We start from the raw sequence: 57671 nt of genomic DNA, 5'->3' as shown, positions 1-57671 counted from the left end.
TTGCCGAGACTTTGATAACTTCACCTTTAAATTGCTTCACAAGGTTTCCATATTCACCTTCTGGGTCACAGATAATCACATCATCATCCGTAACTAAGATGGCATTTGCCATTTCTCTTTTGGCACTAAAAGACTTACCAGAACCGGGTGTTCCTAGAATCAGTCCATTTGGATTTTTAAGAAGTTTTCTGTCGGCCATAATCAGGTTATGACTAAGAGCATTCAGTCCATAATACAAGCTGTCTTCTGAGTTAATAAAAAGCTCCTCTGTTGTAAATGGAATAAAAACCGCCGTTGAAGAACTTGTTAGCCCTCTATTAATTGCGATCTTGTTTACACCTAACGGCAGCACTGAAACCAATCCTTGTTCTTGCAGATGATCTAGCCTTTTAATCTTGCAGTTATGACGATTGGCAATGGATGAAATCTGGTCTATGGTGTTATCTATCTGCTGTATCGACCTTGCAAAGTTCATAATCACAATCGTAACGATAAACATTCTTTGATCCCGATTCTGAAGGTCATTGAGGAGCACCTTAATATCCGTTCCAAAGGTATTGATATCACTTGGAATAATATCCATGTCATATCCCCCTCGAAAAGCCTTCTGCTGTTCTTCCATTTTCATCCGATCAACATCCGAATTCTTGCGTTTCACCATCTTAATGGCTTCACTTTGCTCTACTGAATGAATATGAAATGAAATCGTAATGTTATCATCGGTGTTTAGCAGTTCCGCAAGCATTCTATCTGAAAGTTCACTGGCGAGAATCTGAAAGTGACTCATCGCCCCCATATACTTCCCAAACTTAAAATACTGAGTAGGAGAGAAGTTAAAGACATCAGGGACGATATAGCTCTTGGTGGTTTCCTTTACCTTTAAATCCTTATATGAAAATTCAAACACATCATCGGGGTTTAGCATATCGTGGAGAAGTTTGAGTCTTTCTTCTCCGTTTAAGCTTTCTGCTCTTACCCCCATACTTTTTAAATTGGATAAAATATCAATCTCTAATCGCTCAAGCTTTGACTTCGCTTGGTTTTGGTTCTCTGCTTCAACGGTAAAGGTAATATACTTGGACTTTTTCAGTCCATTATTGCCTTTGTTTAATTGGTCTTTGAGCATTCCTCTAAATTCTTTACGAACATCATCATAATCATCCCCTTTGTTTGGAATTTTAATAGCATTCTCAAGCTCTGCATTTCTTCCTAACTGATTCACATAGGAAAGCTCTAACTCTACCGATGTATCAAAGGAATTGAGGAAGTTGGCATATTGATTAAAAATCATATCCCTATGTTCCTCTAGTGCCAGTTGATAGTTGATATCTTCAAAGGAAATGCACTTATTAAAATGCCTTTCATCCACTTGGCAAATTCCAGTTCTAAACATTTTCAAGTAGGGAATGGTATCTTCTGCGGTAATCCTTTTTTCTTCTTTTTTGAAAAACAAACCAAGCAGAGGAAGTGATACAGGTAACTTATTGTCTTTTCTCAACTCTCTTTTTTCTTGTTGAAGCTGCTTCCTTTGTTGTTCCAGTCGTTGTTCATGCTGTTTTTGTTTCTTCAAGATTAGCCTCCTTTCTTCGCTCATGAGTCTGGTAAACCTTATGCTGATAGATGAACTTTGCGTATTTCTCAAAGGGCAATCCATCTTTCTCATAAAAAGTTATGAAAAAGAACGGAAGCGTGACACAAATCATTAAGATGACTGCCACATCACTTGGAAATAAGTCCTTACAGAAAAAATAGGTTGGGAATCCAACCACTCCTGCTACACAAAAGCCTATGATTTGCCTTTTTGTTAGATTGAAGGCAACCTTCGTCTTTACCTTCTTGAGGTCTTTTGGTATTTGTACATATGCCATAATTCACCTCTTAATCTTGTTTCTTTGCAAGACATTCAATATGCTCTAGGCTCGAAATAATCTCTTCATAATTCGCATTAATCCGTTCATCAAAATCAGCATCGACTGCTAATTGCAATTCACAGAACTCGCTAATATAGTCATCTGCATTACGAATTCTCTCATCGATCTTTCTTATTTTTCTTCTCATGCAAATGGTAGAAATAATCCCACCAATTACGCCTACAGTGCCTATGACAGCACCGATCTTTATCATTTTTTCTTTATCTTTTATTCTTTTCATTTGTGACCTCCTAAAGTTTTAATGTGCATTTAATATGCTTTTTGCAAGTGTTCCAGTTTTTAACATCGTTAGTCCTAATAAGAGTGCATAGGCTAACACCATGAAGATGCTTGTATGGATATCGGTAATTGAAATCGTCTTTACAAGCACAGCGTAAACGCCTAAGCATATGATTAAAAACAAACCTTGAAGTCCTAGGGCAAATAGTCCCTTGATGTAATTGTTGCCAATTTGTCCCCACTCCTTATTTCCCATCGTGGCAAAAGGAATGGCAGACACTGAGCTGTAGATATAAATCTCAAACATACGGCCATATACCACGACTGTGATAATTAGGGAGATTGCTTGGATTGAAATTTTCACCAGAGAAGTTTCAAGAAGAATCATAATGAGTTCTCCTATCCCTTTATCAGCAAGCAGTGCAACCATCTCTGCGACTTGATCCACTGAAACTACCGCACTGGTGTTGATTACTCCTGCTGCTTGATTTACTAAACTCTGGGCAACATCAAAGACTGCCATACTGAAATCAAAAGCATGGGTGACAAGATAGACTGCCACCCACATTTTGATAATGTACTTGAATAACTCAAAGGTATCAGAGTCATGCATGTTGTTTTTCTGCATCACCAGATTAATGAGCTCAATACAAAGTACAGCTGTGATTATCAGTCCTGCAATCGGGATAATGACATTGTTGTTGATCGTCTTAATGAAATTAAAGACTTCTCCATTCCATCCCATAGGTGTTTGCCCTACATCGCTTGCGACTGACGCCACTTGATTGTTGATGTCTAAGAACATCGATTCAAGGTTTGCTTGGATACCTCCGATGAGTAGTTCCTTAAAGAACTCTGTAATTTTATCGAAAATTCCAAACATAAGTTACGCTCCTTAATTCAATACATCTGCAAGTAGTGGAATAAGTTTCATTGCAATCAGTGTGATACCTCCACCAGCCATTAGCTGTTTAATACCTTGTGACTTTGCACCAGGGTTATCATTCCCGTAACCTTCCATTAGGTTGATAACGCCCCATGCTCCTAGACCTGCTCCTAGTGCCATGACTAAGGTTTTTAATACGTTAACGCCTTCTACAAAAAATCCCATTATTCTTCCTCCTTGTTTTCTGTGATTTTGTTATATGATTTGACGATGAAATTTTTATAGGTCTTATCACCCTTGACCCTCTCTTTGAAGTAACCAAAGACATGAACGAAATCGCCTGGTCTAAGCTCTCTTGCAAGCTCTACCTTCTCGCCATAGGCTGAGCAATTGGTATATTCTTTGTCCTTGCCATAGCTTTTTACCAAAGTGAAGTTCACCACTTCAATGGTTTCTCCATTTTTCTCAAAACTACTAAAGACTGGTTCTTTAACTAGGTTTGCATTGATGTTAATCATCTCTAAATTCATTTCCATTTATCTTTTTCTCCTGTTTTCTTTGAAATTAAAAAAGCGACTGGAAGATTTCTTTCTCTTTCAATCGCTTAACTGATACATTCTGCTATTAAATTTTTAGTGGGACTTCTTATCCTTTTCATTTAAGCTCCTTTCTCCTGAATCAGCTTATGGTGTTTAACTTTGTATTGGCTGTGATCCTTGCCTTACCGACTCGCTTCATATACTTCTCTACATCAAATAAATTTTTCTTATCGTAATCTTCTAGAAGCTTATAATTCTTGTGCTTGGTGATATCAAATTTATCTGACAAGAACGGGCGGACCCCTCTTAACTGAAAGATGCATTTCCCACCATCCATCACTGTTATTTCATCTTGGCTCATCAGCTCTTTACCAACTTTTTGATAGTTGAGACCAAAGGACTTTTGATTGCTTCTGGTTTCCGATGTGTTATAAAGGTCAATAGTTTCTTTCCCCAGTGTTTCAGAGAGTTCCTTGAGTGTCGTTTTCTCTTTTCCACCAAGGAACAAAGTGCTATCACAGTTACCAATAATGGTATCTGCATGATCTTTGTAGATAGCTTTGAGCTGAGATTGTGATTGCAAGATTATACTTGCTGAAATTTCTCTTGAACGAATCGTTGCAATGAGCTTTTCAAACTTCGGAATTAATCCAATATTTGCAAACTCATCCAGTAAGAAACGAACATGCACAGGAAGTCTGCCTCCATACACATCATCTGCCTTATCACACAGAAGATTAAAGAGTTGAGAATACATGATAGAAACTACGAAATTAAAGGTGTCATCCGTATCTGAAATAATGACAAAGAGTGCCGTCTTTTTATCACCTATTGTATCTAGTGCCATTTCATCTTCACTCATCAGCTCCCTTAACTCTTCAATATCAAAAGGAGCGAGCCTTGCACCACATGAGATGAGAATACTCTTTGCTGTTTTTCCAGCAGCCAGCTTGTATTTCTTATATTGCTTCACGGCAAAATGGGTAGGGTGTTTCTTCTCTAAGGCTTCAAATAAGCGATCGATTGGGTTCATATAGCTTTCATCATCTTCACGAACCTCAGAAGCATCAATCATGTCTAGAAGTGTTTTAAAGTTCTTTTCTTCCCTTGGAGCTTCATAATAGATGTAGCCAATAAGGGCTGTGTAATATAGTTTTTCAGCCTTGACCCAAAAATCTTCACCCGCTTTGTCTCCCTCACCTTTGGTATTGGCGATAATTGTTTGAACCAGTTTCAAAATGTCTTTCTCGCTTTTCAGATAGGCAAAGGGATTGTATTTCATACTTTTTTTAAAATTGATGGTGTTTAGAATTTTTATCTCGTAACCATGATCTTCAAGCATCTTTCCACACTCTAAGACAATCGTGCCTTTCGGGTCAGTCACTACATAGGAAGAGTGCATTTGCATGAGATTTGGTTTTACGAAGAATCTCGTTTTTCCTGATCCTGAACCACCGATTACCAGTACATTCTTATTTCTGGCATATTTGGGATTGTTTGGTCTACCATTCATGGTTAGCCTTTCAGTATTTGTAAATAGTACATTGTTGTCGTATTTCTCATCGATATAGGGCTTAATGTCTTTGGGCGTTCCCCATCTAGCAGAGCCATATTCTTTTCCTTCTCGAAACTTCTTGGCTTTCTTACCTTTGGTGTAGACGATGAATTTCATAAGTCCTGCAACGGCTATGCCTACTAATAAATCATTCATATTAAGACTAGGAATAAGTGTCATTGTCCCCAGTTCTAAGATGGCAGTCATAATTCGGTCAATAATATCGCCACCTAGGTAGGCTCTTACATGAGCTGAAAAAATATTACCAACATAGAAAAAGGCAAGATATGGAATATTTACTTTCAGTAGTTTTTTCCAATCCTGCCCTATAAACACAGACTTTATATCTTGAAGTATTTTACTAGTCACAAGTGACATCACCTCCAATCAGAATCAGAAAATGCTCACGACCTTTTGGTGTTACCATGGTTTGAATCCCAACTAAATCATTATAGAAGTTGTACCATTCCTTAATTTCAAAGTAGCCATTGTTTTTCTGTGCATAGGGGAGAAGACGCTCATATTTATCTCGGTAGAGATATTTGTTTTCCAGTAAAAATGCAATGAATTTGTTTTGCGGTACTTTTAACTCCTTTGCCGTATTTCTGAAGTTTGTTAAAAGATTTTGATTCACCAGCTGATCATAATAATCTGCTTTTGGTTTTAACTGCTCAATCGCTTTTTCTTTTTCCAGAATTACACGCTGAGCAACCAGTACTGCACTGGCAAGAATTTCTTCATTTGATTTTTCTTCTTGATTTTTAATATAGCCACCATGTTTTCGAATGCTTGGTAAAACTTCTTTTGTAACCCAGTGTTTGAAGGCTTTTGCACTCGGAAGTTTTGATAATAAAATCAAACTGTAAAGCCCTGATTCATTGATAATGGTAACCCCTCGATTTGGTATATTTTCAAAACTACCGTTTTGGTAGTTTTGAAATATGCAGCGATCTTCTTCATCAACATGCCGATTCACATCCCTGCTAGTATTCTTATATCCCAGTAGCTCTGCTACTTCTTTTCCGATAAAGAAAAACTCACCATCGATTTCTATGACAGTGAGATTCCCAAAATGTTGATTCTGAAATTGTTGTATTTGATTTTCTCTCATAGACTTTGCTCCTTTTGCTTATTTTTCACCTTATCCTTTGTGGTAGTATTTCTCATCGCTTGTTTGTATTTATCGATGGATTGAATCACCGAATCTTTCTTCGCTTCCTTTTTATCAACAGTAGCTAAGGTATTACGAAATGCCTTCTCCATAACCGCCGTATCTTTAGCTTGAAAGAATACCGAGTGATTTCCCGTTTCCTTATCTTTCATCACTGAAAACTTCACTCCATTTTTATTGAGTTCTTTTTTCAGTTCCTTTAGGTCACTATCTTTAACCTCTAACTCCTCAAGTTGCCCCTTTTTCACCATCTCTTTCACGGTGACTTCCTTTGAGGAATTTTTTAGGTAGCTATCAAGGCTCTGCTTCTGTTGGTCTATCTTATAAAGTAGATCCTTTACAAGTTTTTCTATTCCTTTTGCTGATAATTTTGCTGCTTGCAGCTCCATGTGCAAGGTTTTGTTGCTCGTTTCTTCATTAATCATGTTCATCACCTCCTATAAGAGTAGCTCTCTTGATTCCTGTATTTTCTTTTTATGAATTTGTTCTCTGATATCTGCTCCACTGACTAAAACTGGTATGCACATTTCCAAAACTCTTGAATAAATTCTTTTCAGTTCAATACTTTCAGTATGGTTCTTGATATCTTCAATACTTAAATTAGTGGTAATAATGGTTGGCAATCCTTGTAAACTTCGACCATTAATGATGTTATAAACTTGCTCTAAGGCGTATGGTGTATTTCTCTCAATTCCTAAGTCATCCAAGATAAGCAGTGGGGTTTTTACCAATGAATCAATATATCGATTCTTGTCTAGGTCGAATCCGCCTGACTGCAAATCATTGATAATTTGGGAGAAGTTTCTCAACTTGCAAGTAATTTCATATTCTTCCATCACTGCATTTGCTATCGCTGCGGCCAGATAGCTTTTACCGCTACCAACTTCACCGAAAAAGAGAAGACCAACATTCTTTTTGCGAACCTCATCAAATTTCTTGATGTAGTTAGAAACAACTCCCATTGTTTTTTCATTACTGATAAGACATTTATCTATCGTGTAGTTTCTCTGCTTCGGGTTAGTAAAACAGGTGTCCTTTAATTGATTTACTCGCATTACTCGCTCCTGTTCCTTCCATCTTTTTTCTTCTTCTTTTTCACACTGGCACTGAATTCTAAAGCACATCCAAGTGCCCATCATATTGATTACTTCGCCATTAATCTGTTCATGGCATGTGTTGCAATAGACGTTGCCATTTTTCTCATAGGCTGTTTCTGGAGAGTAGCTAAAACTTGCTTCTCCCATTCTAATTTTCTTCATTTCACTCATCACAAGTGTTCTCCTTTGTCATAATCATCGTAGCTAAGTACGGTTGATTTCTTTTTATATTTCTTTTCATCCTGTAAGTGCCAGGATAAAAGCGTTGCTTTATGATTCTTATAGGTCTTTCCAGTTGAAGTCATGTAGGCTGATAACCGATCTATCAAACCATCTAGATCTTCAACAATCGTTCTTGAGAGTTCTTCATAGTCTTCTTGAGTTAAGATGACATTTTCAAATAAACCAAAAAGGGAGGTGTCACTCCTCATATCATTCTTTCTTAAATCAAGTTCACTAATATCTATATAGTTAGATTTTGATTTACCGCAGTCTGGACTTCTGTTTTTCAAAGTTCCAGAGTTTTGATTTTCACTAGTCTGGACTTCTGTTTTTCCGTAGTCTTGATTCTTAAAAATACTCATGAAGTTTTTCACGTAAATAATTGTTGGCTTTCCAAGGCCTTGCCTTTTCCTCTCAATCAGTCCTATCCCTTTATCCACGTCAAGTTCAGCTATAATCTTCGTTGCTTTTTGTGATTTGCATCTAAGTTTTTTCATGACCTCTTCCAATGTGAAATAGATATATACTCTTGAGTGCTCATCAATCCAACCGTTCCTAAATGACAAACTTATTCGGTTAAGCATCATGGAATACAAGACGATGGCTTCCAAAGACAAACCAGAAAAATATTCATGTTCTAACAAGATGGTTGGCAACTGAATATATCGAAACTGATCACCATCATTGTTGTGGTAATATTCAAATTCCACGCCTTTCCTCCTTTCTTTTGGGCATAAAAAAAACGACTAGATTTTTATCTCTAATCGCTTGTCCATCTCATATTTAATTTTTAATTACTGAAAACTCTTATTTCAATAAAGAATGAATCACTTTAACAATAGTCAATCCGTAATCTATAAAAAAGCTTTTTTGCTCTTCCGTATAGATTTTTCTTTCTGCTATTGCATCGTCAGTAGCATGCCTAAAGCAATGCATTTTTTTCCTATAGCTAGTTACTAAATCATTTGACATGTAGCCAAAACAAATCTCAGAATAATCGAGTGTAAGAAACTTGCCATTTTTCTTTAATAAGCTTTCTATTAAGTTTGCTATTTCCGCAAGTTTTTCATCGGTGCTCATATTACTGAAAGTAGCTTGCCGATTTGATATCTCAACAAACTTTTGATTAATTGAATCATCTATGTCCACATGGGTTGACTTCTGTTTAAATATCAAACTTGCGACAAATTTCCTTCTAACAGCATACCTAACAGTTCCATTATCATCATCACCCTGAGCAATAATTTTATTTCTAATTTCTCCATAGGTAAAACTGCTAGGATCCATAGGTGGTCGTGCAAGTAATCTAGGAAATTCCTGTATCTCATATCCAACTTTATATAAATAATACGATATAAGATAAAACCAACATGTGTTTTCATTACTAGAAACATCTGCTTCAGGTTGGCATAATTCCCTGAATTTTGTTATAGCTTCCTCTGCATCATACACCTCAAATTCATAGTTCTCTACCTCCTTATATCCATCAAATATGTTGTATATCTTATTAACATTCTCAATTGAGTCATAAAAACGATGATGATATTCATCCTCTTGTATATTGTGGAAATAGAAATCCTTTAAATCCATATTAACACTCCAATCTTTTTGTTAATACAAGTATTACACCTTCGAGAAAAAAACACATTAAATTCAAATTTACTTTAAGTATTTAGATTATAAAGGGGTCGCTGATGTGCTGCGTACAGCCCTCATTTCTTGCATAAAAGCTCTAAGCAGCACACCAATTTATCGTTTTGTGACTTTGTGGAAGCTTCAAAACCCTATTAAATACAGCGTTTTTACCCCTTGTCACTATTATGACATCCTCCCCACAGCAAGGATCCATAACTTTATCTTCTGGCTTTAAATCAAGTAAATCACAGAATAATTCTGTAATATGTTTTGGTGTAAGGATGATTCCTAAAGTTTGACCATCCCCACCACTATAGCTCATAAATTCACCATAAAAACGACCGATATAATCTTCAGAAGAGCTATTATATTTCAGACTGGTAAAAATATTCTTATAGAGTATTTCAGTAAAATGTTTTAAGGGGGTTTTTCTTAATGTCGGTTCTATTTCATTGATTTTATTGCTATTTTTTATGATATTAAACTCACTTAAAAGTTTATCTCTTTTAACCTCAGGACTAACATTGGCACGTCTTAAATTATCTTGAATCGCCTTATAGATTTTCTCCCCATCCGTTCGGATTCGATCACCATTTAAGTCATCAATGTCAAAATTCTTATGTTCTATCTCAGAAAGAGCAAGCAGAATCCCAGAGATAATAAGTGGTTTATTTTTATCTTCTAAGTTGCCATAATTTCTCAAATCCTCATGAAGTGATTTGGCAATTTTAAGAACCTCTTCCGTCTTCAAGACATCATCAGTTTTAGACTGTAATATTTCTCTCTCATAATATTCTATGATGTTATCTTCTCTGAAAGAAACGAAAGTTTCTAGTTCCTTTAACTCTCTATAATTACCCCTTTCATCTATAAAGATTGGACTAATGCTATGAATTTTTTCATTACCACTAATTCCAAGTGCGATGATTTTTTTATAAGAAGTATTCTTACTTAAATGAAGTCCATAAAACAATGCTCCATTCACAGCATAATCTGTTATCGACTTCACGTCAGTTTTTATCAGTTCATTTTCATCACGATTTATATGTTTATTGATGTCAGCTTTATTTTCAATGACAATTAAAAAATCCTTTACAACTCCAACATACTCTGGAAAACCTACTTGCCCTGTTCCTCTTTTTGAAGCTGTAGAGAGTGCTTTATTCACTTCTAATATTGTGCTACCCTGTGCCGAAAAACATTTATCTATATTCACATCTTTGAGCATATCATAAACCCAAAGATCAGTATTTGCTTCTCGCTTAGCCATCTATTTTCTCCTCTCTAAACTCAATCACTTGATTTGGCGTAACATCTAACTCTCGACAAATCACTTCCAGATTTTTCATCGATATATATTCATTCTTTCCCATATTGGCTAGTAAATTGGATGAGATTTTGCATTTCTTTTGAAAATCAATTTTTCTCATATCTCGTTTCGCCAATTCTATCCATAAAGGTCTGTAACTCACTCCCATAATCATCCTCCCATCTGTCTTATTATATCATCCATATTTTGTATTCGCTATATAATCTTTTAATAACAAAATGCACTTCCAAAGATTTCTCTTCAAAAGTGCAATCAGTGCAAAATCTGTATTAACTAAATAATCTAAAGTTCCTGCCTTCCTCATAAGTAAACTTAAGAGATTCTCTCAGCTTACGTTAAAATAACAGACAATTTCAAAACTACCATTTCGGTACTTTTGAAAATTTCTTATTCCAAATGGTTAACCATTAAATCATCTGAAAGTGATAAAGTGCATCCATGATGGCATCTTCTTTCTCTGGTGGACAGTTTGGTATAGGATGATTCTCTTTTTTGGAGATATTGTAGTTCTTACCGACTTCCAGTCCACACTTCCTTTTAATCTGTGAAACATAGAGTGATGATACCTTGAAATCAAATTTGTCTTTCACATAGCTTTTGATTTCTTCATAAGTCGCTTTGCTCTCACTAGCAGTTAAATCAAGCTCATCCATTTCTAGTTTGACTTTAATATGCTGGTCGACATCGAGTTTGGACAAAAGACATACCGTCTCAACATGCACAGTCTGAGGAAACAAATCAACTGGCTGAACATACTCCACGGTATACCCGCTTTCACCAAACAACTTCAAATCTCTAGCCAATGTCGCTGGATTGCAGCTGACGTAGACAATTCGTTCTGGTCCCATGGCAGTAGCGGCTTCAATAAAGCTGGCTTCTAGGCCTTTTCTTGGTGGGTCGACAACTAGAACATCGGCTTCCAAACCTTCTTCCTTCCAAGCTGGCAATACTTCTTCGGCGGCTCCTAGCTGGAATTCTACGTTGTTGATATTGTTTTCTTGAGCATTTTCTTTGGCCATTTCGATGGCGTCAGGGACGATCTCCATGCCATATACTTGTTTAGCTTTTTGGGCTAGGGCTAGGCTTAGGGTTCCGATTCCGCAGTAAGCGTCGATGACGGTTTCTTCTCTAGTTAGGCCGGCTGCTTTGATGGCTTCTTGGTAGAGGACTTCTGTTTGCAGTGGGTTCACTTGATAGAAGGATTTAGACGAAATGTTGAAGGTCAAGCCTAACAACTGGTCTTGGAAACGATCTTGTCCGTGTAATAGGATGGTTTCTTTGCCTAAAATGACATTGGAACGGCTTGGGTGTACGTTTTGAACGATAGATACTACTTCTGGCAGTGCTTCTAGGATATCTGGCACGATTTTTGAGATGGGGAATAGTTTGTTGGTTCTGGTCACTAGGATAACCATCATCTGTCCGGTCGCTCTTCCTCGTCTGACAATAATATGGCGCAAGTTACCGATGTGTTCTTTTTCGTTGTAAGGCTTGATGCCATACTCTCTCATAATGTTGCGGATAACTAGGATAGCTTTGTCAATCTTTGGGTCTTGGATATGGAAGTTCTCAATTGGTACCAAATCATGTGTATTCTTACGGAAGAAGCCAGTTGTTAGCTTACCATTAACAGCTCTGACTGGGATTTGGGCTTTGTTGCGGTAGCCCCATGGGTTTTGCATGCCTAGAGTTGGGCGCACTTCTACGTCTGGCATTTTGGCAATTGATGACATGACTTGTTTGACTTGTTTTTGTTTGAAGTCTAGTTGCGCTTGGTAGTTGAGGTGTTGGAGTGGCATAGTTCCAATGCGTGTTCCGACAGCATCTGTTAGAGGCACACGGTCTTCACTGGTTGTCATGCGCTCTACTACTTTAGCAAAGCCGAATGATTTTCCAACTTTTAAAACACGAACGCGAACTTCTTCTCCTGGCAAGGTATTTTCGATAAACAGCGGGTAGCCGTCTACCTTGCCGACACCTAACCCCTCATAGGTCAGGTCTTCTATAGTAACTGTTACTTCTTCATTTTTATTCATGGTTTTCTTCCTCTCTATTTCCTTGGTTGTCTTCTATCGTTTCAAATTGTTGTGTTTCGAGGAAGGCTAATTCCTGATTGAATAGTTTTCTGATATGGTCTTTACGTGTTTTATTTTTTTCGATTTGACGCACGTCTTCAAGGTTTGAACAAATCTCGATGTGTTGTTGGAGATTGACAAATACGGCTGGCGCATCTCCTCCATACTCTCCATCAACATTGATCATGAGCTGATGCCCATCCACAGCAGTAACTTTTAGAATATCCGTCTTAAAATAATGAATATGCTCGCTATTGATATGGTCGCCTGACAACATCATTTGACGGATTAAAGGGATGATATCTAATAAATTAGCGGTTTTCACTACTAGCACTGAAAACTTGCCGTCCATCATATGGCTGTCCGGCACCATTTTCTCAAATCCGCCGATGGAGTTGGTTAAGGCGACAAAAAACATGGAGGCTTCTCCTTCAAAGCTACCGCCATCGTACTCGAATTTCATCTGAATGGGCTGCATTTGAAAGGCTTTTTGGACGCCTTTGATAACATAGGCAAAATAGCCAAAGCGAGTTTTCATCTCTGAAGATACCTCGTAGGTCAAGTCAGTCATGTAGCCACCTGCTGCGATATTGACAAAATAGGTGTCGTTAAACTTACCAATATCCATGGCGATGTTGTTCTGATTGGCAATGACTTGTGCCGCCTCGATAGGGTTATTTCTAGGCAAGTTCAGGGCTCTAGCGTAATCGTTGGTCGTACCCATAGGAATAATGCCCAAAATAGGACGTTTTTTCAGACCAGCAATGCCGTTGACAACTTCATGAACCGTGCCATCACCTCCCATAGCGATAATCATATCGATACCGGCTAAGGCTGCACGCTCCGCCTCTTTTTGCGCGCTCTTTTCCTCAGGCGTAGTCTCAAAGGTCTGCACCGAAAAATCCGCCTTAGCGATAATGCTAGTAATCTCATCTATATATTGTTGAGCCTGTTCTTTCCCACTCACTGGATTGTATATTAATTCTGCTTTTCTCATAAAGTTCCCTTCTCCCAAAACATTCTTTACCACTTTGTATCTTACCACAGAAAAAGCCGTTTACCTATTTGTTACACCGACAAATGGTGCTTTTAGGTGAATTAATTTGGTGAAATATGTTTTGCTATTCTACATAACAAACATGGCTCTTTCTAAAACATAACAGAGGCTCCAGATAAGAAACAGAAATCAAAAACGGTGGCACTACCGTGAGCCAAGATTTCACTGGCTTGAGGTTGGGTAAAAAGTCTGTAATAAAATAAAAATCATTCTAAACCATAAAATAGTTTCCCAGAAACCTATCAAAAATGGGAACGGTGGCACCGCCATGAGCCTATGTCTCACTGGCTTAGCTGTCTACGTGGCTGTAATCGGCTGAAGCCGAACATCCACTGTGCGTCAGCTATGCTTTACACCGTTATTTTGGATAGGTTTCTGGGAAACTATTTTATTTGGTTACCACTTGGACTTTTTGCCCAGCTCCATACTTTGCATCGTTATTTCTGATTCTTATCTAAAGCCTCTGTTATACTATAAATTTAAGGAAAAATTCCTTTGCTAGCTACATTTCATTTAAGATAAAAACAAGATTTTTCATCATTGAACTCTATACAAGGGAAATGCTTCATGTTTCTAGACTTTTTTCTATTTTATACCTATTTCAGACCCTCTAATTTATCCAAATATGTGACAACACCCCTTAGAATTTTCCGCAATTACATAAAATAAAAGAACTTCTGAGAAATGTCAGAAATAACGATTGGTAATAATAATACCATCAGAACCATTTATAAAAGTTTGACAAAATCTAATTTCCAAAGAATTAATATTTTCAACATCCTTTTCAAGTCAACAGGCTTTCTCTGGGCCTTTAATTAACTCTAAAAATAGAAAAAGAAACGATAAAGTTGAATCGTTTCTTTTTTAAATCATGATTTTTATACAATAAATACAGCCAGCTTTTTGTTAGCTATTGGCAACTTGAATAGTGTGGTTATACTTACTGGTCAAGGCTTTACTATCCGACTCCAATTAAGATAGTAAAGTACCTTTTTATTTATTTTGTTGTAAAAATTCTTCTAACATTCGTTTTACTGGAAGACTAGCATTTTTTAGTAGGTTTTCTGCTTTATCAGTTATTGTCTTATCAGAAATAATCAATTTTTTATAAGACTCTTTATCGAATGAACGCAACGAATCTATCGCATATTCAGCTACTTCATCAACTTCATTCATTAAACCCAAAAGAAATTTAAAACCATTCATTCCTGTATCTTCATCAACACAATATGCTACCCTTATTTTCCATAAATCGCTTTTATCATTAATATTTTGATACATTTTTTCTCAATCTCTTGGGGTAAATTTATTTAATAACTCCTGGACTTGCATATATGCATAATCATACCAAAAATCTTCTGATGAATTCTCATTGACAAAATCTAGCAAATAGCTATCCAATTTTTCAAACATTGTCCACATTATTCGTTCTAAATTTATTTTATTGGGTCAAATCCTGGAGTTGGTTTACTTCCAACAGGATATCCAGAAATTATTTCATTTCATTTTTTAATTACATCTATTTCTACTCCATTAATCTTACCTCTATGAAGAGTTAATCCACCAATGCTTCGGTGTCCGATAGCATTGAAGTTACTAACATTCTGAATAGAGTTAATAACATCTACATCTGACCAACCATCAGGAAAAATCGTACTCGTTTTTATTTTCGAAATATTTTCATCTGGAAATTTGCGATTTTTTAATAAATATCAATTCTTGAAATATCAACTTCTACATAATCATTTTGTTTAATATCTTTGGGAATGTCGCCATCTGATAAATCTATTTTAAACTCTCCTATTTGTAGAACTTCATTTTTCATATCTACAAGTTCTCCCTGAATATGGAAACTATCATCTTTTTTATCTATTGCATATTTTCCATTAAAACTTTTAATAATATTTTTGATGTTAAATCCATAAAGGATATCTAAAAATACATCTCCTTCTGATAAATTACAATCACTACAGAAACATTCAACGGAGTACATACCATCTGAAAGTAAAATATCTGCTTCTCCCGAGTCTTCATCTATCCAATTTATTTTTTTTACAATAATCATTTTATATCATCTCCTAAGGTTTTAATCCTAAACTTGGTGCTTTTTTAGCAAGTTCTTTTACAGACTTTAAATGTAAAGTTGTTATATTACCTGTTGCTCTATCTAACCCTACAAATGCATATTTGGCACTTCCTTCTCCACCTATAAGTTTGATATATCCGTTCATTTCAGGAACAAATTGTCCTTCTTTAATCACATGATTCGCATCACTTAAATAATCAATTATTGAATAGTTATTTTTATTTAAAGCCTGTTTCATTTCTGAACCATGTCTTGAAAAATGAGCTTCTAATTTCTCTGCATTACCAAATTCAACTCCACTACCTGTACTATAACCAGTTCCAGTATTCCCATTCAAACTAAACCCCTTGCTAACATCTGCACTAGAAGCTGCCATATCGGCCTTATTCAAAGAGACAAAGTCATCCAGCTTGCTAGTCAGCGTATCAATTTGACTAGAGCTTGTAGGGGTAACTCCTGAAACAAACTGGGGTTCTAGGTTAACATTTAAACGGAAGTTTTGAGCCATATCACTCAGCTGACTATCTACTGCTTTTAGACCAGAACTCAAGTGTTCTGCCCCTGATACGACCGTTTTATTGGTGACGTTGGCAAGCTGTTTACCAAAATTGTCCACTTGTCCCATAACCTTGTCACCAACCTTGTTGGCCAGCTTGACCACATTGTCAACGTTCCGAACCCCTTGTTCAAAGCCTTCTTTGAGAGTAGCTTGAAGGAATTCCTTGGCAGCTAGCTTACTACCTGATTTGGCCACTTTACTGAGATACCCAACTCCTGGAACTAAATCAAATAAGGCAAATGAGCCTCGTAAAGCACGCTCCCCATCACTCAACTCTCGCCCTGTTCCCCAGTCTTTGCCTGAGATGGTCGAATACGTTTCTACGGCTGCTAGAGTAATCCCTGCCGCAACACCTGCTGGAGGGCAGAAGATGGTTAGTACGATAACACCAGCTCCTAAAGCAAGATCTCGCCACAGCTCGATAGTTTCCTGTTGATCGCTAATCGAATCATACTGAAAGGCTCGGGTGTGATGACTAGCCATCAGATAGTCAGATGCTGTTAGTTTATGTTCCTGGTAGGCATCACTCGTTTTATAAGCTTCATAGCTAGCTTCAAGAGCTGTTTTATAAGGGTTATCCACCTGGTAGAGATCCGCTAAGCTAATCTCCTTCGGTGTGACTTCTATGGTCGTGGAATGGCCATACATATCTGTGATTTGGTCTGTGCGCTTATACCCAACGGTATTACTAGTCTTGTAAGTAGAAATACTCAAGGCCTCAAGGCTGGCGCCTACCTTATCCATGGCTTCATAAAAGGGTTTATCAATCTTATCTGTTATATATTTGGAGACATTGCTGAAATAGGTTTCCAGTTTTCCTAGTTTCGCTTGCAGCGTCAATGCCTGTTCTTTCTCATCGTGATAGGAAAAGGAGACGACACCATCGCTATCTTTTTCAGCAATCAACTGTTTAGCTCTCTCGGATAAGTCAACCAAGTCTCTGATTTGTTTCCCGAAACCATAAGTCACTCCATAACCATTATAGCCGCCATAACCACCATAACCGGTAGAGGAGTACCCTCCTCCACCGGTAAGAGAGGAGAGGGCGTTTTTCATTTTACTCCAGGTGGACGTGTGTAATTCAACATTTTTGGTCATGAGCTAGCCTCCTCCGTATCATAAAAATTCATTAGATTGATAGTTGGATGCATTACCAATATTTTATCAAAACTCTGTTCTACTTTTTCTGCTTGTGCTCGTTGGTTATCCATATATACTTTACCTCCAATTACCAGACCTAAAGTAAAAATAGCTACACCTAAAAGTAACCACCATTTCTTAACTTCCAATTGGCACTCACCTACAGGGATTCTTAGTTTTTTTAATAGTAACATAACATAAATTGTTTTTCCATGTACATATTGTTATAACCTGAACATATAGCTATAAATAAGAGATTTTCCCAAAATATAGCTAGACAAAAACAATAAGATATAGCTAATCAAACGTACCTCTTATGGCTATCGAAATTTCGAGCATTTTAGAGACCAGATTTGTGTTATTCAAAGACTATTTTTTTGTTTAAAACACAAAAATCGATAGAGAGAATTCTCCACCGATTTCTGACAATACTTTTATTCAGTTTGAGTCCATCAACACTATCATACCGAACAGCCAAAAAAGTTCGTACGACAGCCAAACAAAAGTGACTTCCGATAGGTTTGCCAGAAATAACGGTGCAAAGCATGGCTGACGCACCGTGGATGTTTCGGCTTTAGCCGATTACAGCCACGTAGACAGCTAAGCCGTGAGACCAAGGCTCACGGCGGTGCCACCGTTCTGATTTCTGACAAACCTATCGTAAGTCTCTTTTGTGATTTAGTAAAACATACCTCTAGTCACTTTCAACCTTCTGTTTATCCACAAAAGGATTGTCCATCATGTCTTTTGGTCGTCTAGCCTCTAGGAAGAAGACATCTTCGACCACCACTTCCATAACAAAGACTTGTTGGTTTTGCTTATTGGTGTAGCTTCTGGTGTTGAGGTGCCCAGAAACACCTATCTTATGTCCTTTTTCAACATAATCTTTGATACGTTGGGCTACCTTTCCCCATGCCACAAATGGAATGAACTCCGCATTGATACCTTCATCATTGCTTTTATGAATGTTTTGCACTGCTAAAGTATTATTCAGCACCACCGTGTCCCCGACCGATTGTAGCTCCACTGGTCTCACAACTCGTCCGATTAACCCTACTAAATTCATTTTTTCCTCCTATCGAATGCTCGCAGCAGTTTCCCTGTGACCATTCTCCGATTTTTTGTTTCTACTTATTAGATACGCAAAAAAGTGAGGAATTATTTTATTTTATTGTGAAGTTCAGATTTTAGACACATTACCATTTTTCAAGCCTTGGGCAAATTCAGAAATTTTTCGCAACCGGTGATTGACGCCCGACTTTGAAATGGCGCCACTTGGTAGGATCTCACCTAGCTCTTTCAAACTAATATCAGGATTATCCATCCGTACCCTAGCAATCTCCTGTAGTTTTTCAGGCAGTGAGTCCAAGCCCACTTCTGCTTCAATTAGGGCAATCTCTTCCATTTGACGGCTGGCGGCATTGACGACTTTATTGATATTGGCGTTTTCGCAGTTGACCAGTCGATTGACTGAGTTTCTCATATCGCGCACAATTCTAACGTCTTCAAATTTCATCATGGCGTTTGAAGCACCAATTAATGCTAGGAAGTCAGCTATTTTTTCAGCTTCTTTCAGATACGTAATGTAGCCGTTACGGCGGTCTATCTGTCTGGCATTTAATTGGAAGGCATTCATCATCTGGCAGATGTCTTCGTTGTGCTCCTCATAATTGGAATAGATTTCTAGGTGGTAGGAGCTAGTTTCTGGGTTATTGACTGAACCACCTGCCAAGAAGGCCCCACGTAAGTAGGAACGCATCTTTTGTTCGCTGGTCATAATTTCTTGAGTGACGTGGCTATTTAGGGATAGGCCATCCATGATTTCTAGGTCTTCTAGTACTTGCTTGGTGCCTTGTTTGAGGCGAACGATGTAGACGTTATTTTTTTTCAGCTTCATTTTCCGGCGAACTAGCAGTTCACTTTCCACTTCGTAATGCTGTTTCAAGAGGACGTAGATTCGTCTGGCGATGGCGGCATTTTCGGTTTGGACGTTGAGGATGAATTGGTGATTATAAAGGGTGACCGACCCATTCATGCGGATGAGTGCAGACAATTCTGCCTTGGCATGCTCCAGATGGACTTCTAGGCGGGTCAGTTCGTTTTTGGTTTCGGATGCAAAGGACATCATGCACCTCCATTCTATAAAAGCGCATCTCTATCCAGCTAGTAAGCGATAGAGACGCGTTTGGTTATTGTATTGGAAAAGTCATATCTCTAGGAACTATAGTACACTTTTGCAACTTGGTCAAGTGACTTGTTTTGCCAAATGGTTTCTAGCCTAGCGGTTTAAGGCTTTCTTCAAGTATTGACCCGTGTATGAGCCCTTAACCTCAGCCACTTCTTCAGGCGTTCCGGTTGCGATAACTTGGCCACCCTTGTTGCCACCTTCTGGTCCCATATCGATAATGTAGTCAGCCGTTTTGATGACATCCAAATTGTGCTCGATGACTAAAACGGTATTGCCTGCTTCAACCAATCGATTCAAGACATGTAGCAAGCGAGAAATGTCATCCGTATGCAAACCGGTTGTTGGTTCATCTAAAATATAAAAGGTATTACCAGTTGATACCCGTTGTAGCTCGCTGGCTAACTTCATTCGTTGAGCTTCCCCACCAGATAAGGTTGTAGCAGATTGTCCTAGTCTGACATAGCCTAGCCCTACGTCCACAATGGTTTGTAGCTTGCGACGGATTTTTGGTACAGCTTCAAAATATTCTAAAGCCTCTTCGATAGTCATTTCTAAGACTTCAGCGATATTTTTGCCTTTGTAGCGTACTTCTAGGGTTTCAGAATTGTATCGGGTGCCGTGACAGATTTCGCAAGGCACGTAGACATCTGGTAGGAAATGCATCTCAATTTTTAGGATGCCGTCTCCTTTACAGGCTTCACATCGTCCGCCCTTAACGTTAAAGCTGAAACGACCTTTTTTGTAGCCACGAATTTTAGCTTCGTTGGTGGTCGCAAATAAATCACGGATGTCGTCAAAAACACTGGTATAGGTTGCTGGATTGGAACGTGGTGTACGACCGATTGGACTTTGGTCAATATCAATAATCTTGTCTAAACTTTCATAGCCAGAAATGGTTTTGAAGGCACCTGGTTTGACCTTGCTGCGAGTAATCTCACGGGCCAGGGCTTTCTTCAAGACTCCATTAATTAGCGAGCTCTTTCCTGAACCAGACACACCCGTCACGACTACAAAACGTCCTAGCGGCACATCAATCGTAACATCTTTTAGGTTATTTTCTGCTGCACCAGTTAGTTGGATGCTGCCTTTATCTTCTTGTCTTCTGATTTTAGGAACCGGAATTTTTTTCTTGCCTGACAAGTATTGACCGGTGAGAGAATGTTTATTAGCTTTTACCTCTTCCGGAGTTCCAGCAGCCACGACTTGTCCCCCAAGTTCGCCTGCCCCTGGGCCAATATCAATTAAATAGTCGGCTTCCATCATGGTGTCTTCATCATGCTCCACGACAATCAGGGTATTACCTAAGTCACGCATTTTCTTAAGCGAAGCAATCAATCGGTCGTTGTCCCTTTGGTGTAAGCCAATGGAAGGCTCGTCCAAGATATAGAGAACGCCTGACAAGTTAGAACCAATCTGTGTTGCCAAACGAATCCGTTGCGCCTCTCCACCTGATAAGGTTCCAGCGGTCCGACTCAAGGTTAAGTACTGCAAACCAACATTTCGCAAGAAATCTAGTCGTGACTTCACTTCTCGTAGGATTGGGCTAGCAATTTGGTTATCAGTTTCTGATAAGGTTAGGTTAGTGAAAAAGTTCAAGGCATCCTCAACCGGTTGGTCTAGGACCTCAGAGATATGCTTGTGGTCGATTTTCACAGCTAGAGCTTGTTCATTCAAACGGTAGCCATGACAGGTTTGACAGGTCAATTCCGTCATATATTGACGCATTTGTTCTCTGGTAAAGTCGCTGTTAGTCTCATGATACCGACGATTGACATTGACTAAAACTCCTTCAAATGGCACCTCCACATCTCTAACCCCACCAAAGTCATTTTCATAATGAAAGGCAAAGGTCTTGCCCTTAGACCCGTTTAGTACGAGGTCTTGTTGCGCTTCGGTCAACTGGTTAAATGGTACGTCCATAGGAATCTTGAACTGGTTACAAAACTGCTCCAACATCTGAGGATAATAGTTAGACGAAATAGGATTCCACGGAACGAGGGCACCTTCTGCAAGGGTGAGAGTCTTGTCGGGAATGACTAGGTCGCTATCCACTTCTAGTTTAACCCCCAGACCATCACATTCAGCACAGGCCCCAAATGGTGCGTTGAAAGAGAATAAACGGGGTTCTACTTGTCCGATGGTGAAACCACAATGAGGGCAGGCATAGTGTTCACTAAATAGAATCTCTTCTTGTCCAATGACATCAACTAAAGCATACCCTTCTGCCAAACGTAGGGCTGCTTCTAGAGAATCAAAGAGACGTGAGCGACTTTTTTCGTTGACAACAATTCGGTCAACTACGATATCTATGTTGTGTTTTTTATTTTTTTCTAGCTCAATGTCCTCAGAAATATCACGAGTTTCTCCGTCCACTCTTAGACGGACATATCCTTCTTTTTTGATTTGCTCGAAGACTTTTTTATGTTCACCTTTTTTGCCTTTAACAATTGGTGCTAAAATTTGGATTTTGCTTTGTTCAGGCAACTGCATCACTCGGTTAACCATTTGCTCGATGGTTTGGCTTTCAATCAGGGTACCATCGTTAGGGCAGTAAGGTTTTCCAACGCGGGCGTAGAGTAACCGTAAGTAATCGTTGATTTCCGTTACTGTTCCGACCGTTGAACGTGGGTTACGCGAGGTTGTTTTTTGGTCGATGGCTATGGCCGGGCTTAATCCGTCAATGCTGTCTACGTCTGGTTTATCCATTTGGCCAAGGAATTGTCTGGCGTAGGCAGATAGGCTTTCTACGTAGCGGCGTTGTCCTTCTGCATAGAGGGTATCGAAGGCTAGGGAGCTTTTTCCAGAGCCTGATAAGCCTGTGATGACAACGAATTGGTCTCTTGGGATAGTGACATCTATGTTTTTTAAATTATGGGACCTTGCCCCGTGAACAATTATTTTATCTTTTGCCATTGAAACACTTCCTTTTCTTCTACAGTGACTGTTTTTCCTTCCTTAGTATAGCACAACTGTATAGATTTTTTCGAACAAATGTTCTAAATGTGAGAAGTTTTTTACTTAGATAAAAGAGTCTACAGCGCCTGAGTCTGAAATCAGAGCGGTGGCACCGCCGCGAGCCTTGGTCTCACGGCTTAGCTGTCTACGTAGCTGTAATCGACTAAAGTCGAAACAGCTACTGTGCGTCAGCTATGCTCCTACACCGCTATTTCAGACTCAGGCGCTGTAGACTCTTTTATGACTTTGGAATATTTGGTGCTTTTTGACTGGTTGTTTCTATTCTTAATGGTATAAGTTGTTTAATTGGTATTATTGTTACAGCCACGTAGGCAGCTAAGACTGTGATGCCAAGGCTCACAGCGGTGCTACCGTTTTTTCTAGCTCTTTCTCTACTCTCTCTTTTATCGGTTAGACATCCCTAGTCAAAAAACGCCTAAAATCACTAGCCCTTTTTAGGGTATGATTTTAAGCGGCGTTTAATGTTTAGCGTTAGCATTATAGGTCTTTTTCGTCATCCTCTTCGTCTGACTCTTCATCTAGATCTGGGTCAATATCTTCATCATCTACAATAATGAGATTTTCTTCAGCTGAAACTTCATCTTCAATGTCTTCGTCTGCACCGATTTCTGACAAATCAGAGCGGTAAGCGTCTAGCTCAACTTCTTCCTCTTCGTCATCGTTTAACTTGATGACTACTTCTACATCATCATCGTCATCATCCACTTCAGTATCATCGTCGTCATCGTCATCCAGACTAACATCATCGTCTTCTGGGTCGTCATCGTTGTAGTCAATCAAATCTTCTTCGTCTCCGAAAGCATTGACTTTCTTACGTTTCTTACGACGTTTCTTCAAGTCGTCATCATCAATAGAAGAGATGATTTCTTCATCAATGGAATCAATTGGGTACCATGAACGTAGGCCCCAACGGTTATCTCCTAGAGAGATAAAGCTACCATCAATGTTTAAGTCCGTATAGAAATTGGTCATTTTTGCTTCGAGTTCATCATCAGTTAATTCTAAATACTCCTGAATGTCCACTAATAATTGGTTAAACTCTAGGACATCATTGGTTTGTTCTAAGATGGCATGAGCCACTTCAATCATGGATAGTTCTTTTTTATTTATACCTTCAAATTCTTTTAATTCCAAAGGTAGTACACTTCCTTTCGTCAACGTGTTCGCTCGAAGGTTGAGTAGGCGAACCTGCCCCAACAGTCTTCCCCTTAGTTTACACTACCTAAAGCATGAAATGCAACTTTACTTGATAATCTCCTAAGATTTCTTTTTCCTGATGTAGCTGATAGGACCATTCTAAGCCGATAAGCTGGTCATTGGCCTTGCGTCTGGCCTGTAAATGACTAGTAGTGCAGTCCAACTCCATAAAACCTGCAGCTGTTTGGTAGCTGATTTGGGTTTGACTCCCCTTTTGAAAGCTCATGCGATTGATGTGAGGGCTTTTTCTAACCAAGACTAGATTATTTCTCAGGTCACTTTTGATAAGGACTTGAGCTTGTGTTTCTGATTCAGTGTAGCGAATAAAAAATAGTTGGTTTTTCTGGTGGATGGTCACAGGTGCTTTGCTTGTGGTTACCTGTCTTTGTCCATCTTGCACAATAATGGTTACCACCTCAATTTGACCGGTGATTCCGTTTGATTGGGTCATGTTTGGCTCCTTTAAGTTTAAACTAAATTCTCTTCATACCTAGCAATCCAGTCTTGCGGCGTCATCTTTTCCACTAGTTCGCCTATCAAGTCGTAAGGAATCTTTTTAGGATTGGTAAATCGTATGCAGGACTTGCCCATGTTGAGTTTGGTGCTGACACGCTCAGCATACTGGTCTTGGAACCATTTCAAAAGATCGGGGTCGCTGTAGATACCCATGTGGTAGAGACTGATATGGTGCTTTTGGACGCCCAGAGCTAGAAAAGGCAAGGCAAGACTAGGGTCAACATGGTACCCATTCGGATAAAGGTCAAAGGGCACAACATAACTGGGCATCTTATACTGCATAACATTGGCAAAGCCTTCTGGTATGTGCTGGGCAATTACCTGACTAAGCTTAACATAAGCCTCCTGCCACTTAGGGTCAATCCCCTCAATATAGGTTTGAATATCTGACATAGGCCACCTCCTAATAGCTTTCTATTCTCAAATGGTACCTTAGTTATGTAGCAAATTCAAGAAGAGTGCTTAATGGAGTGGTTTAAGTTGTTGGGTGAACAACAAATAAAAAGTGATTCCGACAAGAGTCATTTGTGGAAATCACTTTTTGATGGGGCGTTTTTAGCTAAACTTCATTTGTCTTGCTAAATCTTCTTAACGAACTCTGACTTTAGTTTCATAGCTCCGAAACCATCAATTTTGCAATCGATATTGTGGTCGCCTTCAACTAGGCGAATATTTTTGACACGTGTTCCTTGCTTAATATCTTTTGGAGCCCCCTTAACTTTTAGGTCCTTAATCACGGTAACCGTATCGCCGTCTTGTAGTTGGTTGCCATTTGCATCGATAGCTTGGATACCTTCTACAGTTTCGCTTTCTTGACCTGGTGTCCATTCATAGGCGCATTCTGGGCAGATGAGCAAGGCGCCGTCCTCATATGTATACTCAGAACCACATTGTGGGCATTTTGGTAATTGTTCCATTGTTTCCTCCTTGGGTTGGTTATTCTTAATTCCTATTCAGTATACCATGAAGTTTCTTTTGAGACAAAATGCGTTTTGGTAAAAAGTTTTTAACTGGTTAGGTTACTTTCTAAGTGGTAAAACTCCTACAGAGAAGCGGTCAGAAATAATGACGGTGCAAAGCATAGCTGACGCACAGTGATTGTTTCGGCTTCAGCCGATTTACAATCACGTAAATAGCTAAGCTGTGAGACTAAGGCTCACAGCGGTGCCACCGTCATTATTTCTGACCGCTTCTCTGTAGGAGCTTTGTTGAATTAAGAAGTGATTTTACTTATAAGATTTTTTACTAATTTCTAATGATTAGGATTTTTTATTTAGAGAAACCAAACAACTAATAAAGCTTTATTATATTAAGACTTCTTACCCATATTTTAAATATAACTATCAAAAATAAGATGAGATAAAAGTCTTAAAATTACTAATGTATAGGTAATTTATCTACTTTCCTATTTTAACAAAATTGACTTCAGATAGGTGTGTCAGAATAACGGTGCCCAGCATAGCTGACGCACAGTGGATGTTCGGCTTTAGCCGATTACAGCCACGTAGACGGCTAAGCTGGAAGACCTTGGCTTACAGCGGTGCCACCGTTTTGATTTCTGACACACCTATCTGAAGTCGATTTTGTGATTTAGAAAAAAGTTTGTTTCTTAAAGCTTTGTTGTCTAGCCTTTTATACATTTAAAGAGGACTAACTTCTTATCACATAAGAAATTAGTCCTCTTCTGATTTTCTAAATGACTATTAGTCTGCCACCATTTTACTCAACAGTTACTGATTTTGCTAAGTTTCTTGGTTTATCTACGTCTAAGCCTTTGCCTAGGGATGTGTAGTAGGCAATTAGTTGCGTAATGACTACCATTAACAATGGTGCTAGCTCCATTTGCACGTTTTGAAGAATGATGTCATCCTCTTCTCTAGAGCTGCTTTCCATTGAGATGGTGATGGTTTTGGCTCCTCTAGCACGAACTTCTTGAATATTTCCACGTGTATGGCTAGCCACAACGGGTTCTGAAAGAAGCGCCAATACTGGAGTTCCTTCTTCTATCAAGGCGATGGTGCCGTGCTTCAACTCTCCTGCCGCAAAGCTTTCTGTTTGAACGTAGGAGATTTCTTTTAATTTTAGGGCTGCTTCCATGGCTACATAGTAGTCCAAATGGCGACCGATATAGAAGGCATTTCTAGTTTCTAAAAGATTGGCGTCGACCAATTCTTTGATGCTTTCCTTATCAGACAAGACACCCTCAATGGCTGCCGCAACAAGCCCTAGCTCTTGTTTCATATCAAATGTAGCTGGTTTTCCTTTTTCTTGACGCAAGACATCTGCTAATACTGCCATAACAGCGATTTGTGCTGTATAAGCCTTACTTGAAGCTACAGCGATTTCTGGGCCTGCGTATAAGAGCATGGTAAAGCTTGCTTCACGAGACAAGGTTGACCCTTTAACATTGGTAATCGTCAATGATGGATAACCCTTTTCGTTGACCTTAACCAAAGCCTGACGACTATCAGCCGTTTCACCACTTTGTGTCAAGAAGATGAAAAATGGTTTTTCCGTTAACAATGGTTGGTGGTAAGCAAACTCACTCGACAAATGAACTTCTGTCGGAATCCCTGCCAAACCTTCAAAAAGATCTTTGCCAATCCAACCAGCATGATAACTAGTCCCACAAGCAATAACATAAATGCGGTCTGCTTCCTTGATACTTTCCAATAAGTCAGCATCCACAGTTAAATTTCCTGATTGGTCTTCATAAGTTTGAATAATACGACGTAACACAGCTGGTTGCTCGTCAATTTCTTTAAGCATATAATGTTCGTAAGTTCCTTTTCCAAGGTCACTCTTGTCCAATTCAGCGACAAATGGTTGACGATCAATAACGGTGCCATCAATCGTTTCGATTGTAACGTCATCCTTGGTAATAGTAATCAATTCTTGGTCCTTGATTTCATAATAGGTGTCGGTTTGTTCGATGGTTGCCATAGCGTCAGACGCAATCACGTTAAAGCCATCGCCTTTACCGATTAATAAAGGACTCTTGTTTTTAGCTGCATACATCAAGTCTGGTTGTGTCGCATCCAATAATCCAAAGGCAAATGACCCTTTAATAAGAGTCAAGGCTTTACGGAAAGCTTCTTTCCCAGATAGGTTTTCTTTTTCAGCAAAATATTCAATTAAATCTACCGCTACTTCGGTATCTGTTTCAGAGTTGAAAGTCACATCTGATAAATATTCTTCTTTCAGTTCTGCGAAGTTTTCAATCACTCCATTATGCACTAGGGTAAATCTTCCGGATGGTGATTGGTGTGGGTGAGCATTTTCTCTTGTTGCTGGTCCATGAGTCGCCCAACGTGTGTGTCCAATTCCTGCATGAGCTGGTACACTGTGGTCTACTGCTTGTTTTAAGGCTTCAATCCGACCCACTTCTTTAAACAAATGTCTAGTACCATCTTCGTCCAGAATAAAAACTCCTGCTGAGTCATAACCTCTGTATTCCAACTTTTCTAATCCATTAATAATCACATCTTGAATGTTTCTATCTCCAATACATCCTACAATTCCACACATAAATAACGATTCTCCTTTGAGTATATTAAGTTTATGTGTTTCTGGTGCTTGAACTCTTTTTGGGTCTTCCTCACGAAAAACATTTGTAGAGAATCTGTAGACTGCACTAGCCTTGAGCCACCCGCCGAATTTTCGATAAGCTCACTCCTCGTCACCTGCATACATCTAGTCTTGCAGGTCTGGCGCTATCCCGCTATTTATTTTATGAAAAACATTTCCCTCCTAATTCGCAAAACACGAATGTTATTTTCAGAAACAAAACAATCATAACCGTTTCAAGAAAAGATGTCAAGAAACTATTAGATACATACTGAGCAAGCGATTTTTTTCATGTATGAAAATGGAGATGGATAGGTATAAAATTACCCCCCTCTTAATTAAGTAGTTGGTAAGATGAGAAACGAAGCTGACTAGATTAGAAAGTTTGCTAAAGTTATCGGTTTTCAAGGCACAAAGAGCCTCTACTCCTGATGCAGAAATAACGGTGTTGAGCATAGCTGCACAGAGTGACTGTTGGGGCTGGGCAAAAAGTCCAAATGGTAACCAAATAAAATAGTTTGCCTGAAATCTATCCGTACAGAACGGTGTAAAGCATAGCTGCGCACAGTGGATGTTTCGGCTTTAGCCGATTACAGCCACGTAGACAGCTAAGCCAGTGAGACCAAGGCTCACGGCGGTGCCACCGTTCCCATTTCGGATAGATTTCAGGGGAACTATTTTATGATTTAGAAGGCTTTTGTTTTATTACGGACTTTTTACCCAGCCCCTTACAGTTATAGACAGCACCGCATCAGGAGCTAGAGGCTCGAATTCAGTACAAAAAAACTACTGTAGGAGAGAAGTTACCCCTACAGTAGTTAACACCTTATTCTAATTTTCCAAGCCAATCTCTGCACGGACAACTGTAGAAATACGATCTACATAGTCTTTACACAATTCATCTGTTGGTGCTTCAACCATAACACGTACAAGAGGTTCAGTTCCACTTGGGCGAACCAAGACACGTCCATTGCCAGCCATTTCTGCTTCAACTTCATCAATAATCGTCTTAATGGCTGGTACTGCCATAGCACCATGCTTGTCGCTGACACGGATGTTGACCAACTCTTGCGGGTAAGTCGGCACTTGTGCTGCCAATTCGCTCAAAGTCTTGCCAGTTGCTTTCATGACATTCATCAACTGAATACCTGATAAGAGCCCGTCACCAGTCGTATTCAAGTCCAAGAATACCAAATGGCCTGATTGCTCACCACCAAAGTTATAGCCATTCTTACGCATCTCTTCCACCACATAACGGTCACCCACAGCGGTTTGAAGTGCAACCATACCAGCCTCTTCAATTGCTCTGTGGAATCCAAGATTACTCATAACAGTTGAAACGATGGTATCTTTGTTTAACTTGCCTAGCTCTTTTAAGTAACTACCACAGATGTACATAATTTTATCTCCATCTACAATAGCCCCATTTTCGTCTGCAGCAATACAACGGTCGCCATCACCATCAAAGCTTAGTCCGAGGTCTGCTCCTGTTTCCAGAACAAACTTAGCTAGGGCTTCTGGGTGTGTTGATCCTACGCCATCGTTGATATTAACGCCATCTGGTTTAACGCCCATTGGATAAAATTCAGTTTCCAAATCAGCAAACAAGCGGCTTAAAACTGGTGCAGTGGCACCATTTGCTCCGTCTAAAGCTACTTTCATTCCTGCCAATGAACTTGGGATAGTTTGTTGGAGGAACTTGACATATTTTAAGCTACCTTCTAGGTATTCATCTACCGTTCCTAATTCGCCTGTTGAAGGACGTGGAAGGTCATCTGTTTCAGCATCTAATAGTGCTTCAATCTCTAATTCCGTCTCGTCTGACAGTTTAAAACCGTCTGAGCCGAAGAATTTAATTCCGTTGTCCAAAGCCGGATTGTGACTAGCTGAAATCATGACCCCAGCTGCTGCACCTTGTGTTTTGGTCAAATAAGCTACTCCAGGCGTTGGAATAACACCTAATTGCATAACTTCAATCCCTACTGACAAAAGCCCTGCGATTAACGCGTGTTCTAATAGTTGTCCTGAAATACGGGTATCGCGACCTACAAGAACTCGTGGGTGCTTCCCTTCTGACTGTTTCAACAAAACATATCCACCAAAACGTCCTAATTTAAAGGCTAGCTCTGGACTTAACTCAGAGTTTGCTACTCCTCTTACACCATCTGTACCGAAATATTTTCCCATTCTTATTCTCCTTCATATCTTGAAATAATTAATTTTCTTTAATTAGAATTTCCATTACCTAATAGATTAACAACAACTGGTTCTGAGCTGGATCCACTGGCTGCCGCCTCTTCAGATGAAGAAGAGGACGACGCTTCTGGCGTTGGTTGGCTAGAAGACGAGGCAGAAGAAGATTCTGCTGTTGAACTAGATGAGCTATTTTGACTAGATTGCACAGCACTGCTAGAAGATTCAACAGAACTATCAGCCGAGGAAGTCACCACTGAAATAGTTACCGTAATCACATTTGGCGTGACAGACTCTACACCCGCAGGTGGCTCAATTTTTGTCGAAATGGTGGTGCTCGACGTAATTTTAGACACATCCACATTTACTGGCACATAGGTCAGCTCATCTAAAATAGCTTGAGGACCCACTACTGAAGTAGTTGTGGTTGTTGTCGACATGCTGTAGCTATACTGACTACCAGCTGAACCAGACTGCACTAAGGTAATCGGCAGTGTTTTGGTAACCGAACTGATTGGTACTTTAACTTGAACTGTTTCTGGCGTGGTTTTCACCGCTAAGGCATTCCCAGATTTATCCAGAACTTGAACCTTTCCCGTTGTTGTATAATCTGACCTTGTCTCAGCTGGAATTACTGTGCTCACCAAAACCTTGTCAATTTGTTGGACCAAGGAAGATGAACCTGAGATGGAAACCGTTGTTGGTGTGGCTACAGCTGTCCCTGCCGTGTGACTGGGTGATAACTGTTCGGAATTAACCTGCACCTCTACTGGCAACTCTACTGTTTCTTTGTTTTCGATGAAAATTTCTACTGTTTGAGGAGAGACAACATATTTCAAGTCATCACTCAAACCAGTTACTGACAAAGAAATAGTATGTTGGCCTGGCCCTAGTTCATTAAGGTCAGGAGTCACAACTTTGAATGAGTTATTGGTTGTCGCCAACAAAATGGCACTTGCAGAACCATCTAAACGTACCAAAACCGAGTCTGGCAAGCCACTAACGGTGTATTTATCCGTATTCAGAATAACATTTATAGGCACGTTGGAAATGGTTTGTGAGTTGGATACGCTGATATTTGAACTGGTATTGCTTGGTCGAATGCTGTCTTGTACATAAGCAAAGAGCATGATCGAAAATAATAGCGAACCTGCAAGTAGAAAAACTCTGGTGTTCATCAAACGATTCATCATTGGCTACGACCTCCTTTGAAGAAATCGATAATTCCTTGAATTGGCGTTTGTTCTTTTTCCTTATCTTCCATATCATAGAGATTGTCTCTTAAGGTTTGGACAAATGCTTCCGGTGATAATTCACGGAGTAGTCGCTCTTTAATAGTAATACTCACCTTACCCGTTTCCTCAGAGATAATAATGGTGATCGCATCACTAACCTCACTCAAACCAATTGCAGCGCGGTGACGAGTTCCTAGCTCTTTAGGAATAACCATACTTTCTGATAAGGGAAGATAACATCCTGCCGCAGCGATTTTGTAGTCTCGAATAATAACTGCCCCGTCATGAAGCGGTGTGTTTGGGATAAAGATATTAATCATTAATTGATTAGAAATATCTGCTTGCATGGGAATTCCCGTTTGGATATATTCTTGCAAGTTGGTGTTCTGCTCAATCGAAATTAAGGCACCAATTCTTCGCTTAGCCATGTACTGAACAGCTATATTGAGCTCATCTATCATCCGTTCAGAGCGGTTCTCCGTTCGATAGCGACGTCCAAATAAGGTTGTACGACCAATGTGCTCCAATCCTCTTCTGATTTCAGGCTGGAATACAATGATAGACGCAACAACTCCCCATTGGATGACTAAATTCATAATCCAGTCAAGGGTATGTAAATTCAGGTAGTAGCTGAGAAATTTGACGGCTGCAATCACTCCTAGCCCCTTCATCAGTTGAATCGCCCGGGTTCCTTTAATAATCACTAACAACTTATATAGAAGAAACCAAACAACTAGTATGTCAATGAGATTGGTCAATGTGGACCAGGACCAAAAGGAATCGAGATTGAAATTCATATCACCACCTGCTTTCTTGAGTAATAGTTGCACAAATTTGTCTTTGCTGGTCCATTATAGCATATTTCTTAAAAAGTTAAAAATGCTAGTGGGTAGGTGGCTCTTGGGGTAGGGGTTTTGGAGGGATTATGAGAAAAGATACTTGATTAAGCTGTCTAACGAGGAATAAACAGACTTTATTCCTCGTTAGATGCCTGTTTTCGAGCTCTTTTCTCATAATTCTTCCTTAATCGAGCTTTTTAGGCCTTAATTTTGTTAAAATCAGTTGAATTATGAGAAAAAACACTTGTTTAAGCTTCCCAACGAGGAATAAATAGCCTTTATTCCTCGTTAGATACCTGTTTTCGAGCTCTTTTCTCATAACTCTTCCTTACTCGAGCTTTTTAGGCCTTAGTTTTGTTAAAATCGATTGGATTATGAGAAAAAACACTTGTTTAAGCTTCCCAACGAGGAATAAATAGCCTTTATTCCTCGTTAGATGCCTGTTTTCGAGCTCTTTTCTCATAATTCTTCCTTAATCTAGCTTTTTAGTCCTTAATTTTGTTAAAATCAGTTGAATTATGAGAAAAAACACTTGTTTAAGCTTCCCAACGAGGAATAAATAGCCTTTATTCCTCGTTAGATGCCTGTTTTCGAGCTCTTTTCTCATAATTCTTCCTTAATTGAGCTTTTTAGGCCTTAGTTTTATTAAAATCGATTGGATTATGAGAAAAAACACTTGTTTAAGCTTCCCAACGAGGAATAAACATCCTTTATTCCTCGTTAGATGCCTGTTTTCGAGCTTTTTTCTCATAATTCTTCCTTAATTGAGCTTTTTAGGCCTTAGTTTTATTAAAATCGATTGGATTATGAGAAAAAACACTTGTTTAAGCTTCCCAACGAGGAATAAACAGCCTTTATTCCTCGTTAGATGCCTGTTTTCGAGCTCTTTTCTCATAATTCTTCCTTTTAGAGTCTACCTACTTAAATCTAAAGCTCCATAATCCGTTTTTCGGCATCATCTAGGTAGGCTTCCAATTCTTCTGTTGATTTATAAGGGACACGACCGTAGAAAACGTGGTCAATGAGTTGAGCGCCGTTGCCGTTGAAAAGCCAATTGGAAATGAGGGTTCGCATGGCGGCATTAATTGGTGTATCGCTGCCATCCTCATTTTGCGGCTGACCGGTCGGAGTGAAGTAGATAACTCGTTTGTTGGTAAACTTGTCGCGGATGGTCGGGTCCTCAAAACTATAGGCAAAGCCGTGTTGAAAGACGCGATCAATGTAACCTTTAAAGATGGCGGGCATGCCGTTCCACCAACTTGGAAATACATATACTAGAAGATCGTTGTCTAAAATGTGTTGTTGCTCCACTTGAACATCGGCTGGAAATTCTTTATGCTTGCGAGTAAATTTCCCATCTTCCACAAAAACCACGTCATCTTCTCTTAAAACCGGGTCAAAATTCAAGTCATAGAGGTCACGAACCGTCACTTCATAGCCTTTCTTCTCAAGTGATTGATGGATTCGTTTGACTAGCGAGTGCGTAAAACTGACTTTTCTAGGGTGGGCAAATACGATTAAAGCTTTCATCTGAGCATCTCCTTTAAATGGTATCTATTACTAGTCTATTATAGGTCAGCCCCAACCTATTTTCACTAGTTTTTAAACAAAAAATTTGTTTGCTCACTTTAACAAAAGAGGTTTCAGACAGGATTATCAGAAATAGCGGTGTATAAGCATAGCTGACGCACAGTAGCTGTAAGGGACTGGGCAAAAAGTCCAAATGCTAACCAAATAAAATAGTTCCCCAGAAATCTATCCGTACAGAACGGTGTAAAGCATAGCTGACGCACAGTGGATGTTTCGGCTTCAGCCGATTACAGCCACGTAGACAGCTAAGCCAGTGAGACCTTGGCTCACCTTGTTTATAAGAAAGCCACCGTTCCCATTTCGGATAGATTTCTGGGGAACTATTTTATGATTTAGAACGATTTTTATTATATTACAGCCTTTTTGTCCAGTCTACTCCTTAAAAACAAAAAAACCATCCCTCATGGAATGGTTTTGGTATTAGATTACTGGGGTAGCTGGATTCGAACCAACGAGTGACGGAGTCAAAGTCCGTTGCCTTACCGCTTGGCTATACCCCAATGGTGGAGGGAGGCAGATTCGAACTGCCGAACCCGAAGGAGCGGATTTACAGTCCGCCGCGTTTAGCCACTTCGCTATCCCTCCATCAAATGGAAAATTTCGTACTTTGATAGTTTATCTCATTATTAAATGGATTTCAACTGTTTTTCCTATTTTTCTTGAGATTTTATGATATTTTTTCCAGTAGTTTTGGCAGCCAAAAATTCATGGCACTTCCCACCACATTTATTAATGGTGATGGTGGTTACGCCCTTCATGCTCTTCTTGTGCCGCCTTATTTCTCCTCACCGTAAAATGGTCAGGCACCGGGTCCTTGCCACCAAGGATAAAGGGATGGCAACGTAAGATGCGCCCCGTACCCATGATTATCCCCTTAATAGCTCCATGTTTTTCGATAGCTTGAATCATGTAGCTAGAGCAAGTTGGTGTATAGATACATGAAGGTGGGAATAGTGGTGAGATAAAGCGTTGATACCCTCTGACTAAGGCGATAGCTATTTTTTTCATGAGCTTGCTCCTTTCTGTAACTATAAATGATGATTCGACTTCACTAAAGTATTCTACCACGTTGACAGGTAATAGGCATTCCACACGTCTTGGGGTTCTTGAATTAAAATCATTTTTCCTTAATATAAGTGAAACTCTAGCGTTTTAGTAGCTAAACAATCATATTAATTTCTTACAAATTGCCCAAAAGCTCGCCTACAACAAGCAAAAACGAGACCGGTTACCCAGTCCCGCGTAAATTTAAGTTAAATTCCGAAGAATTTTAATACAATTTGGATTCCTTCAATGGCAATGACAGTGTAGAGATATAGAGTTACTGGTTTAGAGATTAAGCAGATTACGATGAAGCGTTTAAGGCTCATCTTGCTAAGTCCTGCTACCATACATAGGAAATCATCTGGGAAACCTGGAAGGATAAAAGCACCAACCAAGAAGCGTTCAAACCTCTTGCCGTCATCTAAATAGGCAATGTATTTTTGATAGGTTGCCTCACTAACAAAGGCTTGAACCAATGACTTACCAAAGCGTTTAGCTAACATAAAGTTCATGATAGAACCAATCATGATACCTACAAAGTTATATATAAAACCGTAGAGTGGACCGAAGATGAGATGCCCCGCCACACAGGTAAGACCACCAGGAATGATTGGGTACACCACTTGGACAATTTGGACTAGGATAAAAAGCAAAGGTCCATAGAAGCCTGCGTTTTTCACCAATTGCTGGAAAGGTCCATTTATGGCGAAGAAATCTGTTTGCTTAATTTGGAAGCCGATGTAGATGGTCAATAGTATGCCCACCACAGCTGTAACTTGGATAATTTTTCTATTGAGTGCGATAGCTTTACTTTGTTCCATCATCGTCCACCTCTCTTTTGCTAGTATCATTATGTCATTTCAACCATTCTACCACATCAGACTTAAGGCGGAAATCCTATCAGACCAACAACCGTTTTACCTTAAGATATCTTTAGACTCGCTAATCCATTTGTATCCAAGGTTTTTCAACGGTCAGGTATTTGGACAAGGTTTCTTGAGACCTCAATTGTTCTAGACGCTTTTGACGTCTTTCTTGGTAGCCGCTACAGATAAAGGTTTCTTCAGCCGTTTCGCCAACCACAGCGTCCAAGGTAAAGTCGTATTCTTCCTTGTTGGGCAAAGCCACAAAAGTCCAAAAGCTGGTTGCAGCTAGGTAGCGTTCACCCGTCATCACGTCTTCCCCAATAATCTTACAAAAAATCTCAACACTGGTTTTGCCCACTCCACTAGCATAGGTTTCAATACAAACCGAATGGCCCATAGGTAAAGGACGCAAGTAATTCATAGCATCAATAGAAGCTGTCACAGCATGTCTACGGCAATGTCTGGATACAGAAATAGAAGCACAATCGTCAATTAAGCGTGTCAGATTGCCCCCAAACAAGGTGTTGTGCATATTGGTATCGAAAGGAAAGATGCGGTGAGATTGGATAGCACGACTCTCCTTACACGTTTTTATATGGTTTTGCAGCTGCTCATCAGTCATTTTCAAACCTCTTCCTTGTATTTTTTCTCCTAATAAGTCTACCACACGCCTGAAAGGAAGACAAAGAAGGACATAAAAACCCAGATTGCCCAAAGCGTGATAGGTGTCAAATGGAATCCCTCCAAGGTAATAAGCCCAAAAGGCACTAATGCCGAGAAATGGTGCTTGGATAAGTGAAATAAAAAAACCATAAAAGAAGCCCATAACTGACGCAAAGAGAGCTCCAATAAATAAGTCGCTAGATCTTAAAATGGGCGCCAATAACCAAGTAATCCCTACAATAGCAAGATAAGCTACTATTTGTGGGATGGTCCACAGCCCAAAACCTAAGAGTAAGTTGGACAAAAGTATGGTTAAGACTGCCACGACAGCGCCATCTAAAGGAGACATCCAAAGACTTATCAGGATAATCATTGCTGTAACAGGTTGTACATTAGGGACAACTGCGAATAAGATTCGCCCGACAACTAAGGATGCTGACATGATTGCCCACCACACCATACGCTTGAGGCTGATCTCGGTAGATATTCTCTTCATACTAATTTGACCAATCGTCAGTAAGGTCAAATTGTACTTGATCTCCATCTTTTACTAGGACTTCTCCAGCACCAACCTGTGACATTTTTTGGTTAACCAATAGCTTCCAGTAACGCCCTTTATGATCACCACTATCCGCTTTAATGTCGTTGATGGTTTCAATTAGCCCACCAGTTTCTTCTATAGTATAGTTATTTTTCATCAAGTCCATAAGCGATTGCTCTTTTGGAACTTCAACCTCTTTCTTCAAACCAGCTACTTCTTCCCCTTGAATCAAAATTTGTACAGAAACCTTGACCACCTCAGTAGATGAAACCGAATCCGTCTTTGCTGACTCCGCTTGACAAGCTACCAAGAGCACTGTCATAAAACTCAAAATGATTGCTAGAATTTTTTTCATATATGTTCTTCCCCTTCTATTTTATAAAATAAGTTGATTGAGTAGCTAAAGTAATAATTTTTTTTAGCACATTCGAGTCTCTAGACCGTCTGTCGGAAATAACGGTGTATAAGCATAGCTGACGCACAGCGGCTGTTTCGACTTTAGTCGATTTACAGCCGCGTAGGCAGCTAAGCCGAAAGACCAAGACTTTCGGCGGTGCCACCGTTTTCATTTCCGACAAACAGGCTAGAGACTTGAACCCTATAAACAAATTAACTTCTTTACCCAACCCCTTCTTTCCCTAGTGTACTGGATAGCATTATATCTTTCAAGTAAGCCTTGCTTTCAATTTTTTTGTGATTTTTACTACTTAACTCTTGACTTCATTTTCCAAGAACAATACAATAAGAGTAACTGGTAGTGACCAGTTACTTAAAGAAGCTGTCACGTTGGAAAATTCAAGAAGGAGGTGTTGTGCTTGGAGGTATCTGAACAATCCCCTTTGTACTCGCAAATCAGTGTTATCTTGATTGACTACATTAAAAATGATGCTCAGGTGCACCAAAAAATGCTATCCGAGCGAGAAATATGTCGGAAATACAATGTCAGTCGAACCACTGTTAGGAGTGCACTGAAAGAACTAGAGGACCTCGGTTATATCTACCGACGTCACGGAAAAGGAACTTTTGTATCTGGTCTATGGAAGGAACGGCAAAACTTATCAGAAGGCTATAGCTTTACGGAACAGATGAAAGAATTGGGACGAACTCCCCAAACCATTCTGACCACTTTTGATTATAAAAAAGCTAATCCCTTTGTGGCCCTACAATTAGGACTGGAAGAACAAGAACCTGTCATCCGCTTGCGGCGTATTCGTCTGGCAGACGATGAACCTATGATGATTGAAACTACATTTCTGCCTAGTCAACTCTTTCCTGATTTAACCGCTGATTTGGTCAGGTCCAAACCTTTATACGATATTTTTGCCCATGACTACCAGCAAGTGATCACCTATGCCGATGAGGAGTTTTCTGCAGGAATCTTGGAAGACCACGAAGCTAAAACGCTTAAAGTTAGCCCTCGTTCAGCTTGCTTACGCTTAAAGCGCACTACCATTAACCGTGAAAACCGCATCATTGAATTCACCATCAGCGTAGCCAGAAGCGACCAATTCTTTTATAAAGTTCGTCACTACAGTAAGACCCAGACCAGCAACAGTCTGGACAAATCACATGAAAAGGGAGATGTATAATGTTTAACTTATCAACCGATGAATTACTTGAATTACACGCTGAGATTACAACGCGTGAAATTCGTCAACAACCAGAATTATGGCAAGAAGCTTTTGATTATTACCAAGAAAATTTAGAACGTATCACTAACTTTTTAGCAGGTTTACCTCAAGAGAAAGTTCGTGTTATCTTTGCGGGAGCTGGAACCTCTCAATATGTTGGCGACACGATTGTCCCATTTCTAAAACGTTTTGGCGACGAAAGTCGTTTTGACTTCCAATCTGTAGGGACGACCAACTTGGTTTCAAACCCAAGAGACTACTTCAAAAAAGAGATTCCAACTGTTTTAGTATCCTTTGCTCGTAGCGGAAACTCACCTGAAAGTGTTGCTTCCGTTCAACTAGGCCAACAAATCGTAGACAATTTCTACCAAATCACTATCACTTGTGCTCCTGATGGACAACTTGCCAAGCATGCTGCTGGTGACGCAAAGAACCTCCTTCTTTTAATGCCAAGCCGTTCAAATGACGCTGGTTTTGCCATGACAGGAAGCTTTACTTGTATGACCTTGACTGCTTTATTGGTCTTTGACTCAACAACAAACTTAGAAACAAAAGCTGCTTATGTAGCCGCTATCCGTCACATGGGTGAAGAGGTAATTAAGCGTGAAGCTGAACTCCAAGCTCTTGTAGACCTAGATTTCAACCGGGTTATCTACCTTGGTTCTGGCGCCCTAGCTGGATTAGCTCGTGAAGTTCAATTAAAAATTCTAGAATTAACAGCTGGTAAAATTGCCACCGCTTTTGACTCTTCACTAGGGTTCCGTCACGGTCCAAAATCATTTGTTAATGAAAACTCTCTTGCTTTTGTTTTTGTGTCAAACGATGACTACACACGTCAATATGATATCGATATTTTAAACGAACTTCATGGCGATAGCATTGCGCGTTTGGTACAAGCTATTAGTGTGGAAGGCGACGTTAACTTTGAAGGACCAAGCTTTACCTTCCCTAAAGAGTTCTCAACTGTTCCAGATGGTTACCTAGCTTTACCTTATGCCGTATTTGGTCAAACTATCTCTCTACTTTCTTCTATTAAAGTAGGCAACAAACCTGATACACCTTCACCAAGCGGAACAGTTAACCGTGTCGTTAAAGGTGTTACCATCCATCCTTTAGCAGACTAAGTCGTCACCAACCTATCTTTTATAGTATTTCTAGAGAAAATACTAAATACCTGATAAAGAGTGATTATTCTATGACAAAGTATATCTATGCAAAATCTTTTTATTTCGGAGATGAAGTCAAAGGACCAGGCTACTTAGCTATCACAGATGAGGGGCAATTCGGAGCCTATAGTTCTGAAGAGCCAAGTGATGTTACCGAGCTTCTTTCCTATCCTGATTTCGCCATTGCTCCTGGACTAGTAGACACACACATCCATGGTTTTAAAGGCGTAGATGTGATGGACAACGACCCTGAGGCCTTGAAAGTGATGTCGGATGCCTTGCCATCATGTGGCGTAACCTCCTACCTACCAACAACCCTGACTGCATCTAGAGAACTGCTGAATGATGTTTGCCAAACCATTGGTGAACACGCAACAGAGTTTCCCGGCGCAAAAATTCGTGGTATTTTCTTAGAAGGGCCATTTTTTAGCGAAGCTTACAAAGGGGCTCAAAACCCTAAATATATGGGCGACCCTAAAACAGACATCCTAGACGAGTGGCAAGAAAAAGCTGCCGGATGGGTTAAGAAAATTGCTATCGCTCCAGAACGTGAGGGTGCTGTTGACTTTATCAAACATGCCAAAGCCAATGATATTTATGTAGCCCTTGCTCACACGGAAGCTACTTACGACCAATGTAAGGCTGCTTGTGACGCTGGTGCCAACATTTTTGTTCACACCTATAACGGTATGCGTGGCTTGCACCACCGTGAACCTGGTGTAGTTGGAGCAGCCTTAACCATCAAAGAGGCCTTCGACGAATTGATTTGCGATGGACACCATGTTCATCCCGTCTCTGCTCAAGTCGTTATGGACTGCCATGGACGTGACAAGACCATGCTCATCACCGACTGCATGCGGGCTGGTGGTTTGGGCAACTGCATGTCATCGATTGGCGAATTTGAAGTTATCGTAAAAGATGGCACTGCAAGGCTCAAAGAAGGTGGTAGCTTAGCTGGTAGTGTTCTACAGCTCATCCAAGGCGTTCAAAACGTTGTCAAATGGGGGATCGCTACACCAGCTGAAGCTCTTAAAATGGCTAGTCTTGTTCCAGCAGAATCCGTGGGAATTGACGATGTTTGTGGTAAACTAGACCTAGGTTACCCAGCCGATTTTATCGTACTTGATGATAACTTAGACTTGCAAGCAACCTATCTAGACGGAAAAGAGTATTACAAAAAATAAGTATTAAAGGAGATTATCACATGTCAAAATTAGCATTAACTAAAGGAAAATTCGAACACCTATCTCGTTTGTCAAGTGCAGAAAACGTTATTGGTGCCTTAGCCATTGACCAACGTGGTTCATTGAAAAAAATGATTGCAGCAGGAAATCCAGAAGCAACAGGTGACGAGCCAATTATCCGTTTCAAAGAGCTTATTTCTGAAGAATTGACACCTTACTCAACATCTATTCTTTTGGACCCAGAATACGGTCTTCCAGCAGCGCAATTACGTGTGCCTGAGTGTGGCTTAATCATTTCATATGAAAAAACTGGTTATGACGCAACAGAAGAAGGTCGCTTGCCTGATTTATTACCTGAATGGTCAGCAAAACGTATCAAAGAATTGGGTGCTGATGCTGTTAAGGTTCTTTTATACTATGATATTGACGAAGACCCAGCTATCAACGACATCAAACACGCATGGGTAGAACGTGTTGGTTCTGAATGTGTGGCGGAAGATATCCCTTACTTCTTAGAAATCGTAACCTATGATGCTAAAAACGATGACGTGAAAAGTCCAGCTTATGCAGCAGTGAAAGCTCATAAAGTGAACGACGCTATGAAAGTTTTCTCAGCTCCTCGCTACAATGTGGACGTATTGAAAGTAGAAGTTCCTGTTAACATGAACTATGTTGAAGGCTTTACCAAAGAAGGCGTTGAGGCAGTTTACACTCGCCAAGAAGCCCTAGACCTCTTCAAAGCCCAATCAGAAGCTACTCACCTACCATTCATCTTCCTAAGTGCCGGCGTATCTGCTAAATTATTCCAAGATACTTTAGTATTTGCTAAAGAAGCAGGATCTAACTTTAACGGTGTACTTTGCGGACGTGCAACTTGGAAAGACTCCGTAGAAGTTTTCGCAACAAAAGGTGACGATGCAGGACGCGATTGGTTAGCAACTAACGGCCGCCAAAACATCGAAGACTTAAACGAAGTATTGGTTAACACTGCTACTCCTTGGATTAGTAAGATTGACATCAAATAAGATTAATTAATGAAAAAAGCACCTGACTCCTGTTGATATGACAGGGGTCAGGTGCTTTTCGCTTAGCTCAAAAGGCTAGCATCCTCATAAGGAAATTATATTGGCAGAATCTTTAATGATTAAAACATGAGATTGTTACTCTCCAATTTTCTTATGCCTAAACGAAACTAGCAACTTAATAAAAACTAAGGCAACGGCTAACCACAACACAAGCACTAGAATTTGAAACAAGCGAATTCTAAACTCGACTCCTTGGTCAACAGTGCCTTGTGATACTTGAGCAACTTGATCCTCTGGTGTTTGACTAACTTGCCCAGTAGTACTACTAACTTCATCCACCCGTCTCGCATTGACCAAAAGCCGCTCCGTATTGACTAGATATGGTGTACAAGTCAAGAGGGTCAAGACGTCTTCCCCATCAACAGCAGCCAATTTTCCAGACTCAGAGGGCCAAATCACTTGGCTATCATAAACTTCATAGGTTAGAACCTTCCCCAAAATTGTGATGTAAATCTTGTCTCCTGGTTCTAATCTGTCTAAGTATTGAAACATACGTTGCGTGGCATAACCTCGGTGCCCAGCTATCACCGACCGTTGACCCATACCGCCTATTGGCAAACTGGTTCCTGTAACATGTGCCGCACCTAAGGACAAATGATAATCAGAAGCTCCTTGATAAATTGGCAGCGTCTCATCAATCTTTGGGATGGACACAAAGGCAAAAGCTGCATCAGGTTCCATGGACAAAATAGTGGCTGTCGTAAAATCTTTGACTTCAAAGGGATCGACCACACCTACAGCATTCGGATCTATAGAACTATTATAAGTCTTAGCTTGCTCTTCCAACCGTTGCTTCACTTGGTCAGTCATCTTCTGCTCGTCTTGCAAGAAAGTCTTCAATTCATCCTTAGATGTAAAATGGTTCCAAGTAATCGATTGAAGTGGGTACAAAATGACCAAAAGTCCCACCAAAATAGTAATCAACCCCATTCGATACACACGTTTATTACTAGAACGCTGCTGCATGGTCGTCCTCCTTTACTATTTTTTCTTCTTAACCCGTTTCCAAATCAACCAAGCTAACAGGCTTAAAAGTACAGCTAACGTGATATAGAAAAGATACTGATAGAATGTAACTGTCTTATTAACTTGAATTAAATCCTCTTTAACTGGCGCTACATAGTCAATCCGCTCACCTCGAACCAATAAACGATGAGAATTGATCATGTATGGTGTACAGGTCAAAAGAGTCGCATAATCGTGCCCCTCTACAACCAATACCGGTTCAAAGTCAGATGGCTCAACAACTAAAATTTGATCAACCCGATAAGCTAAAACACCTTCAATATTATGAATATAAAAGACATCTCCTATAACCAATTTGTCCAAAGCGGTAAACAATTTGGCAGAAGGTAAGCCCCGGTGAGCAGTGATAACCGTATGGCTACTTTCGCCACCAACTGGTAAACTAGTTCCTTCCAAGTGCCCAGCTCCTTTTTGCAGAACAGCTTCTGAAGTTCCAGCATAGATTGGGATATCCTCATTGATTTTAGGAATCTCAACGTGACCCAGCTTTTCTTGCACTTCTAGCATACGAGCATACTCACTCACTGCCTCTTTTTGAACATTAGTATAGGGATCTCCTAGCTTGCTTGGGTCCAATATCTGATTATAAGCATGTGCTAAACGAATTCGTTCCGCTAACACATTGGGGTCTAAATCACTTTTAGCTTGTTCAAATTGCACAACTTGGTCTTGAGCTTCTAAACGATAGTACCATTGGCTAATAAAGGGGTAACTTGCAATGGCCAAACCAATCAAAAAGATTATCGTCGTAAGGACTAGGCGTTTTTTCTGTTTCTTTTTTTTCATAGCCTACTCCTTTTCTTTCTCGACCAATTGGGCATTTTTTGCCCGTTTCAAAGCTCGCTTTTTCTTAAGATATCCTATCAACAAGATGAGTAAAACAAAGAGCAATATTCCAAAAGTAATATAGAAAGCATACTTATAGAAGAAAGCCGCTTCATTTTCAGCGATGGATTTTTCATCTATCTCTGGAATGTATTCTACTCGATGTGCTCGTACGATTAAGCGATGCGAATTAATCATGTAAGGAGTGCAGGTCAATAACGTAACATAGTCATGTCCCGGCACCACCAATAAATCAGAAAAATCACTTGGCTCTATCACCTTAATTTGGTCAACCTGATAAGCCATGGTTCCACCAATATTGTGTACATAAAACTTATCCCCAATCTGCAGCTGGTCTAGTTGGGAAAACAAGCGAGCATTAGGTAGGCCACGATGAGCAGTCAATACAGAGTGTGTGCTATTCCCACCAACTGGTAGACTAGTTCCCTCCAAATGGCCGATACCCTTTTGAAGAACTTCTTCTCCAGTTCCAGCATACATTGGGATCTGCACACCAATTTTCGGGATTTTCACATAACCCATCTTCTCATGAACTTCTAACATGCGAGCATATTCTGCAATCCCTGCTTTATGGTCCTCTGAATATGGATCCGAAAGCGTATTGCTGACTAAAGCATCGTTAAAGGCATAAGCTAACCCCAAACGACGGTCAATCTCTTCTTGGTCTATGTCACTAACCGTGGTATCAAAGTCCGTAACAGCAGAAGACGCCTCCGTCTCATAGTAAATACGACTGATAACAGGATACATCATGATGCCGAATCCTAGTAAGAATACCAGAATCAACGGCCATCTCTGACGCTTTTTTCGTTTCTTTTTTTTACTCGGTTCTTTAGCCATAAGACCACTGCACTTTCTATAATGTATTTTAAATCAAAATGCCTGTTCTTTCGATAAAAATAGCTATCCCAATTATACCATAGGATAGCTACTTTTTTGTAATGTAGTAAATAATATTATCTAGATTTGACTGAACTACGTGTTAGCCAACCCCCTAAAACAACCAGGCCAATTCCCACTAAAACAAGAAGAATAATAGCGATATCTCCCGTACTCGGTATAATAACCTTACCAGGCGTCTCTTTAGGTGTTTTCTTATTTATAATCTTTATGACAGATGATTCTTCTAAACTAGTTTTAGTGACCGTAAACTCCAAAGGCTCATTCAATAAAGAATATCCTTGTGGAGAAACAGTTTCCACCAACCAGTAGGTACCATAAGTCAAACCTTCCACTTGAAATCGGCCGTCTGAACCAGATTCAAGCAAGACCGTTTTTCCTGCCAATAAAACGTCGAGATAGACATAGGCCCCCTGTTCATTTTTGACATAGTCGCCTTTGTCTGTCACTTCTCTTTTTACGACTTTGAAATAAGCTTTAGCTAACGGCTTATCAGCTTCATCCACTTTCATAAATTTACGCCCACCAAGTTTTGGGAGCTCTGGATTACCTGCAGTAAATTTCTTTAGAGTTACCGTTACTAGAGTTTTTGGCCCAGTATCAGTCTCTTGCGGAAGATCCACTATAAACGGACTATAGGTTATATCTTTTTCATTATCGATTACCTGTCTGACATAATAACGTCCATCCGCTAAGTTATTATAAGTTACCTTACCTTGGCCATCACTAGGACTAGACATCTTCCCCACCGGTTGGGGATAAGCCTGGTTTAATTGATCAACAGATCTTTGATCCAAATCTTTGACTAAGGCAGCAAATTCCGCTTGTGTCGTTGAGGAAGAAGCTTGTCCAATATGCCAAATTAGGAATCGATAACCTTCTAGAGAATCTGTTTGAGCCTCCTGATTGGGCAACTGAATAACCAAAATATTATTGGTCTGTGCCTTAACAAAAGTAGCAAGAAGAACACTCATGACCACGGTCAGTAAGGTTATCCCTATTCGTTTAGATACGCGTCTGAATGTCTGCATGAGTGCCTCCTTCCTAATCTCTAGTTATTTTACTAAAAATTATGCTTCTTGTTCGTTTCTTCTAAATGCAATTACTGCTCCAACCATCAATAGTAAACCAGCTACTGTAAAGATTACAGTACCGATACCACCTGTTTCAGGAATGGTTACTTTTTTGTTGTTTACATCTTGAATATTTGTATAGCTGTTAGATCCAACAGTAAATTCTACTGGTGTTGGTAACAATGCATAACCAGCTGGCGCCTTTGTTTCATATAGGTTATAAGTACCGGCTGTAAGACCAGTAACTTCAAATTCACCATTTGGTCCAGAAACAAATACTAATGCATCAGTATGAGCGTCTACCCATGTATATAAGTTATTCAGTTTTGCGTAAGCTGCATCACGAGTAGCTTTTAATGCTGCAATTCCGTCTGCGTTTGGATTTGTAGCAGTTGCTGCTTTAACAGCATCTAAGTACGCTTTTTCTGCTGCTTGGTATGCCACTAAATCAGTTTGATTTTCGCCCTCAGTTTTTAATGCTAAAAATTTACCGCTTTGTTCCACAATGAATTGAGCATTTGCTAATGTTGTATTTGTAGCTTGATCAACTTTTTTAAATTTCTTTCCATAAGTTACAACTTGTGGTGTTTCTGGCTCGATTGGTCCAGGGTTGTTGTTTTTAATATTCTTAACTGTTACACCATTTGCTGTAGAAGCATACTCAGGTGCATATCCATTGATATGTCTTTCAATCACACGGTATTCAATTGCATTGTCTAAACCAGAAATAGTAGTAGTCCATCCATTTGCTTCATTTAGAGTTACAGTTTGTACAATTGCACCAGTTTGTGCGTTTTGAACATCAAACTGTACGGAAGCTCCAGCTGGTGCAGTTCCATCAGCCCAATTTTTTGTTAGTACAATTTGTCCATTTGATGGTTTAGTATTAACTGGTGTATTACCAGCTTCTGGACTATTACCATATTTCAAGGTAACGTGGTTCTTTTCAGGTGAGTCTACTACTGCATCACCATTTAGAGTTGCAGAGTAAGTTAAGGTCATTGTTACTGCAGTCGTTGCAGCAGCTGTTTTCAATTTAGCTAGACCTGCTGCATTGAATTTTACGGTGAAGCCTCTATCTGTTTCAGTTAATGTGTAATCTGATGTTGCAAGTCCATTAATACCAGCAATAACAAGGTCCTTGTTGAACGTTAACCCCTCAGTCATGGTATCGCCCCAAGTTAGGGTTTGATATTCTGATTTTACAGGAATTACAGTTGTTACGGTATATGGTACTTTATCCCCTATAGTATATGGTTGATTTTCATTTGCAGCAACATTTGACCCGGTAATTGTTTTATTGATTTCAGGTTTTTCAGTTGTGTTCTTTGGATATACGTATAATGCTTCTGCTCCAGTTCCAAAGTAACCAGTACCATCAGCTTTTGCCATTGGTAAAGTCAATGTGAATGGTACCGCAGTAGAATCATTTAAAACTTCACCATTCGGACCAACATATGTTGATGCAGCCTTATCTTCTACAAAGTAGTAAGGTCCAGGAATTAATCCTTCAATCCTAACTTCACCATTCTCGTCTGTTAAGAATGGTCCGCCTTCAACTTCTGTTCCTGTTGCATCTGTCCCTTGATAAACACGGAATGCAACTCCTTTTAACCGTTTTGCATCATTTCCAAAATACCCATTAAAATCCTGTAATTGCGTTCCATCATAAACATCGCCTACGGCTCCGCCGCCTTTTGGCCACCCTTGAAGGTTGTCCAATTCAACTTTTGTGATGACTACATCAGTCTTTCTACCACCACCACCAGTATATCCCGCTAAAATTAGTCCTGTTGCAGGTGCTGCAGCTACGGTAGCTGTTGGTAATAGTATTGCTAGTAATGCTATTAGTGCTAGAAATGTACTAGCTACTTTTGTAAAATATTTCTTCATTTTATTCCCTCCAATTTTTCTTTGCAAAGAGTGTTTTACCTTAATTATCGGATATCACACCCCTCACTGTTACTTTTTTTCCTTATTAAAAATGCTAGTAACATTATTCCTAAACCTAGCACTAGGTAAGGCAGAATTCCAATACCCCCAGTATCAGGGTAACCATCAAATATTGCATTAACAATAATCAATGGGTTTGAACTAACGGGTTCCCCATTTAGGGTTATTTGAACTGCTCCAGATTCACCAACAACAATCTTATACTCATTAAAAGTTTTAATGTAACCCGTTGGAGCTTTGGTTTCGACCAATGTGTATTCTCCTTGAGGGAGATCAGCAATAATAGCCTCACCATCGTTAGTTGTTTCTATCGTTTTAATCAAGGTTGATCCTTGTCGAAGTTCGAATATTGCTTTGTTGTTCTTTATAACCTTACCTAATTGATCTACCTTCCGAAGAGTGAACGAGCCTTTATTAGCTACATTGACCACCTTGTAAGTACTTATCTGTTGACCATCTATACTTGGTTGTCCCAAGCCATCTATCGTAACCGTTAGTTTACCACTAGCGTTTATTGCAACAGTTACTTTATAAAATGTTGCATTCAATTGGTAGCCTGGTGGCGCTTTGGTTTCTTTTAGATAGTAAGTTCCTACTCCCAAATTAACAAAGGATAGTAACCCTGATGAGTTGGATAAGGTTTCAGCCTGATAAATTGTTTTTTGATCTTCAAGATAGAGTGTAAAGCCTGCCCCTGTGAGAGCTTGGCCTTTCTCATTTTCTTTCTTGATATTGAATTTTGCTGGCTGATAGGTGTTGGTAATGGAAAAATCATTTGTTTCGGCATTAGTGTTTGGGTAAGTTACCTGATATCCAGGTGGAACTCCAGTATAATAGACTCCATTTTTTGTATAACCTACTTCTCTTGTACTGTATACAAAAGCCTTGCCTGTGTCATCATTCTTAGGAAGGTTAGCAAACACCCAGGTCCAGTTACCAAAAGTATCTGGTGTAACTGTTTGCGTTATTCCAGTAGCCAAACCGTTTCTATAAAGCTCAACACGGATGCTAGTTGGACGAGTTTTATTAGCAAAAGCTTGGTCATTATTCCATATTTTTGAACCAACAACTCTAACGATTGGGTTACAGGTTGTAGCAAAGGCGCTTGATGCGTCAGTGAAAGATCCAAAACTATTTCCAGAGTTGTTAATGGCGGTTAACTGATAGACTGTATTAGTCGGATCAGAATAGGATGGTAGTCTGTTAAACCTAGCAACCGTGCTAGCACCATTAAGTCTCGTTACTGTAGTATAGACATTTCCATCAACCATTGATAGACCTTCAATTCTAAGTCCATCAGAAATATTTCCACTCGGCCATTGAACACCACCAATAAATCTCTTAACAGAGTTGGTAAGATAAGAATTAGTAGCACTGTTGTAAGGAATGATTGCGAAGCCATTTCCCGTGTAACTATTCGCTCCGTCTAAGGTGGATATCATCATATCACCATTAGGTAAAAAGATTATATCTCCTGCAGAATAGATTGATGATGCTGGCAAAGTTGAGACTCTACTAAACGGAAGAACATTTCCATTTCCCGTGTTGAGAATGTCAGCTACTGGAATGAAATTCAGTGGTCCTTGAATTGTCTTTGCCACTACATATTTTCCATCTGGCGTGGTTCCGAGTGAATTTAACAAATCATTTGAGAATGCATATCGATTTAAGTCTATAATGATTCTTTTCAATTTCCTTCCAATTTCAACGCCATTTTCGCCCGATACATCATAGATATGCGCCTCATAATAACCTTGATATTGATAATAATTTATGGTCATTAATTTCTTGCCATTATCTATAACTGTCGCTGCTCCACCAGAACGTCCTCCTGAAGTTTGGAAAAAAGGCCCTCCATAAGGCGGTTTATTGAGTGAAAACGACCGTCTTGTATAAATTCCATCTGGCCCAAATTCATAGGCATAATCAATTGATGTTACCCAAAAGTTACCGTCACTACAATCTCCAACCATCTCTCCTAAGTAATTAGTTACCTTCCATGCACTATCATCGACAGATGCTTTACTGTAAACTGCATAATAATTTGGAAGTGCCTGCTCTTGGATGGTATACGAATACTTCTCTTGATTAGAGTTATACTTAGGAACTGTGACAGTAATAGTTTGTGAATTTCCACTTGTTTGCATGGTGACACTAGTGAATTTCACACCATTTTGCATAACATCAAAGGTCAGGTTCGGTAATGGCTGTGGTGCCGCGTCACCCCATTCTTTCGTAATGGTGATGACACGTTGAACTACTGTTGGATTTTTTAGCTTGTTCGGTATATCTACTTGCATGTCATCATCAATTAATGAAATTTTCGGCTCTTGATACACTACGTGGTTAGAATCAGTCGTTATTTGTTTTAGTTCATATAATCCAATCGGCAATGGGATAGTAATTAACCCTTGTGGATTGGTTTTATATCGAGTCACTACTCCTTTGTAGTCAGTTAAGGTAAATTCGACATTGGGAATTGAAATAGTCGGATCCCCGTATTCAAAGAAGTTGTAAGTAACTTGTTTAGTCGGCCTTTCGTTTTCAAATGTCACAATAGCATAATTCGTTCCTGCTGTTAATGGTCTAAATTGTGCACCCGTGGTCGGCACATTCATAGGAGCCGGAACACTTAGTTGTCGGATAGTGTAAGTTCTATCTAACGGCAAATCTGTGAAGACCATATAACCATTATTATTAGAGGTCTTTCTATATGTTTGTCCAAATTCATCGACTACTTCAACATCTGATGTAGGAATTGGATTTTTAGAATCTTTTTCAACTACATAAACCTCAATAACTCCCAACCCTCCACTTGAAGGCCCCTTAACATTTTGAATTGTTAAAAGCGCGGCAGTGTTTGCGGCTAAAGCAACTGTCGTTTGCTGTGCGGCAACAATATACCCATTTGCAGTTGAAACTTGCTTAACAGTAAAGGTTTGATCTGTTGGTAGCCCTTCTACCACGACTTCTCCATTTGCCGCTGTTGTCACCCTTTGTAAAAAAGTGCCTTTGCTATCAAAGATATCAAAAATCCCACCTGCTAATTGGATATTTGGGTCTTGAGCATCCACTAGCCGAATCGTTACTGTATTCAATTTTACACCAACTACTACTGATGGCGTTTGGATCTTTGTTACCAAGACCCCTCCACCTTGAGTTTTAATAGTAGAACTAGTATTGATGGTATAAGTTTTACTTGGATTTTGAGCCAGATCGCCTGCATCTGTGATTGGCGTAGAAAAAGTATAGGTTATTTTATCTGCTGTTGTTGACGCAGTTGATGTTCTGGTGACAGTCGTTCCTGTAGTTTGACCAGTGTCACTAACACCTACTACTTTGAAATTACCAATAGGTCCTAGACCACTATTACTTGGCACGGATAAAACTGTTTCGATATAACGTTGGTCGGTAACCCCAGCTCCATTGACTGGTTTTTCTACCACAACTGTCCAATCAATGCTCTTTGTTGCTGGATTGTACTTACCACTACTTACAATATTATTTGTAAAATTAGCTAAGTTTGGATCTTTTGGAACATCTTTGGTATAGGTAATGGTTATGTTCTTAGCCGAATCCACCATCAAGGTCTTGTTATAGGTGTCTAGCGTGTACCCAGTAACCGTATTGGCGGAAACATTATAGCTTCCGTATGGGAGAGATTGTGTAGCCGAACCACCACCTGTATTAAAGGTGTAGATTTTAGTTGGATCACTGACACTTGTTAAGGTGACTTGTGAGGTTGGTACTGCAGCTCCGTTGTTATCTTTTACAGTAATGTTCACCGGATACAAATTCTTACTATAAATCATATCAAACGAGGTTGACGTGTTACTAATTGTAACGGACTTATTCGCCGGACTTGTGTATCCAGGAATAGCTGAAGCACTCGCCGTATAGGTACCGGCTGGTGCTTGAATAATTGCTGCACCGCTAGCATTCGTTGTACCCTGATAGGTCTTTCCATCTGTAGCCGTTAAAGTAACGGTTGCATTAGGTATAGCTAGATTGTTATTGTCCTTAGCATTTGCTGTTACATTAATGGCTGAAACGAAGTTAGGATTGTATGCCGTAATGGTTAACGGTCTTATACTGTCAGGCGCTTTGGTTTGTGAACTGCTGGAAGATTGTTGAGCTGTGTTGGTAGGCCCATAAAAAGTAGAACTCCTAACATCCACACCTGGTATGAATTCAATACTCATAGATTCAGTAGCTGTATATGGCGCTGACAGGGTTGTCGTAAAGGTAACTGTCAAATCTATATTGGTTGCTGGTGGGTATTGCGTTGTTTTTACCCAAAACGTTCTATCACTACCTAGTTTATAGACAATCGGGGTTGAACTGCCTGCAGTTCGAGTAAAGGTAGCAGTAATATCATTTGTTGAGAGCGTATTGAAATAGTTTGGAAGATTAAAACCTATATAGGCAGCAGCATTAGTACTACCGCTAGTATATTTTTCTGATAATTTCAAGGTCCACTGAACACTTAACCCGTCAGAGGCTGTTTGAGCAGTCCACGTGTAGCTAGAAACGTTGTCTGTAATAGTACCTGAAGAGGTATTTGGATTAGGGATTGTTGCTGCTCTTGCTGCAAGTAGGTTTGTTACTGTACTTACAGACCTTCTTAGTCTTGTCGTTGCAGGAACATCTACCACTGCGGCTGAAGATAAAGAACTTTCAGAATTTGCAACTGGCTCAGAGCTAACCTGTGCTTCAGAGTTACTTGAGTTTTGCGGGTTAGACTCTTCAACAGCGTTGCTACTAACTTCAGCAGTTCCTGAATTTGTTGTTGATGAAGAATTAGAGCTAGGCTCTTTTTGAGAAGAAGTTTGAGCCTCAGTGACTGTTGGTTTTTCCTTTGTATTGGTCACCGCGTCTTTATCTATTGTCGTTTGGAATCCCACAATAGGATCTTGACTTACTTGATAATCAATTTCTTGGTGCTCATCTGTATATTTTGGTAAGGCTTCAAATATTGTACTGTCACTTGTGGTTTGACTTAATACTTGACCGTTAATTGGATTAGTTAAGTGAATGCTTGCTATTGGTGTTGCTTCACCTTGGGCTAACCCTTTCCAGTTGACCGTTACTTTTTTGTCAATAGTTTCTCGAGATGGTGCTTGGGTTTTTGCAACGGTTTTTTTAGCAGTTTCTGTTCGGATAACTGCTATAGCTTGAAAGTCTATACTTTCTTTATCTTCATATTTACTAGTGAAGTAAAGTGTGATTGGATGATTTGTTTCTTCTGTATCTACTCTGTAATGACTAATATTTTTTGAAATGAGCCCAGCATCGTTTGCTGAGAGGCTAGTCATAGTTTCTTGGTTGTAGAGAACCGTCTCTGTCTTATCGGTATGAACAGCAACAACTTTTTTTACTGCCCCTTCAATTCCCATAAGTTTGGACATGACTTGTTTTTCTGAAAGGCGAATGTCAGTCGTTGTCATAGGGAGATCAGTCTGTGCTTTATTCAGCTCCAACTTCCACTCAATGCCCTCTTCATCTATTATCTCTTGACCTTGGCTATCCTTGCTAATAGTTATGTTAATAGTGTTAGGGTCAAGTGGAATACTTGGTTCTAACGTTCCATAGTCTATCTGAGTACTTTGAGCAAAAATAAGATTAGTTGGCATCATGGAAAAAAGCATATTCCACAAGACAAAATAAGTCAGTAGTCGATTCCATTTAGTTAATTTAGCTCGTATCATCATATGCTCCTTTCTTTTCCAGTAGTTAATACAACCATCTTCCCCCGTGCCTTTAATAAGATGCTTTAGACACTTTGAAACGAATGTAAGCTAACTCCTAATAAAAATTGATTACACCTCAAACGGCGCATCGAACGATTGACTGTAGGCGATTTTAGTAATAATCGTTGTCTTGATGCCCTTCATGGCTATGCTTCAACAAATATGCATAATGATTTGGACAAATTGTCAAAGCACTGAGTAATTTAGTTGAGGTAATAATACTTTTTCATAAGCTATATTTCTTTTGTATTATTTTGTCGTTCGCAATGTTTTAAAAGTTAAAATAATTGACAATTCACGACTTAGATATGCTTGTACCTTACTTACTGTAATGTCCAAATCACTAAATACATCACATGAAGTAATTATTAAAATCAATATATAGTATCCATTTATATAAGTCAACAAATTCTACACAAAAAATACACAAATATTACAATTTTTTCTCTTTCTGTTTTTTTAAGTACTATTCCTCTTAAAAACTTCTATTTTACCCATAAAAAACACCTTCTATTTTCAAGTGGATTTTCTTCTAAAAATTTTTTTCCTACAATTTCTGATACATTTATTCCTCTGTTCATTCTAATCCTTCTTATTTCGTTACAAAAATCGTCTGTCCTTAATTAGTCTATTATTTGAAAATTTGTGTCCATCCATTATGTATTATAAAAACAATGAAAAAATAGACGAGTCCAGTTTGTGGATTTCGTCTATTTTTTATGAGTCATATTATTTCTCGTTTACAAAGAATCAATCACTGATAGACTTCTCCCACAGCAATTGATTCTCTTGTCTTTAATTCTCTTCAATCAACTCCACAACTTTTTCACTGTCAAATGCTTCTTCGTGTGGCAAGATTAAGTTTAAAAGCACTCCTGCAATGGCGCATAATGCTGTTCCAGATAAGGTTACTGGGCCGATTTCTAAAATGGCTCCACCCAGTCCCAAGACTAGCGTTGAGCTAGCGATGATGAGGTTTCTAACTTGTCTGAAGTCTACTTGTTTTTCGATGAGGACTTTTAACCCGTTGCTGGCAATGACCCCATACAAGAGGATAGCCATTCCACCTAGCACGGCATTCGGAATAGTCGAAATGAGTGCCGTGAATTTTCCAAAGAAGCTTAAGCCGATAGCGATAATAGCTGCATTTCTAATGACAGATACGGATGCAATTCTTGTCATCCCTACTACTCCAGTGTTTTCTCCATAGGTAGTGTTGGCTGGCCCACCTAGGAAGGCAGACAGAGCTGTTGCGGCACCATCTCCTAGCAGCGTCCGGTGCAAACCTGGGTTTTTCAAAAATTGTCGTCCACAAATTTCGCTTAGGACAGTGTGGTCACCGATATGTTCTGCAATAGTAACCACCACGACTGGTAGGATGGCCCAAGTTTCTGGACCAAAGTAGAGATTGTATTCTTTGAGGGTTCCTCCTGTTGAAAATGGCAAGTAAAACCCTGGTAGTTCAATCCAATTGGCGTCTAAGATGGGCTGGAAATCCACTAAGCCTAACACGGCTGCTACTAGGTAACCGCCTAAAATACCAAAAAGGAAAGGGATTAGCTTGAAAAAGCCTTTTGCCTTGGTATTGATGAAAGCTGTAATTAAGAACGTAATTAAAGCGACACCGATTTGTTTAAGATCCCCATCTTTGACAAAACCCGCATTGGTAACGGCAGAACTTGCTAAACCTAAACCAATCACCATAATCATCGGGCCAATTACAATCGGTGGCAAAAGCTTATCAATCCATTGGGTACCGACAAAGCGAATAATAAGAGCAACTACCATATAAATGAATCCGACCAAAATAATACCCGTCTGTGCTGCCGAAACATCTCCGCCCATTTGTTGGATAGCAAATGCCATAGCAGAAATAAAGGCGAAAGATGACCCCAGATAAACTGGCACCTTAAACTTAGTAGCCACCATGTAAATTAGCGTCCCAATACCCGATGCGAATAGAGCCACCGAAACTGGCATGCCGAGAATTAGCGGGACTAAAATCGTCGCACCAAACATGGCAAAAACGTGCTGAACACTGAGCAAGAGCCCCTTGAGAAAGGGTGGTTTCTCGTCCACATCCAATAATAAATCAACTTTTGTTACCTGTAATTCCATTGTATCCTCTTTTCCGGGCACAAAAAATAGGCCCATTGTATTTGCAATAGGCCTAAAAAGGTAACGTGAATTATCTCGCCTTTTTCATCTCACAGGATGAAATTAAAAGCCTTTGCTGTAGGTATTATACCATAAGTAGATAAAATTACATTACTTTATTTGAAATTACATCGTTTCTTGTAAAAAAGTAAGGATTAGCTGGTCTCGGAGCTGATTGTATTGAGCTGTATCTTTTAAGGTGTGGATCCTATTGGTCAATAGGATAAAAGCTTTTTGAGTTTCTAGATTCCACATGACTAGAGTACCGGTAAACCCAGTGTGCTTGAGCCATCTGGCGCCTTGAAAATCTTGAATATCCCAACCTAGTGAACGACCCACTTTTTGGTTTGGTGTCCAATCGTGCAAGAGACTATCTACTGTTGGCCGCTGCAAAATATTTTCTCCACCATTTAACAAAGCCTGCGTGTAGGTAATGACATCATCCAAGCTAGCGAACAGTCCAGCACTACCACAATGTCTCCCTAACACAGAAGCTTTGGGGTCATGAACCGTCCCTCTAATTGTTTTGTTTGGCACTATGATTTCGGTAGGGACACAAACGTGAGCTGGCAAGGGACCATAACTCATATGCCTTAACCCCAGTGGTTTAGCTATATTCTCTTGGAAGAGATCAGCGACTGATTTTTGGGTGATTTTTTCTAACACTTTTCCTAAAAGCACAAATCCCGTATCCGTATACTTCACTTCTTTGTTAAAGGTCGGCCCACAAGATAGTTGTAGCAAAGCCTCTACCAGCTGATTGGCTGATAAGCTAGCACGATTAGGAATATAGCCTTCTAGTCCTGAAGTATGCGTGATGAGGTGGCGCAAGGTCACTTTCGGCTCCTTTGCTTGCGGAAAATAATTTGAAATGGAGCTATCGATATCTAGTTGGCCATCTTCCAACAACTGTAGCACTAGGCTTGTCGTTGCCAAAACTTTTGTGAGCGAGGCCAGGTCGTAGTAGAGACCATCTGTTAGCTCTTCCACCTGTGGGCTTAGTTGGGCTTGTCCTACAATTAGCTTTTCTACTTGGTTATCAGGCAACAAGAGGGCAGCGCTGTAACCTGGGAAGACTCGGCTTTTTCGGTATTGCTCTAGTAGAGCTTTGGTTTTGGAATAGGTCATAGTTAGAGGCTCCTCCTTGTCTTCATCTTATGTTATGGATAGTATACCACATTGGCTTGCTTGTATAAAAAGTCGAGCAACAATTTTATTTTACTAGGCAACAAAAGAGTTTTGCGAAAAAGCTTATCAGAAATGAGAACGGTGGCACCGCTGTGAGCCATGGTCTCACCGGCTTAGCTGTCTACATGGCTGTAATCGGCTAAAGCCGAAACATCCACAGTACGCCAGCTATGCTTCACACCGTTATTTCTGATAAGCTTTTTCGCAAAACTCTTTTGTTTAATATAGAAGCATGTACTTTTTACCCAGCCTTACCTAAAAAAAAATAAAAAACCACTAACAGTTATGTTAGTGGAAAAAAGGATAGGGTATGTTTACATTGGGAGGGGTAAACATATTATTTGGGAATGTCTATATAATAGTACCCACCTATGAATATCCTATGAAGATTCTTTTGTCTTTCTAGGAAAGTTTTTTGTATTTTTTATTCCCTAAGTCTATTCTTTTTTCTTAGAAAAATCTTTTCCAATAAATAACAGACCACTTGAAATAAAAATTGCTGCTAATCCTCTCAAATAGTTCCAATCTTGACTACCGGTCTTTGGTAAAACCGCTGATTGAGGTATGTTTTTTGTTACTTTAGTCTCAATTTTTGTTTCTGGCGTTACTTTACTTTCGGGATTTACTTTTCGTTTTACGATAACCTCTACTGTGATGGTATTGCTTGCGCCATCGTTATCCGTTACTTTGAAGGTAACTGCATATGTGCCAGGAACTTCGCTTGTAAAGCCTCCGTCTGTGACTAACTCTACTCTATCTAATGGGTAATTCCCATCTTCTGGGTCGCTTGCTGAT

50 protein-coding genes, 2 tRNA genes and 1 pseudogene (1 of these 53 cut by a window edge) are annotated in these 57671 nt (G+C 39.6%); 4 read left to right on the top strand and 49 right to left on the bottom strand.

The window, feature by feature from the left end:
• The 40 genes and pseudogenes from NPA36_RS06650 to NPA36_RS06465 all read right to left on the bottom strand — a co-directional run.
• Positions 1-1570: the 5' portion of a VirB4-like conjugal transfer ATPase, CD1110 family gene (locus NPA36_RS06650; RefSeq protein WP_407932796.1), read on the bottom strand. It extends 851 nt beyond the left edge of the window; only the first 1570 of its 2421 coding nucleotides appear in the window; it begins with the start codon at positions 1568-1570; the stop codon falls past the left edge of the window.
• Positions 1548-1868 carry a PrgI family protein gene (locus NPA36_RS06645; RefSeq protein WP_407932795.1) on the bottom strand — a complete coding sequence of 107 codons (321 nt, stop codon included), beginning with the start codon at positions 1866-1868 and terminating at the stop codon, positions 1548-1550. The genes NPA36_RS06650 and NPA36_RS06645 overlap by 23 nt, the downstream gene beginning before the upstream one ends.
• Before the next feature lie 10 nt (positions 1869-1878).
• Complete coding sequence (locus NPA36_RS06640) at positions 1879-2151, bottom strand: hypothetical protein (protein ID WP_256945335.1); 273 nt, start codon at positions 2149-2151, stop codon at positions 1879-1881.
• Between the two features lie 18 nt (positions 2152-2169).
• Positions 2170-3033, bottom strand: coding sequence for a VirB6/TrbL-like conjugal transfer protein, CD1112 family (locus NPA36_RS06635; protein WP_256945334.1), 864 nt, complete (start codon positions 3031-3033; stop codon positions 2170-2172).
• A 12-nt stretch (positions 3034-3045) separates the two neighbouring features.
• Complete coding sequence (locus tag NPA36_RS06630; RefSeq protein WP_025434813.1) at positions 3046-3261, bottom strand: Maff2 family mobile element protein; 216 nt, start codon at positions 3259-3261, stop codon at positions 3046-3048.
• Positions 3261-3566, bottom strand: coding sequence for a single-stranded DNA-binding protein (locus NPA36_RS06625; RefSeq protein WP_025434812.1), 306 nt, complete (start codon positions 3564-3566; stop codon positions 3261-3263). The genes NPA36_RS06630 and NPA36_RS06625 overlap by 1 nt, the downstream gene beginning before the upstream one ends.
• A gap of 148 nt (positions 3567-3714) precedes the next feature.
• Positions 3715-5499 (bottom strand): VirD4-like conjugal transfer protein, CD1115 family, encoded by a 1785-nt coding sequence (locus NPA36_RS06620; protein WP_256945333.1) that lies wholly within the window; start codon positions 5497-5499, stop codon positions 3715-3717.
• On the bottom strand, positions 5492-6241 hold the full coding sequence (locus tag NPA36_RS06615) for a BRO family protein (RefSeq protein ID WP_256945332.1): 750 nt from the start codon (positions 6239-6241) through the stop codon (positions 5492-5494). The genes NPA36_RS06620 and NPA36_RS06615 overlap by 8 nt, the downstream gene beginning before the upstream one ends.
• Complete coding sequence (locus NPA36_RS06610; RefSeq protein WP_256945331.1) at positions 6238-6726, bottom strand: PcfB family protein; 489 nt, start codon at positions 6724-6726, stop codon at positions 6238-6240. Before NPA36_RS06610 ends, NPA36_RS06615 begins: the two co-directional genes overlap by 4 nt.
• Positions 6727-6738: 12 nt before the next feature.
• Positions 6739-7569 (bottom strand): ATP-binding protein, encoded by an 831-nt coding sequence (locus tag NPA36_RS06605; protein WP_256945330.1) that lies wholly within the window; start codon positions 7567-7569, stop codon positions 6739-6741.
• Positions 7569-8330, bottom strand: coding sequence for a replication initiator protein A (locus NPA36_RS06600; protein WP_256945329.1), 762 nt, complete (start codon positions 8328-8330; stop codon positions 7569-7571). Before NPA36_RS06600 ends, NPA36_RS06605 begins: the two co-directional genes overlap by 1 nt.
• Positions 8331-8427: 97 nt before the next feature.
• Positions 8428-9210 carry a hypothetical protein gene (locus tag NPA36_RS06595; protein ID WP_256945328.1) on the bottom strand — a complete coding sequence of 261 codons (783 nt, stop codon included), beginning with the start codon at positions 9208-9210 and terminating at the stop codon, positions 8428-8430.
• Positions 9211-9352: 142 nt separating this feature from the next.
• Positions 9353-10525: an SAM-dependent methyltransferase gene (locus NPA36_RS06590; RefSeq protein ID WP_256945327.1), complete on the bottom strand. Its 1173-nt coding sequence runs from the start codon at positions 10523-10525 to the stop codon at positions 9353-9355.
• Positions 10518-10733 (bottom strand): helix-turn-helix domain-containing protein, encoded by a 216-nt coding sequence (locus tag NPA36_RS06585; RefSeq protein ID WP_256945326.1) that lies wholly within the window; start codon positions 10731-10733, stop codon positions 10518-10520. The genes NPA36_RS06590 and NPA36_RS06585 overlap by 8 nt, the downstream gene beginning before the upstream one ends.
• A gap of 259 nt (positions 10734-10992) precedes the next feature.
• Positions 10993-12621 (bottom strand): 23S rRNA (uracil(1939)-C(5))-methyltransferase RlmD, encoded by a 1629-nt coding sequence (gene rlmD / locus NPA36_RS06580; protein ID WP_256945325.1) that lies wholly within the window; start codon positions 12619-12621, stop codon positions 10993-10995.
• Positions 12614-13657: a diacylglycerol kinase gene (locus NPA36_RS06575; protein WP_256945324.1), complete on the bottom strand. Its 1044-nt coding sequence runs from the start codon at positions 13655-13657 to the stop codon at positions 12614-12616. The genes rlmD and NPA36_RS06575 overlap by 8 nt, the downstream gene beginning before the upstream one ends.
• Before the next feature lie 1053 nt (positions 13658-14710).
• Positions 14711-14998 carry a hypothetical protein gene (locus NPA36_RS06570; protein ID WP_256945323.1) on the bottom strand — a complete coding sequence of 96 codons (288 nt, stop codon included), beginning with the start codon at positions 14996-14998 and terminating at the stop codon, positions 14711-14713.
• A 221-nt stretch (positions 14999-15219) separates the two neighbouring features.
• Positions 15220-15384: an EndoU domain-containing protein gene (locus NPA36_RS10290; RefSeq protein WP_407932797.1), complete on the bottom strand. Its 165-nt coding sequence runs from the start codon at positions 15382-15384 to the stop codon at positions 15220-15222.
• Positions 15385-15419: 35 nt separating this feature from the next.
• Positions 15420-15782: a hypothetical protein gene (locus tag NPA36_RS06565; RefSeq protein WP_256945322.1), complete on the bottom strand. Its 363-nt coding sequence runs from the start codon at positions 15780-15782 to the stop codon at positions 15420-15422.
• A 13-nt stretch (positions 15783-15795) separates the two neighbouring features.
• Entirely contained in the window at positions 15796-17460 is a 1665-nt protein-coding gene (locus NPA36_RS06560) for a pre-toxin TG domain-containing protein (RefSeq protein ID WP_256945321.1), read from the bottom strand.
• The gene (locus NPA36_RS06555) at positions 17457-17651 is read right to left on the bottom strand and encodes a tandem-type lipoprotein (protein ID WP_256945320.1); all 195 of its coding nucleotides are present in this window, start codon (positions 17649-17651) and stop codon (positions 17457-17459) included. Before NPA36_RS06555 ends, NPA36_RS06560 begins: the two co-directional genes overlap by 4 nt.
• A gap of 545 nt (positions 17652-18196) precedes the next feature.
• A complete protein-coding gene (locus NPA36_RS06550; protein ID WP_256945319.1) occupies positions 18197-18568 on the bottom strand; it encodes a single-stranded DNA-binding protein in 372 nt (123 codons plus the stop codon).
• Between the two features lie 114 nt (positions 18569-18682).
• Complete coding sequence (gene whiA, locus NPA36_RS06545) at positions 18683-19627, bottom strand: DNA-binding protein WhiA (RefSeq protein ID WP_256945318.1); 945 nt, start codon at positions 19625-19627, stop codon at positions 18683-18685.
• A 153-nt stretch (positions 19628-19780) separates the two neighbouring features.
• Positions 19781-22603 carry an excinuclease ABC subunit UvrA gene (uvrA, locus tag NPA36_RS06540; RefSeq protein WP_256945317.1) on the bottom strand — a complete coding sequence of 941 codons (2823 nt, stop codon included), beginning with the start codon at positions 22601-22603 and terminating at the stop codon, positions 19781-19783.
• Positions 22604-23143: 540 nt separating this feature from the next.
• A complete protein-coding gene (gene rpoE / locus NPA36_RS06535; protein ID WP_256945316.1) occupies positions 23144-23800 on the bottom strand; it encodes a DNA-directed RNA polymerase subunit delta in 657 nt (218 codons plus the stop codon).
• Positions 23801-23888: 88 nt separating this feature from the next.
• Positions 23889-24314, bottom strand: a complete 426-nt coding sequence (locus NPA36_RS06530) for a DUF1934 domain-containing protein (RefSeq protein WP_256945315.1) — start codon at positions 24312-24314, stop codon at positions 23889-23891.
• Between the two features lie 17 nt (positions 24315-24331).
• A complete protein-coding gene (locus NPA36_RS06525; RefSeq protein ID WP_256945314.1) occupies positions 24332-24772 on the bottom strand; it encodes a DUF1801 domain-containing protein in 441 nt (146 codons plus the stop codon).
• Positions 24773-24957: 185 nt separating this feature from the next.
• Entirely contained in the window at positions 24958-25296 is a 339-nt protein-coding gene (locus tag NPA36_RS06520) for a zinc ribbon domain-containing protein YjdM (RefSeq protein ID WP_256945313.1), read from the bottom strand.
• An 802-nt stretch (positions 25297-26098) separates the two neighbouring features.
• Positions 26099-27907, bottom strand: coding sequence for a glutamine--fructose-6-phosphate transaminase (isomerizing) (glmS, locus tag NPA36_RS06515; RefSeq protein ID WP_256945312.1), 1809 nt, complete (start codon positions 27905-27907; stop codon positions 26099-26101).
• A gap of 870 nt (positions 27908-28777) precedes the next feature.
• On the bottom strand, positions 28778-30133 hold the full coding sequence (gene glmM, locus NPA36_RS06510; protein WP_256945311.1) for a phosphoglucosamine mutase: 1356 nt from the start codon (positions 30131-30133) through the stop codon (positions 28778-28780).
• A gap of 38 nt (positions 30134-30171) precedes the next feature.
• The gene (locus tag NPA36_RS06505) at positions 30172-31332 is read right to left on the bottom strand and encodes a CdaR family protein (protein WP_256945310.1); all 1161 of its coding nucleotides are present in this window, start codon (positions 31330-31332) and stop codon (positions 30172-30174) included.
• Positions 31329-32171 carry a diadenylate cyclase CdaA gene (gene cdaA / locus NPA36_RS06500; RefSeq protein ID WP_256945309.1) on the bottom strand — a complete coding sequence of 281 codons (843 nt, stop codon included), beginning with the start codon at positions 32169-32171 and terminating at the stop codon, positions 31329-31331. Before cdaA ends, NPA36_RS06505 begins: the two co-directional genes overlap by 4 nt.
• Positions 32172-33140: 969 nt before the next feature.
• On the bottom strand, positions 33141-33743 hold the full coding sequence (locus tag NPA36_RS06495) for an NAD(P)H-dependent oxidoreductase (protein ID WP_256945308.1): 603 nt from the start codon (positions 33741-33743) through the stop codon (positions 33141-33143).
• 488 nt (positions 33744-34231) lie between these two features.
• Positions 34232-34303: transfer RNA gene (locus tag NPA36_RS06490), tRNA-Gln, on the bottom strand.
• Position 34304: 1 nt separating this feature from the next.
• Positions 34305-34388, bottom strand: a tRNA-Tyr gene (locus NPA36_RS06485).
• A 144-nt stretch (positions 34389-34532) separates the two neighbouring features.
• The gene (gene yidD, locus NPA36_RS06480; RefSeq protein WP_256945307.1) at positions 34533-34811 is read right to left on the bottom strand and encodes a membrane protein insertion efficiency factor YidD; all 279 of its coding nucleotides are present in this window, start codon (positions 34809-34811) and stop codon (positions 34533-34535) included.
• 245 nt (positions 34812-35056) lie between these two features.
• Positions 35057-35668: a TVP38/TMEM64 family protein gene (locus NPA36_RS06475; RefSeq protein ID WP_407932794.1), complete on the bottom strand. Its 612-nt coding sequence runs from the start codon at positions 35666-35668 to the stop codon at positions 35057-35059.
• Positions 35669-35789: 121 nt separating this feature from the next.
• Positions 35790-36335 carry an acyl-CoA thioesterase gene (locus NPA36_RS06470; RefSeq protein WP_256945368.1) on the bottom strand — a complete coding sequence of 182 codons (546 nt, stop codon included), beginning with the start codon at positions 36333-36335 and terminating at the stop codon, positions 35790-35792.
• Positions 36336-36413: 78 nt separating this feature from the next.
• A pseudogene (locus tag NPA36_RS10285) lies at positions 36414-36836 on the bottom strand (ECF transporter S component); the annotation flags it as partial.
• 37 nt (positions 36837-36873) lie between these two features.
• Positions 36874-37272, bottom strand: coding sequence for a DUF4430 domain-containing protein (locus NPA36_RS06465; RefSeq protein WP_256945305.1), 399 nt, complete (start codon positions 37270-37272; stop codon positions 36874-36876).
• A 460-nt stretch (positions 37273-37732) separates the two neighbouring features.
• On the opposite strand from NPA36_RS06465, the gene NPA36_RS06460 reads away from it, so the two are divergent.
• The 4 genes from NPA36_RS06460 to lacD all read left to right on the top strand — a co-directional run bounded on the left by NPA36_RS06460 (position 37733) and on the right by lacD (position 41923).
• Positions 37733-38506 (top strand): GntR family transcriptional regulator, encoded by a 774-nt coding sequence (locus NPA36_RS06460; RefSeq protein ID WP_256945304.1) that lies wholly within the window; start codon positions 37733-37735, stop codon positions 38504-38506.
• Positions 38506-39672, top strand: coding sequence for an SIS domain-containing protein (gene agaS, locus NPA36_RS06455; protein WP_256945303.1), 1167 nt, complete (start codon positions 38506-38508; stop codon positions 39670-39672). Before NPA36_RS06460 ends, agaS begins: the two co-directional genes overlap by 1 nt.
• A 71-nt stretch (positions 39673-39743) precedes the next feature.
• Positions 39744-40898, top strand: a complete 1155-nt coding sequence (gene nagA / locus NPA36_RS06450; protein WP_256945302.1) for an N-acetylglucosamine-6-phosphate deacetylase — start codon at positions 39744-39746, stop codon at positions 40896-40898.
• 20 nt (positions 40899-40918) lie between these two features.
• Positions 40919-41923: a tagatose-bisphosphate aldolase gene (lacD, locus tag NPA36_RS06445; protein WP_256945301.1), complete on the top strand. Its 1005-nt coding sequence runs from the start codon at positions 40919-40921 to the stop codon at positions 41921-41923.
• Positions 41924-42058: 135 nt separating this feature from the next.
• On the opposite strand, the gene NPA36_RS06440 is transcribed toward lacD, so the two are convergent.
• From NPA36_RS06440 to NPA36_RS06400, 9 genes are all read right to left on the bottom strand, one after another.
• Positions 42059-42949: a class C sortase gene (locus NPA36_RS06440; protein WP_256945300.1), complete on the bottom strand. Its 891-nt coding sequence runs from the start codon at positions 42947-42949 to the stop codon at positions 42059-42061.
• 15 nt (positions 42950-42964) lie between these two features.
• Positions 42965-43795: a class C sortase gene (locus tag NPA36_RS06435; protein WP_256945299.1), complete on the bottom strand. Its 831-nt coding sequence runs from the start codon at positions 43793-43795 to the stop codon at positions 42965-42967.
• 3 nt (positions 43796-43798) lie between these two features.
• On the bottom strand, positions 43799-44695 hold the full coding sequence (locus NPA36_RS06430) for a class C sortase (protein ID WP_256945298.1): 897 nt from the start codon (positions 44693-44695) through the stop codon (positions 43799-43801).
• A 116-nt stretch (positions 44696-44811) separates the two neighbouring features.
• Entirely contained in the window at positions 44812-45786 is a 975-nt protein-coding gene (locus NPA36_RS06425) for a SpaA isopeptide-forming pilin-related protein (RefSeq protein ID WP_256945297.1), read from the bottom strand.
• A 39-nt stretch (positions 45787-45825) separates the two neighbouring features.
• Positions 45826-47721: a SpaA isopeptide-forming pilin-related protein gene (locus NPA36_RS06420; RefSeq protein WP_256945296.1), complete on the bottom strand. Its 1896-nt coding sequence runs from the start codon at positions 47719-47721 to the stop codon at positions 45826-45828.
• 44 nt (positions 47722-47765) lie between these two features.
• The gene (locus NPA36_RS06415; protein ID WP_256945295.1) at positions 47766-53489 is read right to left on the bottom strand and encodes a SpaA isopeptide-forming pilin-related protein; all 5724 of its coding nucleotides are present in this window, start codon (positions 53487-53489) and stop codon (positions 47766-47768) included.
• 837 nt (positions 53490-54326) lie between these two features.
• Positions 54327-55649: a uracil-xanthine permease family protein gene (locus NPA36_RS06410; protein WP_407932793.1), complete on the bottom strand. Its 1323-nt coding sequence runs from the start codon at positions 55647-55649 to the stop codon at positions 54327-54329.
• Between the two features lie 165 nt (positions 55650-55814).
• The gene (locus tag NPA36_RS06405) at positions 55815-56816 is read right to left on the bottom strand and encodes a serine hydrolase domain-containing protein (RefSeq protein WP_256945293.1); all 1002 of its coding nucleotides are present in this window, start codon (positions 56814-56816) and stop codon (positions 55815-55817) included.
• A 497-nt stretch (positions 56817-57313) separates the two neighbouring features.
• Positions 57314-57671 (bottom strand): LPXTG cell wall anchor domain-containing protein (locus NPA36_RS06400; RefSeq protein WP_256945292.1); only part of this gene is annotated, 358 nt, incomplete at its 5' end.

Origin of the sequence: Granulicatella seriolae, assembly GCF_024543085.1 — a bacterium.
GTDB lineage: Bacteria > Bacillota > Bacilli > Lactobacillales > Aerococcaceae > Granulicatella > Granulicatella seriolae.
The sequence above is the reverse complement of the archived record's forward strand: the minus strand, read 5'-3'. Positions and strand labels throughout refer to the sequence as shown.

Bases quoted from the DNA above. Each gene is read 5' to 3' on its own strand.
- NPA36_RS06605 (WP_256945330.1), bottom strand. From the start codon at position 7,569: ATGAGTGAAATGAAGAAAATTAGAATGGGAGAAGCAAGTTTTAGCTAC.
- rlmD (WP_256945325.1), bottom strand. From the start codon at position 12,621: ATGAATAAAAATGAAGAAGTAACAGTTACTATAGAAGACCTGACCTAT.
- NPA36_RS06475 (WP_407932794.1), bottom strand. From the start codon at position 35,668: ATGGAACAAAGTAAAGCTATCGCACTCAATAGAAAAATTATCCAAGTT.
- NPA36_RS06405 (WP_256945293.1), bottom strand. From the start codon at position 56,816: ATGACCTATTCCAAAACCAAAGCTCTACTAGAGCAATACCGAAAAAGC.
- NPA36_RS06635 (WP_256945334.1), bottom strand. From the start codon at position 3,033: ATGTTTGGAATTTTCGATAAAATTACAGAGTTCTTTAAGGAACTACTC.
- NPA36_RS06530 (WP_256945315.1), bottom strand. From the start codon at position 24,314: ATGACCCAATCAAACGGAATCACCGGTCAAATTGAGGTGGTAACCATT.
- NPA36_RS06425 (WP_256945297.1), bottom strand. From the start codon at position 45,786: ATGCAGACATTCAGACGCGTATCTAAACGAATAGGGATAACCTTACTG.
- NPA36_RS06520 (WP_256945313.1), bottom strand. From the start codon at position 25,296: ATGGAACAATTACCAAAATGCCCACAATGTGGTTCTGAGTATACATAT.
- nagA (WP_256945302.1), top strand. From the start codon at position 39,744: ATGACAAAGTATATCTATGCAAAATCTTTTTATTTCGGAGATGAAGTC.
- NPA36_RS06615 (WP_256945332.1), bottom strand. From the start codon at position 6,241: ATGAGAGAAAATCAAATACAACAATTTCAGAATCAACATTTTGGGAAT.
- NPA36_RS06560 (WP_256945321.1), bottom strand. From the start codon at position 17,460: ATGACCAAAAATGTTGAATTACACACGTCCACCTGGAGTAAAATGAAA.
- NPA36_RS06470 (WP_256945368.1), bottom strand. From the start codon at position 36,335: ATGACTGATGAGCAGCTGCAAAACCATATAAAAACGTGTAAGGAGAGT.
- NPA36_RS06415 (WP_256945295.1), bottom strand. From the start codon at position 53,489: ATGATACGAGCTAAATTAACTAAATGGAATCGACTACTGACTTATTTT.
- yidD (WP_256945307.1), bottom strand. From the start codon at position 34,811: ATGAAAAAAATAGCTATCGCCTTAGTCAGAGGGTATCAACGCTTTATC.
- NPA36_RS06585 (WP_256945326.1), bottom strand. From the start codon at position 10,733: ATGGGAGTGAGTTACAGACCTTTATGGATAGAATTGGCGAAACGAGAT.
- lacD (WP_256945301.1), top strand. From the start codon at position 40,919: ATGTCAAAATTAGCATTAACTAAAGGAAAATTCGAACACCTATCTCGT.
- NPA36_RS06435 (WP_256945299.1), bottom strand. From the start codon at position 43,795: ATGAAAAAAAAGAAACAGAAAAAACGCCTAGTCCTTACGACGATAATC.
- NPA36_RS06410 (WP_407932793.1), bottom strand. From the start codon at position 55,649: ATGGAATTACAGGTAACAAAAGTTGATTTATTATTGGATGTGGACGAG.
- NPA36_RS06645 (WP_407932795.1), bottom strand. From the start codon at position 1,868: ATGGCATATGTACAAATACCAAAAGACCTCAAGAAGGTAAAGACGAAG.
- NPA36_RS06610 (WP_256945331.1), bottom strand. From the start codon at position 6,726: ATGATTAATGAAGAAACGAGCAACAAAACCTTGCACATGGAGCTGCAA.
- NPA36_RS06570 (WP_256945323.1), bottom strand. From the start codon at position 14,998: ATGTATCAAAATATTAATGATAAAAGCGATTTATGGAAAATAAGGGTA.
- glmM (WP_256945311.1), bottom strand. From the start codon at position 30,133: ATGGGAAAATATTTCGGTACAGATGGTGTAAGAGGAGTAGCAAACTCT.
- NPA36_RS06420 (WP_256945296.1), bottom strand. From the start codon at position 47,721: ATGAAGAAATATTTTACAAAAGTAGCTAGTACATTTCTAGCACTAATA.
- uvrA (WP_256945317.1), bottom strand. From the start codon at position 22,603: ATGGCAAAAGATAAAATAATTGTTCACGGGGCAAGGTCCCATAATTTA.
- NPA36_RS06590 (WP_256945327.1), bottom strand. From the start codon at position 10,525: ATGGCTAAGCGAGAAGCAAATACTGATCTTTGGGTTTATGATATGCTC.
- NPA36_RS06640 (WP_256945335.1), bottom strand. From the start codon at position 2,151: ATGAAAAGAATAAAAGATAAAGAAAAAATGATAAAGATCGGTGCTGTC.
- cdaA (WP_256945309.1), bottom strand. From the start codon at position 32,171: ATGAATTTCAATCTCGATTCCTTTTGGTCCTGGTCCACATTGACCAAT.
- NPA36_RS06525 (WP_256945314.1), bottom strand. From the start codon at position 24,772: ATGTCAGATATTCAAACCTATATTGAGGGGATTGACCCTAAGTGGCAG.
- NPA36_RS06430 (WP_256945298.1), bottom strand. From the start codon at position 44,695: ATGGCTAAAGAACCGAGTAAAAAAAAGAAACGAAAAAAGCGTCAGAGA.
- NPA36_RS06465 (WP_256945305.1), bottom strand. From the start codon at position 37,272: ATGAAAAAAATTCTAGCAATCATTTTGAGTTTTATGACAGTGCTCTTG.
- whiA (WP_256945318.1), bottom strand. From the start codon at position 19,627: ATGTCCTTTGCATCCGAAACCAAAAACGAACTGACCCGCCTAGAAGTC.
- NPA36_RS06495 (WP_256945308.1), bottom strand. From the start codon at position 33,743: ATGAAAGCTTTAATCGTATTTGCCCACCCTAGAAAAGTCAGTTTTACG.
- NPA36_RS06505 (WP_256945310.1), bottom strand. From the start codon at position 31,332: ATGATGAATCGTTTGATGAACACCAGAGTTTTTCTACTTGCAGGTTCG.
- NPA36_RS06565 (WP_256945322.1), bottom strand. From the start codon at position 15,782: ATGATTATTGTAAAAAAAATAAATTGGATAGATGAAGACTCGGGAGAA.
- agaS (WP_256945303.1), top strand. From the start codon at position 38,506: ATGTTTAACTTATCAACCGATGAATTACTTGAATTACACGCTGAGATT.
- glmS (WP_256945312.1), bottom strand. From the start codon at position 27,907: ATGTGTGGAATTGTAGGATGTATTGGAGATAGAAACATTCAAGATGTG.
- NPA36_RS06625 (WP_025434812.1), bottom strand. From the start codon at position 3,566: ATGAATTTAGAGATGATTAACATCAATGCAAACCTAGTTAAAGAACCA.
- NPA36_RS06595 (WP_256945328.1), bottom strand. From the start codon at position 9,210: ATGGATTTAAAGGATTTCTATTTCCACAATATACAAGAGGATGAATAT.
- NPA36_RS06630 (WP_025434813.1), bottom strand. From the start codon at position 3,261: ATGGGATTTTTTGTAGAAGGCGTTAACGTATTAAAAACCTTAGTCATG.
- NPA36_RS06550 (WP_256945319.1), bottom strand. From the start codon at position 18,568: ATGAATTTAGTAGGGTTAATCGGACGAGTTGTGAGACCAGTGGAGCTA.
- NPA36_RS06440 (WP_256945300.1), bottom strand. From the start codon at position 42,949: ATGCAGCAGCGTTCTAGTAATAAACGTGTGTATCGAATGGGGTTGATT.
- NPA36_RS06575 (WP_256945324.1), bottom strand. From the start codon at position 13,657: ATGAGAAAAGCAGAATTAATATACAATCCAGTGAGTGGGAAAGAACAG.